Origin of the sequence: Corynebacterium sp. LK26 (genome assembly GCF_014335085.1) — a bacterium.
Taxonomy (GTDB): Bacteria; Actinomycetota; Actinomycetes; order Mycobacteriales; family Mycobacteriaceae; genus Corynebacterium; species Corynebacterium jeikeium_D.
The window spans coordinates 230,532-288,202 of the sequence record NZ_PDHB01000011.1 but is presented as its reverse complement, the minus strand read 5'-3'; the positions used below and the strand labels follow the sequence as shown (position 1 = coordinate 288,202).

The 57,671-nt window shown below is 59.6% G+C and carries 49 protein-coding genes and 1 pseudogene (2 of these 50 cut by a window edge); 17 read left to right on the top strand and 33 right to left on the bottom strand.

What is annotated here, in order from left to right; translation table 11 throughout:
• From CRD13_RS07860 to CRD13_RS07850, 3 genes are all read left to right on the top strand, one after another.
• Window positions 1–1,200: the 3' portion of a threonine/serine exporter ThrE family protein gene (locus CRD13_RS07860; protein WP_070858987.1), read on the top strand. 429 nt of this gene lie to the left of the window's left edge; 1,200 of the gene's 1,629 nt are visible here — the last part of the coding sequence; the start codon falls outside the window, past its left edge; it ends in the stop codon at window positions 1,198–1,200.
• 277 nt (window positions 1,201–1,477) lie between these two features.
• Window positions 1,478–1,855, top strand: a complete 378-nt coding sequence (locus CRD13_RS07855) for a hypothetical protein (RefSeq protein ID WP_016421440.1) — start codon at window positions 1,478–1,480, stop codon at window positions 1,853–1,855.
• Between the two features lie 14 nt (window positions 1,856–1,869).
• On the top strand, window positions 1,870–2,346 hold the full coding sequence (locus tag CRD13_RS07850) for an META domain-containing protein (protein WP_016421441.1): 477 nt from the start codon (window positions 1,870–1,872) through the stop codon (window positions 2,344–2,346).
• Here CRD13_RS07850 and CRD13_RS07845 read toward each other — a convergent pair.
• Both CRD13_RS07845 and CRD13_RS07840 read right to left on the bottom strand, forming a co-directional pair.
• On the bottom strand, window positions 2,328–2,951 hold the full coding sequence (locus tag CRD13_RS07845; RefSeq protein WP_049189568.1) for a flavin reductase family protein: 624 nt from the start codon (window positions 2,949–2,951) through the stop codon (window positions 2,328–2,330). The two genes, CRD13_RS07850 and CRD13_RS07845, sit on opposite strands and share 19 nt — an antisense overlap.
• Window positions 2,952–3,054: 103 nt before the next feature.
• A complete protein-coding gene (locus tag CRD13_RS07840) occupies window positions 3,055–4,161 on the bottom strand; it encodes a LacI family DNA-binding transcriptional regulator (RefSeq protein WP_049189569.1) in 1,107 nt (368 codons plus the stop codon).
• A gap of 317 nt (window positions 4,162–4,478) precedes the next feature.
• Here CRD13_RS07840 and CRD13_RS07835 point away from each other — a divergent pair, with 317 nt between their 5' ends.
• The 3 genes from CRD13_RS07835 to CRD13_RS07825 are packed head-to-tail and all read left to right on the top strand — an operon-like array spanning window position 4,479 to window position 7,032.
• Window positions 4,479–5,477: a metal ABC transporter solute-binding protein, Zn/Mn family gene (locus CRD13_RS07835; protein WP_070546658.1), complete on the top strand. Its 999-nt coding sequence runs from the start codon at window positions 4,479–4,481 to the stop codon at window positions 5,475–5,477.
• A 2-nt stretch (window positions 5,478–5,479) separates the two neighbouring features.
• Window positions 5,480–6,160: a metal ABC transporter ATP-binding protein gene (locus tag CRD13_RS07830; RefSeq protein WP_070856079.1), complete on the top strand. Its 681-nt coding sequence runs from the start codon at window positions 5,480–5,482 to the stop codon at window positions 6,158–6,160.
• Complete coding sequence (locus CRD13_RS07825) at window positions 6,160–7,032, top strand: metal ABC transporter permease (protein WP_187401498.1); 873 nt, start codon at window positions 6,160–6,162, stop codon at window positions 7,030–7,032. The genes CRD13_RS07830 and CRD13_RS07825 overlap by 1 nt, the downstream gene beginning before the upstream one ends.
• A 557-nt stretch (window positions 7,033–7,589) precedes the next feature.
• Here CRD13_RS07825 and rlmB read toward each other — a convergent pair.
• The 3 genes from rlmB to CRD13_RS07810 all read right to left on the bottom strand — a co-directional run bounded on the left by rlmB (window position 7,590) and on the right by CRD13_RS07810 (window position 10,691).
• Entirely contained in the window at window positions 7,590–8,534 is a 945-nt protein-coding gene (gene rlmB, locus CRD13_RS07820; RefSeq protein ID WP_069358976.1) for a 23S rRNA (guanosine(2251)-2'-O)-methyltransferase RlmB, read from the bottom strand.
• Window positions 8,535–8,572: 38 nt separating this feature from the next.
• Window positions 8,573–9,976, bottom strand: a complete 1,404-nt coding sequence (gene cysS / locus CRD13_RS07815; protein WP_187401497.1) for a cysteine--tRNA ligase — start codon at window positions 9,974–9,976, stop codon at window positions 8,573–8,575.
• Between the two features lie 139 nt (window positions 9,977–10,115).
• Window positions 10,116–10,691, bottom strand: a complete 576-nt coding sequence (locus CRD13_RS07810; RefSeq protein ID WP_005510159.1) for a CarD family transcriptional regulator — start codon at window positions 10,689–10,691, stop codon at window positions 10,116–10,118.
• A gap of 154 nt (window positions 10,692–10,845) precedes the next feature.
• Between CRD13_RS07810 and CRD13_RS07805 the strand changes: the two genes are divergently transcribed.
• Both CRD13_RS07805 and radA read left to right on the top strand, forming a co-directional pair.
• Window positions 10,846–11,532: a hypothetical protein gene (locus CRD13_RS07805; protein WP_070851866.1), complete on the top strand. Its 687-nt coding sequence runs from the start codon at window positions 10,846–10,848 to the stop codon at window positions 11,530–11,532.
• A 292-nt stretch (window positions 11,533–11,824) separates the two neighbouring features.
• On the top strand, window positions 11,825–13,384 hold the full coding sequence (radA, locus tag CRD13_RS07800; RefSeq protein ID WP_016421451.1) for a DNA repair protein RadA: 1,560 nt from the start codon (window positions 11,825–11,827) through the stop codon (window positions 13,382–13,384).
• Here the strand turns inward: radA and CRD13_RS07795 are convergent.
• The gene (locus CRD13_RS07795; protein ID WP_016421452.1) at window positions 13,381–14,091 is read right to left on the bottom strand and encodes a hypothetical protein; all 711 of its coding nucleotides are present in this window, start codon (window positions 14,089–14,091) and stop codon (window positions 13,381–13,383) included. The two genes, radA and CRD13_RS07795, sit on opposite strands and share 4 nt — an antisense overlap.
• Before the next feature lie 4 nt (window positions 14,092–14,095).
• The gene (locus CRD13_RS07790; protein ID WP_042388218.1) at window positions 14,096–14,728 is read right to left on the bottom strand and encodes a carbonic anhydrase; all 633 of its coding nucleotides are present in this window, start codon (window positions 14,726–14,728) and stop codon (window positions 14,096–14,098) included.
• Window positions 14,729–14,757: 29 nt separating this feature from the next.
• Here CRD13_RS07790 and CRD13_RS07785 point away from each other — a divergent pair, with 29 nt between their 5' ends.
• Together CRD13_RS07785 and CRD13_RS07780 are read left to right on the top strand one after the other, a co-directional pair.
• The gene (locus tag CRD13_RS07785; RefSeq protein WP_048731806.1) at window positions 14,758–15,690 is read left to right on the top strand and encodes an A/G-specific adenine glycosylase; all 933 of its coding nucleotides are present in this window, start codon (window positions 14,758–14,760) and stop codon (window positions 15,688–15,690) included.
• Window positions 15,691–15,752: 62 nt separating this feature from the next.
• Complete coding sequence (locus CRD13_RS07780) at window positions 15,753–17,015, top strand: lipase family protein (protein ID WP_241482036.1); 1,263 nt, start codon at window positions 15,753–15,755, stop codon at window positions 17,013–17,015.
• 39 nt (window positions 17,016–17,054) lie between these two features.
• On the opposite strand, the gene CRD13_RS07775 is transcribed toward CRD13_RS07780, so the two are convergent.
• Window positions 17,055–17,231: a hypothetical protein gene (locus CRD13_RS07775; RefSeq protein ID WP_005510144.1), complete on the bottom strand. Its 177-nt coding sequence runs from the start codon at window positions 17,229–17,231 to the stop codon at window positions 17,055–17,057.
• Between the two features lie 333 nt (window positions 17,232–17,564).
• Complete coding sequence (locus CRD13_RS07770; RefSeq protein WP_016421456.1) at window positions 17,565–18,398, bottom strand: DUF1266 domain-containing protein; 834 nt, start codon at window positions 18,396–18,398, stop codon at window positions 17,565–17,567.
• A 130-nt stretch (window positions 18,399–18,528) separates the two neighbouring features.
• On the opposite strand from CRD13_RS07770, the gene CRD13_RS07765 reads away from it, so the two are divergent.
• Together CRD13_RS07765 and CRD13_RS07760 are read left to right on the top strand one after the other, a co-directional pair.
• A complete protein-coding gene (locus CRD13_RS07765) occupies window positions 18,529–19,092 on the top strand; it encodes a hypothetical protein (RefSeq protein ID WP_042388222.1) in 564 nt (187 codons plus the stop codon).
• 257 nt (window positions 19,093–19,349) lie between these two features.
• Window positions 19,350–19,934, top strand: a complete 585-nt coding sequence (locus CRD13_RS07760; RefSeq protein WP_231367153.1) for a hypothetical protein — start codon at window positions 19,350–19,352, stop codon at window positions 19,932–19,934.
• Between the two features lie 123 nt (window positions 19,935–20,057).
• On the opposite strand, the gene CRD13_RS07755 is transcribed toward CRD13_RS07760, so the two are convergent.
• Both CRD13_RS07755 and CRD13_RS07750 read right to left on the bottom strand, forming a co-directional pair.
• Window positions 20,058–22,775 carry an ATP-dependent Clp protease ATP-binding subunit gene (locus tag CRD13_RS07755; RefSeq protein WP_070439699.1) on the bottom strand — a complete coding sequence of 906 codons (2,718 nt, stop codon included), beginning with the start codon at window positions 22,773–22,775 and terminating at the stop codon, window positions 20,058–20,060.
• 159 nt (window positions 22,776–22,934) lie between these two features.
• Complete coding sequence (locus CRD13_RS07750; RefSeq protein ID WP_187401496.1) at window positions 22,935–23,207, bottom strand: hypothetical protein; 273 nt, start codon at window positions 23,205–23,207, stop codon at window positions 22,935–22,937.
• Between the two features lie 365 nt (window positions 23,208–23,572).
• On the opposite strand from CRD13_RS07750, the gene CRD13_RS07745 reads away from it, so the two are divergent.
• The gene (locus tag CRD13_RS07745) at window positions 23,573–25,291 is read left to right on the top strand and encodes an AMP-binding protein (protein WP_070854100.1); all 1,719 of its coding nucleotides are present in this window, start codon (window positions 23,573–23,575) and stop codon (window positions 25,289–25,291) included.
• A 112-nt stretch (window positions 25,292–25,403) separates the two neighbouring features.
• On the opposite strand, the gene CRD13_RS10900 is transcribed toward CRD13_RS07745, so the two are convergent.
• The 21 genes and pseudogenes from CRD13_RS10900 to dacB form a co-directional block, all read right to left on the bottom strand.
• The gene (locus CRD13_RS10900) at window positions 25,404–26,231 is read right to left on the bottom strand and encodes a hypothetical protein (RefSeq protein WP_070854101.1); all 828 of its coding nucleotides are present in this window, start codon (window positions 26,229–26,231) and stop codon (window positions 25,404–25,406) included.
• 149 nt (window positions 26,232–26,380) lie between these two features.
• On the bottom strand, window positions 26,381–27,838 hold the full coding sequence (locus tag CRD13_RS07735; RefSeq protein WP_048731772.1) for a metallophosphoesterase family protein: 1,458 nt from the start codon (window positions 27,836–27,838) through the stop codon (window positions 26,381–26,383).
• A gap of 219 nt (window positions 27,839–28,057) precedes the next feature.
• Window positions 28,058–29,269, bottom strand: a complete 1,212-nt coding sequence (locus tag CRD13_RS07730) for an acyl-CoA dehydrogenase family protein (RefSeq protein WP_016421475.1) — start codon at window positions 29,267–29,269, stop codon at window positions 28,058–28,060.
• 42 nt (window positions 29,270–29,311) lie between these two features.
• The gene (locus CRD13_RS07725) at window positions 29,312–30,718 is read right to left on the bottom strand and encodes an acyl-CoA dehydrogenase family protein (protein ID WP_048731769.1); all 1,407 of its coding nucleotides are present in this window, start codon (window positions 30,716–30,718) and stop codon (window positions 29,312–29,314) included.
• Between the two features lie 122 nt (window positions 30,719–30,840).
• Window positions 30,841–32,334, bottom strand: a complete 1,494-nt coding sequence (locus CRD13_RS07720; protein ID WP_187401495.1) for a metallophosphoesterase — start codon at window positions 32,332–32,334, stop codon at window positions 30,841–30,843.
• Window positions 32,335–32,405: 71 nt separating this feature from the next.
• Window positions 32,406–33,938, bottom strand: coding sequence for a lysine--tRNA ligase (gene lysS, locus CRD13_RS07715; RefSeq protein ID WP_016421478.1), 1,533 nt, complete (start codon window positions 33,936–33,938; stop codon window positions 32,406–32,408).
• 50 nt (window positions 33,939–33,988) lie between these two features.
• Complete coding sequence (locus CRD13_RS07710; protein WP_070429762.1) at window positions 33,989–36,166, bottom strand: PhoX family phosphatase; 2,178 nt, start codon at window positions 36,164–36,166, stop codon at window positions 33,989–33,991.
• Window positions 36,167–36,413: 247 nt separating this feature from the next.
• A complete protein-coding gene (gene panD, locus CRD13_RS07705) occupies window positions 36,414–36,836 on the bottom strand; it encodes an aspartate 1-decarboxylase (RefSeq protein WP_016421480.1) in 423 nt (140 codons plus the stop codon).
• A gap of 314 nt (window positions 36,837–37,150) precedes the next feature.
• Window positions 37,151–38,092, bottom strand: a pseudogene (gene panC, locus CRD13_RS07700) (pantoate--beta-alanine ligase); the annotation flags it as partial.
• Between the two features lie 97 nt (window positions 38,093–38,189).
• Window positions 38,190–39,110 carry a Rossmann-like and DUF2520 domain-containing protein gene (locus CRD13_RS07695; protein WP_070429763.1) on the bottom strand — a complete coding sequence of 307 codons (921 nt, stop codon included), beginning with the start codon at window positions 39,108–39,110 and terminating at the stop codon, window positions 38,190–38,192.
• A gap of 64 nt (window positions 39,111–39,174) precedes the next feature.
• Window positions 39,175–40,446: a DUF6779 domain-containing protein gene (locus CRD13_RS07690; protein WP_070429764.1), complete on the bottom strand. Its 1,272-nt coding sequence runs from the start codon at window positions 40,444–40,446 to the stop codon at window positions 39,175–39,177.
• Window positions 40,443–40,949: a DUF3180 domain-containing protein gene (locus tag CRD13_RS07685; RefSeq protein ID WP_049190665.1), complete on the bottom strand. Its 507-nt coding sequence runs from the start codon at window positions 40,947–40,949 to the stop codon at window positions 40,443–40,445. Before CRD13_RS07685 ends, CRD13_RS07690 begins: the two co-directional genes overlap by 4 nt.
• Before the next feature lie 2 nt (window positions 40,950–40,951).
• On the bottom strand, window positions 40,952–41,464 hold the full coding sequence (gene folK / locus CRD13_RS07680; RefSeq protein WP_070429765.1) for a 2-amino-4-hydroxy-6-hydroxymethyldihydropteridine diphosphokinase: 513 nt from the start codon (window positions 41,462–41,464) through the stop codon (window positions 40,952–40,954).
• Entirely contained in the window at window positions 41,461–41,865 is a 405-nt protein-coding gene (gene folB / locus CRD13_RS07675; RefSeq protein ID WP_016421486.1) for a dihydroneopterin aldolase, read from the bottom strand. Before folB ends, folK begins: the two co-directional genes overlap by 4 nt.
• Before the next feature lie 5 nt (window positions 41,866–41,870).
• On the bottom strand, window positions 41,871–42,812 hold the full coding sequence (folP, locus tag CRD13_RS07670; protein ID WP_016421487.1) for a dihydropteroate synthase: 942 nt from the start codon (window positions 42,810–42,812) through the stop codon (window positions 41,871–41,873).
• An 86-nt stretch (window positions 42,813–42,898) separates the two neighbouring features.
• Window positions 42,899–43,474, bottom strand: a complete 576-nt coding sequence (folE, locus tag CRD13_RS07665; protein WP_016421488.1) for a GTP cyclohydrolase I FolE — start codon at window positions 43,472–43,474, stop codon at window positions 42,899–42,901.
• Between the two features lie 9 nt (window positions 43,475–43,483).
• Window positions 43,484–46,162 carry an ATP-dependent zinc metalloprotease FtsH gene (ftsH, locus tag CRD13_RS07660; RefSeq protein ID WP_049190662.1) on the bottom strand — a complete coding sequence of 893 codons (2,679 nt, stop codon included), beginning with the start codon at window positions 46,160–46,162 and terminating at the stop codon, window positions 43,484–43,486.
• Window positions 46,163–46,431: 269 nt separating this feature from the next.
• The gene (gene hpt / locus CRD13_RS07655; RefSeq protein ID WP_016421490.1) at window positions 46,432–47,016 is read right to left on the bottom strand and encodes a hypoxanthine phosphoribosyltransferase; all 585 of its coding nucleotides are present in this window, start codon (window positions 47,014–47,016) and stop codon (window positions 46,432–46,434) included.
• Window positions 47,017–47,137: 121 nt separating this feature from the next.
• Window positions 47,138–48,211: a tRNA lysidine(34) synthetase TilS gene (gene tilS, locus CRD13_RS07650; RefSeq protein ID WP_246824255.1), complete on the bottom strand. Its 1,074-nt coding sequence runs from the start codon at window positions 48,209–48,211 to the stop codon at window positions 47,138–47,140.
• Window positions 48,204–49,484: an amidase family protein gene (locus CRD13_RS07645; protein WP_187401494.1), complete on the bottom strand. Its 1,281-nt coding sequence runs from the start codon at window positions 49,482–49,484 to the stop codon at window positions 48,204–48,206. Before CRD13_RS07645 ends, tilS begins: the two co-directional genes overlap by 8 nt.
• A gap of 48 nt (window positions 49,485–49,532) precedes the next feature.
• Window positions 49,533–51,017, bottom strand: a complete 1,485-nt coding sequence (dacB, locus tag CRD13_RS07640; protein WP_246824253.1) for a D-alanyl-D-alanine carboxypeptidase/D-alanyl-D-alanine-endopeptidase — start codon at window positions 51,015–51,017, stop codon at window positions 49,533–49,535.
• 124 nt (window positions 51,018–51,141) lie between these two features.
• On the opposite strand from dacB, the gene CRD13_RS07635 reads away from it, so the two are divergent.
• The 4 genes from CRD13_RS07635 to CRD13_RS07620 all read left to right on the top strand — a co-directional run bounded on the left by CRD13_RS07635 (window position 51,142) and on the right by CRD13_RS07620 (window position 57,084).
• Window positions 51,142–51,615 carry an inorganic diphosphatase gene (locus CRD13_RS07635; RefSeq protein ID WP_005510088.1) on the top strand — a complete coding sequence of 158 codons (474 nt, stop codon included), beginning with the start codon at window positions 51,142–51,144 and terminating at the stop codon, window positions 51,613–51,615.
• A 153-nt stretch (window positions 51,616–51,768) separates the two neighbouring features.
• Window positions 51,769–52,065: a rhodanese-like domain-containing protein gene (locus tag CRD13_RS07630; protein ID WP_016421494.1), complete on the top strand. Its 297-nt coding sequence runs from the start codon at window positions 51,769–51,771 to the stop codon at window positions 52,063–52,065.
• Between the two features lie 157 nt (window positions 52,066–52,222).
• Window positions 52,223–53,041 carry a MarR family winged helix-turn-helix transcriptional regulator gene (locus CRD13_RS07625; protein ID WP_070862571.1) on the top strand — a complete coding sequence of 273 codons (819 nt, stop codon included), beginning with the start codon at window positions 52,223–52,225 and terminating at the stop codon, window positions 53,039–53,041.
• Entirely contained in the window at window positions 53,038–57,084 is a 4,047-nt protein-coding gene (locus CRD13_RS07620; protein WP_187401493.1) for a Pls/PosA family non-ribosomal peptide synthetase, read from the top strand. The genes CRD13_RS07625 and CRD13_RS07620 overlap by 4 nt, the downstream gene beginning before the upstream one ends.
• 285 nt (window positions 57,085–57,369) lie before the next feature.
• Here the strand turns inward: CRD13_RS07620 and metE are convergent, their stop codons facing one another.
• Window positions 57,370–57,671, bottom strand: partial view of a 5-methyltetrahydropteroyltriglutamate--homocysteine S-methyltransferase gene (gene metE, locus CRD13_RS07615; RefSeq protein ID WP_187401492.1) — the 3' end only. It continues 2,008 nt past the right edge of the window; the window shows 302 of its 2,310 coding nt (coding positions 2,009–2,310); its start codon lies beyond the right edge, outside the window; it ends in the stop codon at window positions 57,370–57,372.

Sequence of the window (57,671 nt, the reverse complement as noted above, 5' to 3'; positions counted from 1 at the left end):
CGTACCCCTATTACCGCGATGCGCGTTGTCACCGCGCCAGTGCCCGACTTCGAGCGCTTGCGTCACACCGACCGTGTCATCCGCCGAATTCGCGCGGGCCACCTGAGCTTGGAGGAGGCTATTGAGGCTATCGACAAGGTCGAGCGTGAGCCCGCAAAATACCGCCTCCGCGTCATCTACACTGGCTGGGCATTGCTGGCTTCATCTGTGACAGTGCTGCTCGGCTCGAGTTTCGAGGTCGCCCTTATCGCGGCTGCGGTCACACTGGCCATCGTCATCGTGATTGGTGAACTCGCTGCCCGCGAGTTGCCCACATTCTTTCAGAATGCAGTCGGCGGTCTCATTGCCACGCTCTCCGCTGCTGTGCTCAATGCGGCGCAGGCGTATCTCCCCTTTGAGATGCAGCCATCCAGGCTGATCGCCTCGGGAATTATCGTGATGCTCGCCGGCCTAACCCTCGTGCAAGCACTGCAAGACGGCATCACCGGCGCACCTGTGACTGGCTCCGCGCGCTTCTTCGACACCATGTTGTTGACCGGCGGAATCGTCGCTGGCATCGCAATGGGCATCGAGTTTTCCGGAATGCTGGGCATTCCGCTTCCCGACGTCATCGCGGGTTCTGACCTCAACCTGGCACAGGCGACAGTGAGGGTGATAGCGGGAACTACCGCCTCAATCGCATTTGCGTTGGCCTCGAATGCTGGGTTCACCGCGTTGTCAGTGTCCGGAACGGTCGCTCTGCTGGGGTCGATGACCTACTACTACGTGTTGACTCCACTGGGAGTTCATCCGGTGACCAGCGCAGGCGCGGCAGCAACGCTGATTGGTCTCATCGGTGGCCTGCTGGCACGACGTTGGTCCATCCCGCCGCTGATTACGGCAGTGGCAGGCGTAACCCCGCTGCTTCCGGGTATGACGATCTACCGCGGTATGCACGCACTGCTGCACGACCACCCGACCAAGGGGTTTACGGCGCTAGCCTCAGCGCTAGGCATTGCGACGGCACTAGCTGCGGGTATTGTCCTCGGTGAATGGATGGCGCGCAGGCTCCGTCGCCCTCGCGCACTGCGCGAAGACAGTGGCCTGACCCGTCCAATCCGGGCCGGTATGCGTCGCATCCGTCCTGTGAATCCGCGGAACAAGCCTCGCCGTCCACGCAACTACCGCTTCAAGGGCGGTATGAACCCGCGTGTGGACTAGCCATTCCGCGGGGCAGCCACTGCTCAATCCGCGGGACAGCCGCTGCGTGGACTAGCCGTATCCATGGGAGCATTATCCACACCGCGCGACCTATCAACAACGTGGTAGAATAAGGTTTTTGAATTGTAAGTAGCGCTTAAAGCTGAAACTGCGTCATCACAATCCCATTCCTTCTTCACTGAACTCGGTTGAGCTCAGTGCCGGGAGCATGTGGCGAGATGGCTGGCAGAAGTAGGTGTATGGGGCGCAATTAAGGCCATGCTTGCCAGGAGGATTCGTGCCACCGAAGGTCACAGACACTCGCACTGCTCAGAACGAGGCTCTTCACAAGGTCGAAGAAAAGACCGCTGCTGGCGCACGGCGAATTGTTGCTACCTTCGCCGAGGATTTCTACGATGCCGTCACTCTGATGTGCATGCTCGGAGTGGAGAAGGAAGGCCTGAGCTTCAAGAAGGTTCACGAGGAATACGAGAAGGAAAACGCTCCGAAGACCGCAAAGCGCACACGCAAGTCCACTAAGAAGACTGCGAAGAAGTCGACCAAGAAGGCCGCAAAGAAGACCACTCGTAAGACGGCGAAGAAGGCTGCCAAGAAGGCCGCTAAGAAGACGACGAAGAAGGCTGCTAAGAAGACCACCAAGAAGGCAGCTAACTAACGGGGTCACGCAGCATGGGTCGGAGCGGGAAAAAAGCGGTTGCCGCAGTAGCTGTCGTTGCGGCAGTGTCCATGACGGCTACCGCATGCCAGGCAAAGCCGGCAGCGGAGATCGTCGGCAAGCAATGGCAGATAACCGCGATCTTTGATGACCCAAACCTGCCCCACGGTGTGCCGGACGGAACTCAGGCGCCGACTATTACGTTGGGGCAGACAACATATACCTTCGCTGATTCCTGTGGCAACGGCTCTGGTTCGCTGCAGTGGAAGGGCGAGGCGGTCGAATTCGGTACCCCGGAGCAGACTCGCAGTTTGGACTGCTCAGACCAGGCGCAGACCTATTCGGAGCGTTTCCACAAGATTGTGGCGGGCGAATTCGTCTACACGCAGGACAACAATGGTCTGCGCATGCGAGAGATGAAAGACCCCAAGCCAGGCGAGGATCGCCGTGGCTGGACTGCGACAACTTCGGGTTACACCGAGGGGCGCTGACGCCACTTCTGATCGACAGGCGCATCGGTGCCGGGGTGAGAAACCCGTGCGTAAGAACCGCGGTGGTAAATGAGCGGATTGATTTCTTCACGCTTGCCGATAGCCACAATATCCGCCGTCACAATCCAGTGATCGCCGCCTTCGTAAACATCGACGACGGTGCAATCAATCCACACGGAGCAGCCGTGCAATAAAGGGTTGCCCAGCTCAGAGCGGGTCCACTTCCCCGTCTTGAACTTTTCGCCATTACTGCGGCCGAAGGCTGCCGAGATATCCTCCTGATCCTCGGCCAACACATTGACGGAGAAGCGTCCAGCGTTCCGTATATGCGGCCAGGACCGCGAGGTCTTCATGACAGTAAACAGAACCATCGGTGGAGTGAGACTCAGCGAGGAAAAAGACTGGCAGGCGAAACCGTACGCTTCGCCTTCATCCTCGGTGGCGATAATGGTCACGCCAGTGGTGAACTCACTCATCGCGCCACGGATAGACATTTCATCCAATTCGACGGGGCCGCCAAGTTCGACATGGTCGTCGCGGGTAGCTTCCGGACTATTGAGAGCCGCAGCTGATTGGTCGGTGCTCGAATTTGTTGAATCTGTCATGTAATAGACCTTAATCTGAATCCGAACACAGTAAAGACGAGGTGGGGTTTACCACCCCAAGAGCCCCCGATAGCGCCACGATGTTGTTACCCTCGTCGGCCCGCTACCCGGCTGACGGTGCCGACGGCGCTGCGGTTGTCGATCCAACGACAAACTCAGTCTCCAACAAGACGCGAGGAGCGCGACCGCTGTCCTCGCGTGCGGCCTCAAGCTCCTCGGCCAGCGCGCGGCCGACGGCAATGCCCTTCTGCCTATTCGGCTGAATTACAGTGGTCAGCTTGTGGAAGAGGGCGCGCTCGATTCCGTCAAAGCCTGTGATGGACAGGTCCTCCGGAACACGAATTCCGTTCTCCTTGGCATATTCCAAGACCGCAATTGCCTGAGTATCCGTGGTACAGACCACCGCCGTGAGATCCGGGTTGTCGGTCAGCAGCTGGCGAGCCGCATCGCGGTTATTCTCGCGGTCATTGAGGTGACGCTCGATGATAGGCACATCTGCCTGCTGAATACCGGCCTCGGCAAGCGCTTCCAGCGCACCTTCGACGCGGTTCTTCTGCACCTGGTGATGAGCTTCTGCCAGCCGCTTCTCCGTGACATATCCCGAGTTCGGGGTACGCGACAAGCGCACCGAAAGGATTCCCACCTTGCGATGTCCCAGTTCAGTCAGGTGCCGCACCGCGGGCTTGATGGCCTCACGGTCATCGATGCCCACAAACGGTAGAGCCGCCGCATCTGCAGGCTGGTCACACACGACCGTCGGCAAGCCACGGGCGCGCACGGCAGCGAGGAACGGATCGTTGTCCGCGACGGAGTAGACCACGAAACCGTCGACCACCGCTTGCCGAATCAGATTGAGATCTACGTCCCCACCCTCCTCGGAGGAAGCTGGAATGACCAACATGGAGTCGCCCATTTCGCCGAGCTCCTCTGCGAGGCCGGCGAGAAAATCCACCGACGCAGGGTCTTCAAAAGCGAACGGGAGGTGCTCGGTGAACAGCACGCCGATGGCGCCAACCCGGCGCATGCGCAGACCGCGAGCCATTGGGTCCGGCCCGGGATAGCCAAGCCGCTCCGCAGTTTCCAAGATGTGCTCCCGCAACTTCTCCGAGAGCTGGTCAGGGCGGTTGTAGGCATTGGATACGGTCGTGCGCGAGACCCCAAGTTCTGCAGCGATGGAAGCCAAGGTGCCACGACGACGCCGACTTTGCACGGAATACCGACCCTTCTTGAAAAACCAACAGCGACTGCCCGCTCAGATATCTTCGTCCAGCTACCTCAGGTAGAAAACCTCGATTTTATGGAAAAGAACTACAACGAGCATCACACGCATCTAATCGCGGACAACTTTACCCAACGAATGTGCGCGACTGTCATTTCGGCCACTCCGGCAGAGGCCCGCCTTGTGACTGGGTCTCCGCAGCCCCTACTATGTTCTTTGAACTAAAAGACAACTGTTTTCAATAGCGGTTAATGCTCAGGAGCTGAATAAAAGGAATAATTCAGCCCGCAACAGGATTGGATACAAAAATGAAGGCACGCTTTTCCACGCGCATCGCGGCGCTAGTCGCCAGCGCCGGCCTCGTCGCAGGTCTCGGCGCATGCTCCAGCAATGATGACAGCACCACGTCCGCGGGCAAGTCCGAAGACACCATCAAGGTGGTCACCTCCACCAAGGTCTGGGCGGACGTCGCCGACGCAGTCACCGACGACGAGAAGGTCGCCATCGACCCGATTATCGCGTCCAACGACATCGATCCTCACTCCTACGAACCGGCCGCAGCCGACATGGCAAAGGTAGAGGACGCCGATATTCTCGTCGCAGGTGGCGGGCATTACGACGCATGGCTGACCTCCTCTCTGCGTGACGCAAAGGATAAGGTCATCATCTCTGCGCTGCCGCAGGAAGAGGGCCACAACCACGATCACGATCACGAAGGCCATAACCATGATCACGAGGGCCACGATCACGACCACGATCACGAGGGCCATGACCACGACCATGGCGACCACGACGGCCACGAGCACCACCACCACGATGGCGAGGCCAACGAGCACGTCTGGTACAACACCGATGCGGTTGAAGAAACTGCAGAGCAGCTCGCCGAAGCTCTGACCAAGATGGGCGCCAAGGCCGACACCAAGGCTGTCGATAAGGAAATCAAGGACATCGAAGAGGCCAAGAGCAAGCTCAAGGCCGCTAAGGTTGCTCAGGTTCACCCGCTGGCCGATGACATCCTGAAGGACACGAAGGTTAAGGACATCACCCCGAAGGGCTACCGCCAGTCCACGCTGAATGAGTCCGAGCCGTCGGCAAGCGATGTCAATGAAATGCTCAAGCTGATCGAGTCCGGCGAGCTGGACTACCTCATCGACTCGCCACAGACCCACGACCAGGTCTCGCAGCGACTCGTCGAGGCAGCCAAGGCAAAGGGCGTTAAAATCGTCGATGTTTTTGAGTCGCCGAGCACTGGCCAGTCGTTCTTTGACCTCTACAAGCAAACCCTTTCCGATATGGAGTCCGCATAACTTTGCCCTCACTGACTTTTACTGACGCAGCCGTCGAACCGCTGTGGTCCGGTCTGAATTTGGATATCGAGCCCGGCGAGTTCTTGGCCATCCTGGGTCCGAACGGCGTCGGCAAATCCACGCTGCTGACCACCGCCCTTGGCATGCGGCGGCTGACTCACGGTTCAGTAAAAGTCGACGGGAATCTGGGATACATTCCGCAGCAGCGGATGTTCGAGCCCTCGCTGCCCATTCGGGTTCGCGACCTCGTCGAGCTGGCAGCTGGCAAGAACCGCTCCGCCACCGACGAGATGCTGGAGTTTGTCGGCGCAACGGGTATTGCGGACCGTCGTGTCGGCACGCTCTCTGGCGGTCAGCAACAGCTTGTGCGTCAGGCGCAGGCGCTCGTTTCGGCACCGGATTTTTTGCTTTGCGACGAGCCTCTGCTCTCCCTCGACCCTGCGGCACAACGGACCACGGTCGAGCGCCTGGACCGGCATCGCCGGGAAAATGACACGGCAGTCGTCTTTGTCACCCACGACATCAATCCCATCCTGGGTGTCTGTGACCGAGTGCTCTACCTCACGCCGCATGGACATGCGGTCGGATCGGTCGAGGAAATCATCACCTCAGAGACGCTCTCGGAGCTCTACCAAACCAAAATTGTGGTTGCCCGTGTCGAGGGAAAGTTGGTTATCGCCTAATGACCCTACTGGCTCAGTATTTCTCCGACACCGCCGCTCTACTCCAGGTCGGCTTCGTCCACAATGCCCTCATTGCAGCGGCACTGCTTGGGCTGATTTCCGGCATCATCTCGCCACTAATCGTCATGTGGCAGATGAGCTTCACTGTCCACGGCACCAGTGAGCTGGCACTCATGGGCGCATCCGCGGCTCTATTACTGGGTGTCAGTGTCAGCAGCGGCGCCATTATCGGCTCGGTGCTCATCGCAATAGTCCTGGCAGCACTGTCGCTTCGAGGGCGCCAAGATGCGGTTGTGGGCGTGGTTTTGAGCTTCGGCATGGGCTTATCGGTGCTGTTTATCCACCTCTACCCTGGCCGGACAAGTACCGCGTTTTCACTTCTCACCGGCCAGATCATTGGTCTGACTGACACTTCTCTATGGACGATGGCCATCGTCGCGGTCATCGTCGTCGGCGGCGTTGCCTGGAAATGGCGGCCGCTGCTATTCGCCTCCGCCGACCCCATCATGGCCGCCGCTAGTGGTGTCAATGTGAAGGCGCTATCGATCTACTTCGCGATTCTCACCGGTCTCGTGGCCGCCCAGGGCGTGCAAATCGTCGGCTCTCTGCTCGTCATCGCCCTGATTATCACCCCGGGTGCCGCAGCCGCATTCGTTACTGCCTCGCCGGTGAAGGCCATCATCCTCTCGACCATCTTCGCTGAGGTCGCGGCTGTCGGCGGCATCGTTCTCTCGCTCGCACCGGGTATCCCGGTCAGCGTTCTAGTGACGACAATCGCGTTTGTCATCTACCTCATCTGCTACGCCATCGGAACGGTGCAGTCGCGTAAGGCAACGCGTGACGACGTTCAGGCTGCCAAGTGGAGAAAATAGACACATACGCTTTTCGGAGTAGCTGTTAAAACAACAAAAATATCGGGCAGCTCCTCGAGTGACGATTGCGGAGAAGGTGCGTCCACCTTCCCTCTCGCCACCGAGGGGCTGCCCGTATTTTTACTGGATTCTCTAAAAGCAGACTCCAATACCCCCAGCTCTTTTTAAGACTGCGAGGCTGCCGAAATGGGGTGACCCGGCAGACAGAAAAACTAACGCTGAGGATGTCGTGGTCTGACATCTCAGTGACCCAAAAGCTAGCTGTACAAGCCACCGCTAGGTCCGTGAGCATCCCTAAATTACGGCCAATTACGCCCCCATTTCTAGGAGCATGATATGCCCGCCCTCCCCTTCAGGAAACTACGGATAATTTTCTGTTGGAAGTGATAATAACGCCGTCATTTCTGCAGCGCACGCCGGAAATAGAATTATCTTTAAAGCACTGAGCTACTGGGGGTAGCCATAAGTACCGGACGCCATTTAGAACGCAAAATACCCCACGTAAACGCCATTACTATAACGAATTGATAATGGCGCCTACGGGGGTATCAAATGCGCTACTGACTACTCTTAGCCCGGCGCTGGCGGGCAAACTCACTCAGGGTCACACCGGCAGCAACGGAAGCATTGAGAGACTCAACCCAGCCAGTCATCGGAATGGACATGATGGTGTCACAGGTATCGCGCACCAGGCGCGAAAGCCCCTTGCCCTCAGAGCCGACGACCACAACCACCGGGGTGGTGCCGTCGTAAGTGTCCAGAGTGTGGTCGCCACCAGCATCCAGCCCAACAACCTGGTAGCCAGCCTTCTGGAACTGCTTGAGCGAACGCACCATATTGGTCGCCCGCGCAACTGGCAGACGCGCAGCAGTACCAGCCGAAGTACGCCAGGCCACGCCCGTAATGGCGGCCGAGCGACGCTCCGGAATCACCACACCGTGACCGCCAAAGGCCGCCACCGAGCGAATGACCGCACCCAGGTTACGAGGGTCGGTGATGTTATCCAGGCAGACGATAAGACCCGGCTCCCCGGTCTTGGCCACCGAATCAATCAGATCTTCGACAGACGAGTACTTGTACGGCGGAATCTGCAGACCGATGCCCTGGTGCATGGTATTGCCAGTCATGGTGTCCAGCTCGTGGCGGGGCACCTCGCGAATTGGGATACCACGGGAGTTAGCAATACGCACTGACTCCTGCAGGCGCTCGTCATTGTCGGTGCCCAACGCCACAATCAGCGCTGCCGCTGGCACCTTCGCATGCAGGCACTCCACGACCGGGTTACGGCCAACTACCAGCTCGGAGCCATCCCCCTTGCGCTCATGACGCCCAGAGTCACGGCGGCGCTTCTCATTCGCCCGCTTATGAGCTGCGTGATAAACGCGGTCCTCTGCCTTCGGGGTCGGCCCCTTGCCACGCAAGCCGCGCTTCTGGCCACCGGAGCCGCCAACATTCTTCTTGCTTGCCTTGCGCACTGCGCCACGACGACCGTTGCCTGCCATAGCTACCTGCTTCCTGTTGTTAATAGTTTTCTTTAGCTTTAGTCAGCGACAGACCATGCCGGACCATCCGCGGTATCAGTTACCTCGATACCCGCTTCCTTCAGACGATCGCGCACAGCATCAGCCGTAGCCCAGTCCTTCTCTGCACGAGCCCGGGTGCGTTCCTCCAACTGGTGCTCAACCAGCACACCGAGCGCATGCATTGCTGCATCAGAACTGGAATCGGAGGTTGCCCACTGCTCATTCAGCGGATCGAACCCAAGGACTGCGGCCATAGCGCGGACAGCACCGGCAATCTCCTTGGCCTTGGTCTCGTCGCCGTCGGCAAGCGCCTGATTACCTCCACGAACAGCGTTGTGGATTTCCGCGAGCGCGCGTGGGACGGCGAGGTCATCGTCGAGCGCTGCTTCGAACGCCGGCGTCCACTCACCGTTTTCGATATCGCCGAGCTTATCGACGGCACGGTGCATAAACGCCTCGATACGACGGTAGCCCGCTGCCGCTTCCTGCAGAGCCTCCTCGGAGTACTCCAGCACGGAGCGGTAGTGCGCGCTGCCGAGGTAGTAACGCAGCTCAACCGGACGAACCATGGTCAGGATATGCGGCACGGACAACACGTTGCCGAGCGACTTCGACATCTTTTCGCCGGCCATTGTGACCCAGTGATTGTGCATCCAGTAGCGGGCAAAGCCGTCGCCAGCTGCGTGCGACTGCGCAATCTCGTTTTCATGATGCGGGAACTGCAGGTCGAGACCGCCACAGTGGATGTCGAACTCCGAACCCAAGTAGTAGGTGGCCATGGCGGAGCACTCCAGGTGCCAGCCCGGACGGCCATTGCCCCACGGCGTCGGCCACGAGGGCTCGCCCGGCTTGGCCGCCTTCCACAGCGCGAAATCGTGCGCACCGCGCTTGCCCGGAGTGTTGGTCTCGCCCTGCTCCATCTCGTCAACGCGGTTGCCGGACAGGCTACCGTAGTCGCTGCCTTCAGCCTTGGACCAGGCGTCCACGTCAAAATAGACGCTGCCATCGACAGCGTAGGCGAAGCCGTTATCCATCAGACGCTGCATATACTCCACCATCTGAGTGACATGTCCGGTGGCACGCGGCTCAACGCTCGGCGGAAGAACACCGAGCTGGTTGTAGGCCCAGGTAAATTCGCGCTCAAAGCGGGAGACCCACTCCCACCAAGGGCGGCCGTGCTCGGCGGCCTTATTCAAGATCTTGTCATCGATATCGGTGACGTTACGCACAAACGCGACGTCATACCCCTTGGCGATCAGCCAACGGCGCAAGATATCAAAGGCCACGCCAGAGCGAACATGGCCAATGTGCGGCTGAGCCTGCGGAGTCGCACCGCACAGGTAAATGGAGGCATGCCCCTCGCGGAGAGGCTCAAAATCCTTCAGTTGGCGGGTTGCGGTATCGAAGATTTGAAAAGTCACAGCCCCGAGCATAGCGGGGAAATAGATACGGGTGAAAAAGAGAAAACGGCTAGCGCACACGGACAATGTGTGTGCGCTAGCCGTTACCCGGAAAAGTGCAGAAAATCCCTACTGGAAGGAACCGGGGAAGGGAGACGACTTATGCGTCTGCGTCCAGGTCCACCGGCTTATCGTCGGCTTCATCCTTCTTCTCACCAGCGGCACCTTCCTGTGCCAGCGCGCGGTGACGCTCGATAGTGGCATCGACGCGGGCAAAAACTTCCTCGACCTTGGCCTCATCAACGCCGTCGGCAAGCGCGAGCTCACCGACGAGAACCTGGCGAGCCTTGCTCAACATACGCTTTTCGCCGGCGGACAGACCGCGGTCCTGATCGCGGCGCCACAGGTCACGAACTACCTCAGCGACCTTGTTAATGTCGCCCGAACCCAGGCGCTCCTGGTTGGCCTTGTAGCGACGAGACCAGTTGCCGGCCTCTTCCACGTCGGTCTCACGTAGCACGGAGAAGACCTTCAGCAGTCCCTCTTCACCGACAACATCGCGGACACCGACCAGCTCGGCATTCTTGGCGGGCACCTGGATATTCAGATCACTCTGCAGAATCTGCAGTACAAGGTACTGAACGGTCTCACCGTTAAGCTCTCGTTCAATGATGTTTTCGATTTTCGCAGCTCCGTGGTGCGGATAAACTACGGTATCGCCAATGCTGAATTCCATGTAATGCACACGCCCTTTCCAACGGCCTTCCACCCTATCATGTCCCCCCATGATTTTACGGGTAGTATGAGAACATCTTAGGAAGACACTAAGGTGTTCTTTAAATACTGAAAATCCTATCGCCCATCCTCAAGCTACTGGAGGAAATCTAGTCATGGCCTTCAAGTCCGTACTTCGCCGCAGCGCTCTCATCACCGTCTCCGCAGCATCTGCAGTTGCACTTGCTGCTTGTGGCGCCGGTCAGATTTCGCAGACCGCAAATCAGCACCCGGCTGTCGACGGTGCGATGAACGGCGGCGAAGATGCTGCCGGCAAGGGTGCTGAGAACACCAACTCGGCTCTTGGCTTCGTCAACATCCGCGACGCTCACATCCTGGTTGACCCGGAGGCTGGTACCGCTGGTCTGAAGTTCTCCGCCAGCAACCAGCAGCGCGCTACCGAGTCGGTCTACACGCTGAAGTCCGTCACCGTTGAAGGTATCGGCGAGGTTGAGCTGAAGAAGGTCGCTGAGACTCCTTCCTTCGCTAAGGCTGCCAAGGGCGAGAACTCCCTGCCGCGTGAGTGCCAGATTGTTGCCGGCCCGAAGTCCGTCATCGATCCGCTGGCTAAGACCGCTAAGGACAACACCGGCTGCATCGCGTACTACACCAATGAGCTGGACCCGAGCACCCTGGTTGGCGACAAGAGCAGCGCTGCCGGCCAGAACCGCGAGGCCACCTTCGAGTTCACTGACCCACAGGGCCAGACCAACACCTACGACCTGGACATCACCGTCTCCGCTGACATTCTGGAAGCTGGCGCACCGAACCGCGGTGCTGACGGCATGATTGAATCCAAGTAAGCGCAGCACGGCGCGGTTCCTGCGCTGTTCACGCGCAGCGCACTATTAGCGCTGGTACAGCGCAGTCCTGTCCCGCAAATAACGCGAGGAGCTTCATCGAGCGGGCATGGGCGATTGGTCGCTTGATACGGGCCACGGCGGTACAGTCAGTCCTTGACACATGTCATTGACTCTGCCCTGGCCCGTTCTCGCGTATCTGGGGCAATTTTTTTAGCGACATTTCCCGCACATCCCGCACCCAACGTTGTCGGGTCTGTCGTGTCCCCTCTCTTGAAGCAAAGGTGGTTGCACCGTGGCCAAGACCAAAGACGAAGCCTACGAATGCTCAGCATGCGGCTGGCAGGTGTCGAAATGGGTCGGCCAATGTCCCAACTGCAAAGAGTGGGGCACGCTAGAGAAGGTCACTATCCGCTCCAGCGGTGGGAAGTCCGCCTCCACGCTGGAGGACAAAATTGCCGCGCGGGCAGCCAAGCAACGTCGCCGTAGCGCTGCCGCGACGGAACCCGGCGCGCGGGGTGGTCGTCGTAAAGCATCTTCCACTTCCGTCGCGGCTGAAAGCCAGCGTCTAGCACAGCGCGCGCTTGACGACGAGGCGGAGGAACGTTTCCTCGCCGAGACCTCCGCAACAGATCGAATCCCCACTTCATCTTCCGAGTTGACCGCGATCACGGGGATTTCCGCCAAGGCTGCGCACGCGGTGCGCACGGGCATCGGCGAGCTGGATCGAGTGCTCGGTTCCGGTATTGTGCCGGGTTCGTTGGTGCTCTTGGCAGGCGAACCGGGGGTTGGTAAGTCGACGCTGCTACTTGAAGTGGCCTACCGCTGCGCGGACGGCGATTTGGGGCCGACGCTTTACGTCACCGGTGAGGAATCGGTCGGTCAGGTGCGGCTGCGTGCCGAGCGCACTGGCGCACTGTCGGACTCGCTGTACCTGTCGGCGGTGTCGAATATCGAGGACGTCATCGACCTGACGCTGGAGCTCTCCCCCGGTCTGCTCATTGTGGACTCTGTGCAGACGATGCGTGCCGACGTCGAAGGTGCTCGCGGTGGCGTTGCCCAGGCTCGCGCCGTAACCTCTGCTCTGGCGGCGTTGGCGAAGGAGACCGGGACTGCGATTTTCTTGGTAGGGCACGTGACCAAGGACGGCAATGTGGCCGGCCCGCGCACAATGGAGCACCTGGTTGATGTGGTGCTCAACTTCGAGGGCGATAGGCATTCGGGGCTACGCTTCTTGCGCGGCCTGAAAAACCGCTTCGGCAGCACTGATGAAGTGGGCTGCTTCGAGCAGACGGCGGGCGGCATTGCGGAAGTTGAGGATCCCTCGGGGCTGTTTTTGCATCACCGAACGCCGACCTCGGGAACTGCAATTACCGTGGCCATGGATGGCCGCAGACCGCTGCTGGCGGAGGTGCAGGGCCTGGTAATCAATACTGAGGCGCACAACCCGCGACGCAATGTCTCTGGCCTGGACCCTCGCCGCGTGCCGATGGTCGCGGCCGTGCTGACTGAACACGGTAACTTCAAGCAGTTAGCTCGCATGGAGATGTACGTATCCACTGTCGGCGGTATGACGCTGTCGGAGCCTGCCGCGGACCTGGCGATCGCGCTGGCACTGGCCTCATCCATGACCAAGCGGACCTTCCAGGATAAAACCATTGCACTCGGCGAACTGGGGTTGGCCGGCGAAGTGCGCAGAGTGACCGATTTGGAGTGGCGGCTTAAGGAAGCTCATCGAATGGGCTTCGACACGGCAATTGTGCCCAGAGGCGCAAAAGGCCCGGCGGGGATGCGGCTGCTGGAAGCAGGCACCGTTGCCGAGGCCATTGAGCTTGGGTTAGGGACTAAGCGCTAGCGCATGTTGAACGTGTAGGCGTCAGAGTTGTTGTCACCAATCACGCCGTAGAAGATGTACGACCCGGAGGGAGCTGGGACGCGGTCTTCTTCGGAGCACTTGTTCGGCGCCGAGGTCAGACGCGACCAGGTGGCGGCATAGTTGACTTCCTCGCCCGGTGCCAATACCAGTTCACCGTGGCCTTCGGAGTCATTGCAGTCCACATCCGACCAGACGCGCTCGTACGTTGCCAGGTCGTATACCTCGAAGCGCAACTGCTGCTCATCGAGGTTCACGCGGCATTCACCGCCGGTGGGATTGTGGACGGTAATTGCCAGAGTCGGCTGCTCATCGCCGTAGTTCGGCTGATCCGAGGTAGCTGTCACTTGCAGGTCTGCAAGGCTACAGTCCTTTTTGTTCGCAAGCGCCGCTTGAGCGTCATCCTTCGCGGAATCTTCGCCTTCCTTAGCGTCCGTCTTGGCATCCTTGTCAGACTTGTCCTTCGTCGAGTCCTTGTCAGACTTAGGCGCGTAAGGTTCCTTGGGCTGTTCCGGAGGGGTCACCTCTTTCCCGTCATCCCTGGTGACATTCACCGGTTCAGAATCCTCGCTGTCCCGGTTTACCAGTGCGGAAATACCCCAGCCCAGGAGAACGAGGATGATAACGAGCAACACCGCCGCGGCGATACGCCGACGCCGGTAGATTTCTGGAGGCAGCTTATTGGTCACACATTTAGGTTAGCGGGTTCTCGCTGACTCCATGGGTAACGACGGTCTCAGCGCGTCCGTCCTCCAAGCGGTACCGCATACCGACAACGCCTACCTCGCCGGTCACCAAGCGCGATGAAATCTCTGGCGAGCGATCAATAATGTGATTAACAATCTCGCGCACGTGGCGCCGCTCAAATTCGTCGATTTCCGTCTCGCCATCTTTGCGAGCCGCCAACAGCGACGGGGTGACTTTCTCAATCAGCACACGCTGGAAACCACCCGGCAGTTCGCCACCGTCCAGTGCATTCTTCGCCGCAGCCACAGCGCCGCAGGACTCGTGGCCGAGAACAATCACCAGCGGAACTCCCAGACCATCAACTGCGAACTCCAGCGAAGCCAGCACCGACAGGTCAGTAATCTCACCGGCAGTACGAATCACAAATACATCGCCCAGACCCTGATCGAAGATAATCTCCACCGGAGCACGGGAATCCGAGCAAGCCAGCACAACGGCCTTCGGCTTCTGCCCCTGCGTCAGCTGCTTACGACGAACCAAGTCCTGACGGGGATGCGCAGTCTTGCTCTCACAGAAGCGGAGGTTTCCGCGCACCATCGATTGCCATACACTCTCAGGAGTCCTCTCAGAATTGCTCATAGCTATATTGTGCAACGACTCCGCTGTTTATGGGAAAGCGAGAATGTAGATTGACCTCTGCAATTAACCAATCCGACGACTTCGACGAACACGTCGATGCCGCCTTACGTGATTGGTATCGCGCCAACATGCGGCCACTTCCCTGGCGCGAAGAAGGCACTTCACCATGGGCTGTGCTCGTCAGCGAAGTGATGAGTCAACAGACTCCCGTCGCCCGGGTAATCCCCTCGTGGCGCGCCTGGCTGGAAAAATGGCCCACCCCAGCCGATCTGGCAGTCGCCCCCAAAGATGAAGTCGTGCGTATGTGGGGAAAACTCGGCTATCCCCGACGTGCGCTCCGGCTGCGTGAATGCGCAGAAAAGATCGTCGAAAAGCACGACGGCGAAGTGCCGAGTGACGTGGACACGCTGTTAGCCCTTCCGGGGGTAGGAGACTACACCGCTCGGGCGGTAGCGGCGTTTGCTTTTGGCGCGCGCACGCCGGTGGTGGACATCAACGTGCGCCGCGTACTCCGGCGACACCGCCAGGGCACGTACCTTCCCGGCATCGCCAAACGCGCCGACATGGCGCTCGTCGAAGAGTTGCTACCACTCGACCCCACGACTGCGGCCGAGACTTCCGTCGCGCTCATGGAACTCGGCGCTACCGTCTGCCGAACGACACCCGAGTGCGAGGCCTGCCCCATCGCCACCAGTTGCGTCTGGATTGCCGCCGGTCGCCCCGAACCCGAAGACCACGAAATCGCCGCTGCTAAACGGCGTGTGCAGAAGTTCGAAGGCACCGACCGCCAAGTCCGGGGATTGCTTCTCGACGTGCTCCGCGCTGCCGACTCCCCCGTCGAACAGGCCGCTCTCGATGCGGTCTGGGATGATGCACACCAGCGTTCCCGCGCACTGTTTTCCCTGCTTGACGACGGACTAGCGGAGCAAACTCCCGATGGCCGCTTCCAGTTGCCCCGTTAAAGCCGAGGCAATGCTCCGGTAAAGACCAGATTCGGACAAGTGCGTTGCCTAGAATTAGGAACATGAACACCTCGCTCCATCGATCTCAGCGCCAACGCTGTCTCTTTGGGGCTAGTAAGCGCAGAATTGCACTGAGCATGGTGCTCGGAATTTCTCTGATTGGCACTAGCGCGGGTGGGATCAGCGGTTGCTCGGCGGTGGATGGACTAGGTTCCATCGACTTCGGCTCCTCAGATTCTGACTCTTCTGCGGTGAAGCGATTGCCTCCGGGGCAGGTAATTACGCAGACACCATTTCCGGTCAATGCGCCCGCACGCGCACAGCGGGTCGTGTTTTCCTCCACAGGTGCACGCGACCACCGCCAAACAGCAGTATCTGGTACCGTATTGCAGCCCTATGCCCGCTGGTCGGAGAAGTCCCCACGGCCTCTGGCGGTGATTGCGCCGGGGACTCTCGGGATGGCCGATAACTGTGCCAGTTCGGTTGCGCTGCGCTACGAAGCACCTCCGACGCCTCCGGCACCTCAGTTGCTGGCACAGGGATGGAATGTTGCCATCGTGGATTACCAGGGGCTCGGCACGCCCGGGGTACATCCGTATCTCAACCGTGAGGTTGCCGGGAATAACACGCTCGATATGGCGCGAGCGGCTATTGAAACTTTACAACTACCTGCAGATACTCCCATTGCGCTGTTCGGCTACTCACAGGGCGGAGGTGCCACCGCTGCAGCCGCCGAGCTAGCCGATGAGTACGCCTCGGAGTTGAACATCCGCGCTGTTTACGCCGGGGCTATTCCGGCCGATCTCACCGACACTGCGCTGCATATTCGCGGCTCGGCGTTGGCGGGGCTCGTCGGTTACTTCATGAACGGCTTGATTGCAGAGTACCCAGAGACAAAAGAACCAATCGAGCGCATGCTCAGCCCACTGGGGCAGGACTTCCTGAAGCTCACCGCCGATGAATGCATTGGCGCCACTGTCGAACGTTGGCCTCGCAATGACACCAAGGCATTTACTGCCAATGACTTGGGGATAGCGGAGAATCTGCGCTCGCCCGAGCTCTCCCCCGTCGTTCGACGCCACGTGGACGAGCAGGCTCTGGGCACAAAGACTCCCAGTATGCCCGTGTTCGTTACCCATAATGCATTGGATGATGTGTTACCCGTGACGTCGGCACGCGAGCTTGTGCAGAAGTGGCAAAAGGCCGGCGCCGACATCACCTACGTGGAGGTCGAGACTGACCTCGGTGATGGGACGCACGGCCTTGCCTACGTGCTCACTCACGAAGAGATGCTTGCCTGGGTGAATCAGAAAATGGGGTACTAGCGGCGACAACCGCCACTTTCCTCCATCTAGCAAGTACAGCTACTTTTTCTTCCAGCGACCACGGAAGGTTAGGCCCTTGCCCAGTCGGACGGTGTACCCGCCACGGCTGTTAATTGTCACTGGACCGATACGCTTAGAACCAGAGACTCCCGAACCCGAGTAGTTCAGCCACGTGTCCTTGTCCAGGTTCTGCTTCTTGCGAAATTGAATCCCCATTTAGTTCTCTCCCTCGGAGTTATCAGATTCGGCCTCTGCCTCGGCAGTGGCCTGATCGGCAGTACTTTTGATGTCGCCAGATACAAACGCTCAGGATACCGTCAGCGCTGCCGAGAACGCCCGTCATCTTCCTCAGAATCGGCCAAGGCACCGCTCATCGGCATCAACGTTACCGACCTTGCCTCATATTGGTGAAGGTAACTTCGCCTTGCAGATGTCGTTGAACTCGCCGTCCCTGCGCCATAGATGCCTCAATCCGTTATTTGTGACCGCCCCTAGTGAGCTCATGAAACCGGCCACCGCCACAGCGCGCCGAACAATGACGACAGCTAGTTAGTGCAAACCGCCCAGGGATGCGAATGGCTCCTCGGCCTGGATGTCGTGCAAGGGCACGCGCACCCAAGGCGAATCACTGTGTGCGAGCAGCTCGGTGAGCCGTTGCGATTGATCCTTCATCGCAGCGGTGACGTCGGGCTCACCATCACTCGCCCAGATCATTCGACCCCACCAGAAACTTGCGGCTACGTCAGCCCACGACACGAAGTAGCGCTGCAGCGCCGCCACGGCCTTGTCTGAAATCTGAAGGAACTCTTCTGGAGAGATCCACCCCAGCTCCGTTGCCGCGCCACCAACGCTGTGAACACGGATTATGTCCCATGCGCGAGTAGTGGCGGGCAGTGCCGGGGCCGCTGCTTTGGCAAAGCCCTCCGAGCGCAACATCCGTACAAGGTAACGGAACTTATGTTCTGCACCACGCGGATCCACGCCTTGGACAACAAAGAAGTCTTTCAGAAACTCGATTCGCTCCTCCATCTCTGCCTCGAGCTCGTTCTCAGAGATGTCCTTCACTGCATATGCGAGCGGTAAAAGCAGGTCATTTTCCACGTGCTGGCCACCTTCGAGCAGAGCATCAATAACCTGATACGCTTCCTGTGCACCAGTGACCCCCCAGTTTTGCTCGAGAGATGTTTTGTAGTACTTGGCCGCCCTTGCGTTGATGGCCTCAACCCCTAGCGGGGTCGCAAACGCCTTATTGCTCTTGTACACCATTCCCCAAGAGTGGCGGCGCACCTCATCTTTGCTCGGCGCCGGTTCCGGCCATGGGAACTTTGTAAGGCGGTAGATCCAAGTATCATCAAACTTTGCTGGCGTGAACGTTGAGCTCATACCCACAGAACGTACCGAGGTTTCGGGGTTGAGTCAGCGTTACTTCACACACCACCCCACACCTGGGGTGAGTTATGCCATAGCACTGAACGGCAGGCGCGGTTTTTATTGTGTTGCTAGTCTCGTGTGCATGACAGGACCCCAAATTGCATTGACCGACCGGCCAGATCTCGGTGCCGCACTTGAACGTACCGGTAATTCCGGGATTGTGCGCACTGCCGCCGTCGCTGTTGTAGAAGGTCTTGGTGTCGACGAGATTGTGCTCGAGGCCGCCGCCACGAAAGCAAGTGGGGTGGATGGTGCCGCGTTTGTCACCAACCGCAGGATCCTCGTGACCGCCGATAAGAAGGATCCATCCCATTTTGAGTTCCTTGAACTTGACAACCTGGGCAACGTCACAGTTCTGCCTTACAAGGGCGGCTGGGCCGTCGTGGCCCAGCTCTACAACACATATAAAGTGTGGAGCGGTTTCACAGAAAAGGCTGCGAAACGTGTGCAATTTGCCGCCCAGTGGGCTCTGACCGCAGGCCGAGAGGCACGAACTGAGGCCTCGCGTGCAGTGTCGTCAACTGAGCTGTTTGAGCGATGGAAAGAAAACAAGCACCGTCTCAATCGCAATAGCTTGGAAGAGTTTGCAGAGTCGATGCGCTCCCTGTACTCCGACATTGATTCACGGTGGTGGACTGAAAAATGATTCGACTTGCATACCCGGGTTCGCCCGACCGCTTAAATGGGCCAGAAGACACATCACACATCGAGCAAAACCTGGCTATTGCGCAAAATGGCTATCGCCATTACATCAAGCATGGCTCGTTACTAGAAACTGGAGCGTCTCCAGCAAATACGACGGCCGCCTCAAGGTCGAACGCCAGCGCGGGCACGACAGGTGCCCAGACCAGCGGCGCATCGAAAGGTCTCAGTGTAAAGAAGCAGCTATTACTCCTTCCCTTAGTGATAGCGGGCATCGTGGTGCTAGCGATTGCCTACGTTGCAGCTAAAGACGCGCTCTTTAGTGACAAGTCAGACGAGTCCGCTGCTCCCGCACAGTCCGCCGCTGAAGCACCTGCCGATCCCGGCGCTTCCAACGGTGGCGCCACCGGTGCCACTGGTGGGGATACCGCTGGCGGCCTCACCCCTGCCGACCACGCACCCGAACCGATTGCTAGTTTCGTGCGGGCCTGCACAGACTATGAAGTGGTGTTTAGCTACTATGGTGCGGATAGCGCCCCTGCCCCACAGGCAATGGGTACCAACTGTTCCGTGGATACTACGAAGGCACCCGACGTTGGTTACGTAGTCTTCACCGATGACCCTGCCGCCACCGCCGCCGTTCGTGACGGCAAGCCCGTCTTGGATGCCGTTGAGATTCCGGCAGAATCAACGCGCGGTTCCACATTCAAGGCGCAGAGAGTGGAGTCCCTCATCACAGTTGCGGAAATCCTCCCAGAGGACCAGGGAATCGTTGAGTACATGATCAAAAATGATGACCCCGAAGTGGCAAAGAAAGCATTGGTCGACCTCGGCGTGGCCAAGTAAAACTACAACTATCCGCGCTTTTAGGAAAGACCGCATATAGACACACTGCCGCCCCAGTTCCTCCCATAATGGAGTCGGAACTGGGGCGGCAGTGTTCGTTGGTACTGCTAGCGGCTAAACCTCTTAGAGCGACTGGCCAGCACCCGCACCAGCCGGTGGCGGGTTGTGGCCGTCGTCATCGGAGTCGACCTCTGCCTCGGCAGCGGCTTGGTCAGCAGCACCTTCGATGTCGTCGGCTTCAACGCTCAGGGTGCCGTCAGCATTTCCGAGAACGCCCTTGTCTTCCTCGGAGTCAGCCAGAGCGCCGCCGTCGGCATCAACGTTACCGGCCTTGCCCTTGTTGGTGAAGGTGAACTTCGCCTTGTCGACGTCCTTGGACTCGCCATCCCAGCCTTCGACATCGATGAAGACGGTCTCGCCGAGACCAACCTCACCGTAGAGAATCTTCTCGGAGAGCTGATCCTCAATCTCGCGCTGGATCGTGCGACGCAGCGGACGGGCACCGAGCACTGGATCAAAGCCACGCTTGGCCAGCAGGTTCTTGGCGCGGTCGGAAATCTCCATGGTGATGCGCTTCTCGTCGAGCTGGTCGCTGACGCGGGCCAGCATGAGGTCGACCATCTGGACAATCTCAGCCTGGCTCAGCTGCTTGAAGACCACAATCTCGTCGATACGGTTCAGGAACTCCGGACGGAAGTGCTTCTTCAGCTCGTCGTGGACCTTGTCCTTCATCCGCTCGTACTTGCCATCTTCATCGGCCTCGCCGACACCCGAGAAGCCCATACCAACAGCCTTGGAAATGTCGCTGGTACCCAGGTTCGAGGTGAAGATCAGAACCGTGTTCTTGAAGTCCACCACTCGACCCTGCGAGTCAGTCAGACGACCGTCTTCCAGGACCTGCAGCAAGGTGTTGTAAATCTCCTTGTGGGCCTTCTCAATCTCGTCGAAAAGCACGACGGAGAACGGCTTGCGGCGCACCTTCTCGGTGAGCTGGCCGCCCTCTTCGTAGCCGACGTATCCGGGAGGAGCACCGAAGAGACGAGAAGCAGTGAAGCGGTCGTGGAACTCACCCATATCAATCTGAATGAGTGCGTCTTCCTCACCAAAGAGGAACTCGGCCAGAGCCTTCGACAGCTCGGTCTTACCAACACCGGACGGACCAGCGAAGATGAACGAACCGGACGGACGCTTCGGGTCCTTCAGGCCAGCACGGGTACGACGAATAGCGCGGGAGACAGCACTGACAGCCTCTTCCTGACCGATGATGCGCTTGTGCAGCTCATCCTCCATGCGCAGCAGACGCGAGGACTCTTCCTCGGTGAGCTTGAACACCGGAATGCCAGTCCAGGAAGCCAGGACCTCCGCAATCTGTTCCTCGCCAATCTCAGCGATGGTGTCGGACTCGCCCGCACGCCACTTCTTCTCGCGCTCGCGGCGCTCTTCGCCCAGCTTGCGCTCCTTGTCGCGCAGACCAGCTGCCTTCTCGAAGTCCTGCTCGTCGATGGCGGCTTCCTTCTGGCGGCGCACATCGGCAATCTTGGAGTCGATCTCCTGCAGGTCAGCCGGGGCAGTCATGCGCTTGATGCGCATACGAGCACCGGCCTCGTCAATAAGGTCAACAGCCTTATCCGGCAGGAAGCGGTCGTTGATGTAACGATCCGAGAGGGTAGCTGCCGCAACCAGCGCCTTGTCCGAGATGGATACGCGGTGGTGAGCCTCGTACTTATCGCGAACACCACGCAGAATCTCGATAGTGAGATCCACGCTCGGCTCCGGCACGTTCACCGGCTGGAAACGACGCTCGAGAGCGGCGTCCTTCTCGATGTGCTTACGGTACTCATCCAAAGTGGTAGCACCGATGGTCTGCAGCTCACCGCGAGCCAGCTTCGGCTTCAGAATCGAGGCCGCGTCAATTGCGCCCTCTGCAGCACCGGCACCGACCAGCGTGTGAATCTCGTCAATAAACAGAATGATGTCACCGCGCTGGTTAATCTCCTTGAGCACCTTCTTCAGACGCTCCTCGAAGTCACCGCGGTAACGGGAACCCGCAACCAGGGAACCCAGGTCGAGGGAGTAAAGCTGCTTATCCTTCAGTGTCTCCGGCACACGGCCGTTGACGATGTCCAGCGCGAGGCCTTCCACAACGGCGGTCTTACCAACGCCCGGCTCACCAATCAGCACAGGATTGTTCTTGGTACGGCGAGAAAGAACCTGCATAATGCGCTCGATTTCCTTCTCACGGCCAATGACCGGATCCAGCTTGCCCTCACGTGCAGCCACGGTCAGGTTACGACCGAACTGATCGAGCACCAGCGAACCGGACTGGTGGTTACCCTCCTGCACACGAGCGCCGGAAGTAGCACCGACTGGACGCTGCTCCGGAGAACCATCGGACTCATCGCCCTGGAAACCGCTGAGCAGCTGAATAACCTGCTGACGTACGCGCGGCAGGTCAGCGCCGAGCTTAACCAGTACCTGAGCGGCAACACCTTCGCCCTCACGAATCAGTCCAAGCAGCAGGTGCTCAGTACCGATGTACTTGTGCCCCAGCTGCAGAGCCTCGCGCAGAGAGTACTCCAGCACCTTCTTTGCACGCGGAGTAAACGGCACGTGACCGCTCGGCGGCTGGGAGCCACGACCAATAATGTCGACTACCTCAGAGCGCACAGCATCCAGGGAAATGCCCATGGACTCGAGCGCCTTGGCAGCCACACCGTCGCCTTCACTAATCAGGCCGAGCAGGATGTGCTCCGTGCCGATGTAATTGTGATTGAGCTCGCGTGCCTCATCCTGTGCCAGGACGACAACGCGACGTGCTCGGTCCGTAAACCTCTCGAACATCACTGCCCTTTCAAGTGTCTATTTTTGCCGTAATTCAATAAAGGTTGTTTCACCTAGCTTAAACGCGACGCGTCGCAGATTAATCCCTATAGCCGTACGCCAATAGCGAACAGTCTGGTCAAGAGAGGTACAACGGCAGTTTCATCCTGGAACGGACACCTAGTTGTTCACGCGGTCGTCGTGGCCGTCATCCCGGTCGTCGTCATCATCGTCGTGGTCATCATCATGATCGTCGTCATCGCGATCATTGCGATTGTCGTCCACACTCTCGGTCGAAGTCACCGTAGTGGTCTCGTCAGGTGCCGGATCGACGTCATCGCTATCGCCACATGCTGCAAGACCGAAAGCCGCACCGGTTGCGGCTGCTCCGACCACGGCAACTCGGGCTGCCGAAATGCGTAGGAAAGTTTGACTCTTGAGAGTGGACTTCATGGGTTCCCCTAGGACATATCGAATGGCTTCACCCTCCGCTACGGCGACGAGGGCGAAGTTGAATTGGAACATCTCTCAAGAACTTTTTCTAGAGAAATTACCTCAAAACGGAGCCTCTATGTGCGGCGACAACATCTCTCGAGATAAAAAAGCCCCGCTCCTTTGAACGTATTCCCTGTTCACCTCGCATATCTTCACAATCATTCGTTTCTGATAAAAAAATTTTGCAAAAAGCTACACAAAAGTGACCTAGGACACTTATTCTTACTGTAAAAGAAACTAAATCGGCGGTCCTACCGATGCGGTTTCGCCTGATTAGGCCTCTCCGAAGACCACAGGACATGAACCACGGAAGATGAGTGACTATGACATCTGATCCACAGACCTCGATTCTCAATAAGGTGCGCAAAGCTTCGCGAGCTACCTCGGACCTCGTTCTCGGTCTCGCACCGGTGACGCAAGCTGGTGTCCTCGGCTCGATGGGACCCGGCGCGGCTGGTAAGGCATTAAATTCCATCTACCGCTGGGACTTCCTGCCAGCTGGTCTCCTCGGCATTGCAGCCGGCCGCGATCCGCACCACACCGCGATTATTGATGACGGCGGCTCGCTGACCTACGAGGAACTGCACGAGCGCTCCACTGCCCTGGCGCGAGCACTCCGCCACGGTGATATTCAGCAGCGTAACCGCATCGGCGTGCTGGCTCGCAACCACCGCGGTTTCATTATGGCTCTGTGCGCCCACGGTCGCCTCGGCACCGACCTGGTGCTGCTCAATACTGGCGCCGCTGCCGAGCAGACTCTAGCTGTAATTCGCGAGCAGAAGATTGACTTCCTGTTCATTGATGAGGAATTCACTCACATGCTGCCGGAGGACTTCGATGAGTGCCCGGTAGCAGTGTCGTGGTTTGAAAACTACGGTGATACCTCCTGTGTTCGCGAGGGCTGGACCTCCATGCAGGAGATGCTGAAGACTGCACCGCCGGCAAAGTGGCCGACCGCCGAGCTGCCAACCCGCCCGCGCCGTGGCCGCGTTATTATTCTGACTTCCGGAACCACCGGCACTCCAAAGGGTGCCAAGCGTCCGGAGCCGCGCAGCTGGATGCCGGCATCTTCCATCATGAGCCGAATTCCTCTGCGTCAGCGTCGCCCGGCTTACCTTGCGGCTCCGCTGTTCCACACCTGGGGATTCGCGACTGCGCAGCTGTGCATCGCACTGCGTTCCACCATGATTATGCGCCGCAAGTTCGATCCAGCCGACAGCCTGCGCATTATCGAGCAGCACTCTCCGCACACCATCTTCCTGGTGCCGACCATGCTGCAGCGCATGATTGAGATTCTCCCGGACAACTACGACATCGGCGCGACATCGCTAAAGGTCATCGCATCCTGCGGTTCGGCTATTCCAGAGGGAATTGTCACCAAGACCCTCGAGCGCTTCGGGCCGGTTCTCTACAACCAGTACGGTTCCACGGAGGTCAGCTGGGCAACCATTGCTAACCCGGATGAGCTCAAGGCAAACCCAACCACAGCTGGTCGCGCACCGCTGGGCACTCGTGTCCAGATTCTCGACGAAGACGGCAACCGCGTCGCCGACGGCGAGACCGGTCGAATCTTCGTCGGCAACAACATGTTGTACGAGGGCTACACCCGCCCGGGCGCGGACAAGCAGGTCATTGACGGCATGGTCTGTACCGGTGACCTGGGTCGCATGGAAAACGGCTTGCTCTACATCTCCGGTCGCGAGGACGACATGATTGTCTCCGGTGGCGAGAACGTCTTCCCACGCCAGACCGAAGATGCACTCAGCCAGCTCGAGGGTATCCGCGAGTGCGCAGTCGCAGGTGTCCCGGATGAGCGCTTCGGTCAGGCCCTGGTCGCCTGGGTTGTCCGCGACGACTCCCCTGAGGGCCGCGCCCTGACCAATGAGCAGATTCGCACATACGTCAAGCAGCGCCTCAGCCGATTCGCCGTTCCGCGCGAGACCGTGTTCCTCGATGAACTGCCACGCAACGCAGTCGGCAAGGTGGTTCCTCGCCACCTGCCGAAGCCGTGGGAGAATGTCACCGAGGAGAAGGTGGCTTAGGGCGCAGGGACCGTCGTAAAGCGAACGGCAGACACGAAAAGGACGCGGTAAAAACTTCCGTTATGGAAGTTACCGCGTCCTTTTTGCGTGTCCTAGGAAGAACTAGAGCTGATTAGCCAGCGTTCAAAACACCGTAGTCCGTGACGGGCTCACGGAAAATCTCTTCGCCGTCCTGGGTCACGGTTACCGCATTCGGAGTGACGGTATACGTGTAGCCACCATTTTTCGCGACAGCACGGTTCCCGGAGAAACTATCTACTGTGTACGCATCCGGACTATCCGAAATCTCACCGAAGTCACCGATGTAATGGCGCTGCTGGCGGTTATTGGAATTCTCGCAAATCACGGCCTTACCCGACGACGTCTCCGCCAACACACGCGCGTAATACCCACCCGAGCAGCGAGCGGTACTGCCAACCCAACCTTTGGCATCGATATCATCGCGATTCATACCGAACGCGCGAAGACCAAAATTTCCCCTCTGCGTAGTGGTAGGAGCGCTGCTCTCCGGCTGCTTCGTCGTTTCTGGCTCGACGGTCTGGGTATAGGTTTCCGTGTGCGTCTCCACCGGCGCCGGGGACGCAGTGCTTGACGACGAGTCCCCTGCCGCAACCGTATCGGGAGACTGCGGGGAATTATCGGAGGAATTATTCAGGTAGTACGCGCCACCGATACCGGCGACCGCTGCAAGTGCGACACCGACGATGCCCAAGACCACGTACAGACCGTTGTTGCTCTTCTGCTCAGGTGCCGGAGCCTGCTGATAAGCCGGATACTGCTGGGGGTAACCGCCCTGGTTCGGCCCCTGCGTTTGGTACTGGTACTGAGGCTGGTACTGGCCTTGAGCCCCACCCTGTGGCTGCTCCCAGGCAGATGTTGCATAACCGTCCTGCTCCCAATCCTGCGGGGAGGACGAACGCGGGTTGTACTGGTCGGTCATCGCTAAATTCCTTATTACTTCAGAGCCACACTTGTGCTCGGCAATAACGTGGCGGCTTGCGGCTACGCCCCACAGCGGAACTTGCCACTACGTATTTTCCATTAACACTATGCATTGCCCAGCGTACCCTGCTTGAAGCTAGGACTAGCTCAGAGCGGCACTTTGTTCTTGAAGAAATTGACGTAGTTCCGATCGGAGATCTTTCCCAGCATAAACTCTGGCTCCAACCCGAACATCGACCAACGAGTCTTCGTTGACCAGGACAGAGACTGAGGTGTCGTAGTGCGGTGGTAGCTAATTTGGTAACCGTCAGTGTGAACTCGAATCTGTGTGTATCCACCCGGATAGCCGAGTGCCGCACCCCGCTCACAGAAGTCCGTATCCCCGTAGTCAGCGATACCACGGCGGCTGCGGTGCGTATGACCAGCGAACACGCCTTTGGCACCCGGCGTGGCGGCCAGAATCTCCTGAAAAATCTTGGCCTGCTGCGCCTCGACCATGAATGCCTCACCACCGAAATGCGAACGCACCGCATCCTGAGTAAACGGGTGATGCGCAAACAAAATTGTCGGACGCTCTGGATCGTCTGCGAGTTCGGCACGCAATGCACGCATCTGCCGCTCATTAATACGTCCACCTGCATAACCAAACTCGGCGGTATCAACACCGATGAGGCGCACTTCGCCGACGCGAGTCGACCAGTGCTGCTGCGTCGGCACAAGACGCTGGCTGAAGTAATCCGGAACCGCGGTCTTGCCTTTGCGGATTCCGCGTCCCCGGAAACCATTGATATTGGGTAGCCCGGGCGGGTGCACATCGTGATTACCACGGGTGACAAACCAGTTTTTCCCAAACTCACCGAAAGTATCCAAAACCCTGATGAGTTCGTCATACTCCTCAGGGCGGTTGCTATCCGTGCAATCGCCATTGATGACGAGAGTGTCTAACCCGGCAGCCTTTACCGTGTCCACCAGACCCTGCAATTGCATAGAGGCAAAAGGCTGCTCTCCCGGACCGGAGGAAAGACCGAGGTTGCCAATGCGAATGCCGTCATGATTGGGCTTACCAATGTGTGTGTCATTCGTCAGCGCGAACGTCGCCAAATGTGCACCCTCCAGCGCTGGCAGAGTGCTTACGACGCCTGTCTTCTCCGGTGCCGTTTTGCTCATGGTGATATTCAGCGACGGAACCGCGCGACAGTTGTGTGACCAGCACTCAAAGCGGTACTCCCGTCCCGGCTCCAACCCGTCAATGACCACATGGTGGTAGCCCGACTCTGAGTACCCCTCGTGCACGAGCTCTAACTGCGTTGAATCCGCAGGACCAAGCAGCACCCGCTCATCCGAAGGAACGGTCGGCTTAATGAAGCCATACGCTGTCTGCACTCCCGGAGCATATGTTGCCCATGTAAATGCCACTGACGTGTCTGTGACAGTGATGACCTCCAAGTCGCTAGCCAGTACCTGCCACGACTTGGAATCCGACTGGGTAAGCCCCAGACCCGACGTGACGTACTCAAGGCCGTACGCTCCCGAGGTTTTCGCGACGGCCATTGAACTTGCAGCAAGAGTTGCAACAGAGAGGTAGGCCCGGCGGGAAATGCTCATGGCAAATAAGCCTAGAACCTAAAGATGAAAATTAGATGAACTCTCCCTCTAATCTCAGAAAAATAGGAACGCAACGACAAGAGACACACGGCCAAAACAGCGCAAAATAAAACACCGCCTACCAAGTCATGGCAGGACGGTGTTTTAGGAAAATGTGGCTTGAGCATCTTTGTGAGCTTTTACCGGCTCACCAGTATGTAGATTGCTCTGAAACTGTAACTACTTCAGTTCCTTGGAGGACAGGCCCAGGGTGCGGCGAGCAACGACCAGCTGCTGAATCTGCTGGGTACCTTCGAAGATGTCCAGGATCTTGACGTCGCGGGACCACTTCTCCAGCAGGTTACGCTCAGAGTAACCGAAGGTACCTGCCAGCTGAACGGCACGGAGGCAAATCTCGGTGCCTGCACGGCCGGCCTTGGCCTTACACTCGGAAGCTTCCAGAGTGTTCGGCTGCTTGTTGTCAGCCATCCACGCAGCGCGCAGAGCCAGGAGGTATGCAGCCTCCCAATCGGACTCCAGCTTCAGGTACTCAGCTGCAGCAGCGCTCTGGGTGTGTGCCGGTGCATCGTAGTCAATCTCGATGCCAGCCTCTTCCAGGATGCGACGCAGCTCTTCCAGCGAAGCACGGGAGACGCCGATGGCCATACCCGCAACCAGCGGACGAGTGTTGTCGAAGGTCGCCATTGCGCCGGCGAAGGACTTCTTAACATCAATGTCCGGGGAACCCAGCAGGTTCTCCTTCGGAACGCGGACATTGTCCAGGCGGAGCACTGCGGTATCCGAGGAACGAATACCCAGCTTCTCCTCCAGGCGCTCAACGGTGAAGCCCGGAGTGCCCTTCTTCACCAGGAAGGACTTGATGGCAGCACGGCCCTTGGACTTGTCCAGGGTCGCCCACACAACGACGGAGTCGGAACGCTCACCAGCAGTGACGAAGATCTTCTCACCGTTGATGACGTACTCATCACCATCGAGCTTGGCGGTGGTGGAAACTGCGGAGGAGTCAGAACCGAAGGACGGCTCGGTAATTGCCATGGAAGCCCAGGTCTTACCGAAAGCCTCCAGCTGCTCATCGGTAGCAACAGCTGCGATAGCTGCGTTACCTAGACCCTGGTACGGCAGGGACAGGGTCAGACCCACGTCACCCCAGCAGGTCTCAATAACGTTGAGCAGCGAAGCCATGTTGCCACCGTTTTTTACACCGGTGCGCTTCGGCTTCTTATCGTCACCACGTCCACCGGAAGCACCGGAGAAGCCACGGCCACCATCTGCCATGCCGTCCATCATGGAGGCAAGGGTGTCGAGTTCCTTCGGGTACTCGTGCTCAGCGAGATCGTACTTACGGGAAATCGGTCGGAAGATCTCAGCGGCGGCCTGATGCGACTGGGACGCGCCCGCCTTGAGGAACTTCGGCAGTTCGAGGTTAATCATTTTCTTTCCTCTTAATTCTTTTCGGCTGAAGTATCTAGCGGTTTACAGAACGACGATGCCTTCGGCGACACCAATTGCGCGGAGGTCACGGTACCAACGCTCAACCGGGTGCTCCTTGGTGAAGCCGTGGCCACCGAGCAGCTGCACACCGTCGGAACCAATCTTCATACCCTTTTCAGTGGCGAAGGTCTTAGCCAGAGCTGCCTCGCGAGCGAAGCCGCGACCCTGGTCAGCGCGGGAAGCACCGCGGAGAGTAATCATGCGGAGACCATCGAGCTCAATCTTGATGTCGGCGACCATGAAGGCCACTGCCTGGCGGTGGGAAATCGGCTCGCCGAATGCCTGACGCTCATTGACGTAAGGAATGACGTAGTCGAGAACTGCCTGAGAAGTACCCATTGCAAGAGCTGCCCAGCCGAGGCGGGAACGACGCAGAATGTCGAGGTATGCCTCTTCACGGTCTGCAGCCGAGGTGCTAGCGCCGCCGAGAATGTTCTCGGCCGGAACCTTGACATCCTTCAGGATGACGCGACCCATTGCGGCACCGCGCAGACCCATGGACGGGTCAGCCTCAACGTGGAGACCTTCAGTGTCGGACTCAACGATAACCAGAGCCGGCTTACCCTCGAGCTCAACACCGATGATGAACAGCTCAGCTGCGCCGGCGTTCGGAACGAAGGACTTAACACCGTTGAGGACCAGCGAATCGCCCTCGCGCTTTGCGGTGGTTTCAGGCTTGCGTGCGTCGAAAAGCGGGCGCGGCTCTGCGAGAACAACAGCGGCGGCCGGGACGTTCTCGCCAGCGAATGCCGGCAGGTAGGTCTTCTGCTGCGAGTCGGAGCCGTGAGCGGTCAGGGTGGCAGCGACACCGGCCGGAGCCAGCACTGCCAGAGCCAGACCCATGTCACCGTAGGACAGAGCCTCCGCGACCAGCGCGTTGGTGGTGACGTCCTCGCCGGTAGCGATGCCCTCGAAAGCCTCCGGGACGTTGATCATAGTGACGCCCAGCTCAGAAGCCTCAGAGACGAGATTCTCCGGGGGAGTTGCCTCGTGGTCGGACTTGTAAGCAGCCTCGCGCAAGCGCGACTCAGCAAACTCCTTAACCGTCTCGACGATCATCTGCTGATCCTCGGTCGGGGTGAGGTCGAAGAGCTTCTTTGCCTTCTCCTCGGCTGCGGCCTCCTGTGCAGCCTGGGCTTCCTCAGCCGGACGCTCCGGCTTACCGGAACCGGAAATCTTCTTAAACTGACGGTTCGCGGCACCAAGGGTCTTAAAACCGGACTTGGTGGACTGGTACACCACGCGGTCGATCTTTGGCTGAAGGTCGTACTTCTGGGCGAAGTCCGAACCAGTAATCGACGTGATGAACCGCATTGCCGCTCCGATAGCGTCGCGACCAGGGTTATTGCGGCCGACAGTCGAATCTTCGCGGTTCTTCTTCTCGCTCATGTGATCATGGCCTTTCGAGTCAGAACTATTACTGGCATAACAATAAAACAATCACGTGACCGTTGTCACAAGAATTGAAAAAACATTGCCAAGTAACAGAAAACTTTCAGGCTTCTAACTTGTCAGGCGATAACGCGGTTAACAACGTAGTTGCGATCAGAGAGCTCACCAAGCAGAGCCTCGGGCTCGAAACCGTACATCGCCCAACGGGCACGCGCAGTCCACGCAAGCGCATCTTCGCTGCTCAAACGGTGAAAGTTAACCTGGTAGCCACCGGAGTAGACATGCAGCAGTGTGTAGCCACCGGGGTATGCTTTGCACGCGCCGGTCTCCAAATAATCAACGCCGGCCCCAACATCACCGCGAGTACGCTTTGCACGGTGGGTGTGACCTGCCCCCGCAAAGAATACACCCGGAGCGTCGTTAAGCATCTGCTGCAAGCGTCGTGCATCAGCGCTGTTGAGAATGAAGGTGGGCCCGGCAGCATGTGTCCAACCAGCCTCGGAGGTAATTGGGTGATGAGCCAGCACAACTGTCGGCTTACTGGGGTCACGCTGCAATTCCCGCTCCAGTGCATCGAACTGTTCCGGGCTAATTTCGCCGCCGGACTCATCCAACTTCGATGAATCCAGCCCTATGACACGGACCGGCCCCTGCTGAGTGACCCACAGTTCCTGCCGCGGACGCCCCAGGAGAACACCGAAGGGATCGCGATGATTCTCGGTACCCTCCAAAACCGGGAATTCGTCGTAGCCAGCAGATGGATCGGCATCCGGCTTATGCGGACGATCATGATTGCCGCGGGTGACAAACCACTGCCGCTCCTGAGCACCAAAAGTATTCATAATCTCGGCAAATCGACGCACCTCCGCCGGACGTGCTTCCGACGTGGCATCACCGTTGACGAAAACCTTTTCAATCCCCATCCCCCGCAGCTCGGCGAGCGCAGCCGTCAGCATGACCTCGGGATACGGCGCGGCACCCGGTTCAGAAAAGATAGGAGCGGGGAAATCGCCGGTGATAATACCGTGCCCATTTTCGCCAATATGCGCGTCATTAAGGATGGCAATCGTGGTCAGGTACTCCCCTTCCGGAGCGACCAACGTCGTGAACTGTCCAGTTTGCTCGGGTGCATTGGGGAGGTTTCGGGTAATTAATCCCGGCTCGGCGACCAGTCCATTCGATCGACATTCGAAACGGTACGTGGTTCCAGGGCGCAGCTTATCGACGGTCACAAAGTGGTAGCCAACCTGCGTCTCGTCCTTATGTACCACGGGTAGCTCGCCGCCCTCATCGGCATCGACTGGCACTAGCGCAACTTCAGTGTCGGCCGGCGCCAGTGGAGCCAGCTTCCCCCACGCTGGATGTGGGCCTGCATACGTCGCCCACGAAAATGTCACCGACGTATCGGTCACGGTCACGACTTCCAGGTCCGTCACAACAAGGCCGCTGGTCAACCCGGTGAATGGAAACGGCGACTGGTTCGGGGCCGCCGATGCAACTGCTCGCGTCCCGACGCTATTGACGGCAACCACTACAGCCCCCGCACCCGCTACTGCTCCCAAGCGCAATACGGATCGCCGATCAATTTTCTTATTCCCATTTACCGAATTCACGGGTGAAGAAATTACGGGATAAAAATAATCCCGGTGATAACACCGGGATAACTACACATGAATTCAGTCGCTTACGCTTCCGGCTTCACGATCGGGAACAGCACGGTTTCGCGAATGCCAAGGCCGGTCAGGGCCATCAGCAGGCGGTCAATGCCCATGCCCACACCGGTCGTCGGCGGCATGCCCTGCTCCATTGCGTGCAGGAAGTCCTCATCCAGAACCATGGCCTCGTCGTCGCCGCCAGCGGCCAGTCGCGCCTGATCCTCAAAGCGCTCACGCTGGACAACCGGGTCAACCAGCTCGGAGTAGCCGGTAGCCAGCTCGAAGCCACGGACGTAAAGATCCCACTTCTCGGTCACGCCAGGCTTGGAGCGGTGCTGACGAGTCAGCGGAGAGGTCTCGACCGGGAAGTCGCGGACAAAGATAGGACCGTCGAGCTGGTCTTCACAGAGCAGCTCCCAGATTTCCTCAACCAGCTTGCCGTGGCCCCAGCCGCCCTTCTCCGGAACCTCAAGGCCAATCACATCGGCGATTGCCTTGAGCTCCTCGACGGTCGAGTCAATAGTGACTTCCGGCTGACCAGGGAACTTGCGAGCAAGTGCCTCGTTCAGCGACGGGTACATCTCAATCTGCTTCCACTCGCCGCCAAAGTCGAACTCCGTACCGTCGGCAAGCGTAACAGTCGTCGAACCGAAGACCGCGACGCAGATTTCCTGAATGACCTCGCGGACGGTGCGGGCGGAGTCATCGTAGGTGCCGAATGCCTCGTAGTACTCCAGCATCGCGAACTCCGGGCTGTGCGAGGAGTCGATACCCTCGTTGCGGAAGTTACGGTTGATCTCAAAGACTCGCTCCATACCGCCGACGACGCAGCGCTTGAGGAAAAGCTCCGGCGCGATACGCAGGTAGAGATCGATGTCCAAAGCGTTGGAATGAGTCACGAACGGACGTGCAGCTGCACCGCCGTGCAGAGTCTGCAGCATCGGGGTTTCGACCTCGAGGAAACCGCGACGCTCAAGTGCGTGGCGCAGCTCGCGGATGACCTTGATGCGAGTCAGTGCGTTAGTACGAGCCTGCTCACGCATAATCAGGTCCGTGTAGCGGTGACGCACGCGGCTGTCCTCGGACAGATCAGCGAACGACACCGGCAGCGGACGCAGAGCCTTCGAGGCCATCTGCCACTCGGTAGCCATCACAGACAACTCGCCGCGGCGCGAAGAAATTACGCGGCCAGTAATGAGGACGAAGTCGCCCATATCTACGTCCGACTTCCAAGCAGCCAGGGCGTCCTCGCCGACCTCAGCCTTGGAAAGCATGGCCTGCAGGGTCGTGCCGTCACCCTCCTGCAGAGCGGCAAAGCAGAGCTTGCCGGTGTTACGAATAAACATGACACGACCAATGACGGTCACGACATCCTGAGTCTCCTCGCCAGCCTCGAGGTGGCCCCACTCTTCACGGACATCCTTGAGAGAGTGAGTACGGGGAACCTCAACCGGGTACGGCTGAATTCCAGCCTCGAGCAGGCGGTCACGCTTCTCGCGGCGAATGCGCAGCTGCTCAGGAACGGTGGCGGTGTTTTCAGGGGTCTTCTTCGCGTCAGTCACGGCTATAAAGGTTAGCCGACTACACCGCCGACCTGCTAGTTGAGTGCCCTTTAGACGCCAATCTTCTTGCCATCAGTGCGTACAACCTGAACGACGGCCGGGCGTGGCTGCTCCTTGCCGCCGTCCGGCCAGTGCGAGGTCGGGTTGGTGGTCGGGTCCGGGTTGTCGCCGACTGGATGACCCTGATCCGTCTCGATTTCGCCCGGGTGCTGGACGTTGACCATCACGCGGTTGGAGAAGATCTGCGGACCACAGGTCTCTGCAGCAACCGGAACAGTCAGGAAGCACTTGGTCTCACCACGACGCTCGCCTTCGACAGCCACGGCGAACAGGCCGTCGTTGGAGTCCAGGGCGTTGCCGTCGGTGGAAACCCACAGGTTGCCGTACTCGTCAAAGGCGACGTTGTCCGGGCAGGAAATTGGCGAGACCGATTCCTTGTCGAAGCCACCGAAGTAGGTGTAAGCCTCGTTCGGGTCACCACAGACCAGCAGGAGGTTCCACTTGCCCTTGGTACCGGCGTGGTCATCTTCCATCTCCAGAACAAGGCCATTCTTGTTCTCGGTGATTGGTGCGACCTCGACGGCGTCGGCAAGCGGGCGCCCTGCACCATCCTTGCGTTCCTTGCCCTTGTCGTCCTTCGCGCCCGCCTTACCGCGGTACTTGTTGTTGGTCAGCGCCGCGTAGACCTTACCGGTCTTCGGAGACGGCTCGATATCCTCCGGGCGGTCCATACGGGTCGCACCGACCTTGTCACCGGCGATGCGGGTGTAGATGCAGACCTCTTCGGCGGTCATGCCATCAACGTGGGACTCGTGCTTGCCGTCTGCCTTGGCGGTCATCAGCGGAAGCCACTCAATGTCACCGTCGAAACGGCCGTCCTTCGGCAGCTCACCGGAGCCGTCAATCTCGGACTCGGAATTACCGTTGAACTTACCGACGTAGAGAGTGCCCTCGGACAGAATGCCCATGTTGTGCTTGAGGTCCCCCTCCTTAATCTTGCGGGAGGAGACGAACTTGTAGATGTATTCGAAACGCTCGTCGTCGCCGGAGTAGCACACGACCGTGCCGTCGTCGGTGACGTAAATCTGACCGGCTTCATGCTTGAAACGGCCCACTGCGGTGTGCTTGACCGGGGTGGAGTTCGGGTCAGATGGGTCAATCTCTACCAGCCAGAAGAAGCGGTTCGGCTCATTCGGCTCCTTGGAGACATCGAAGCGGTCGTAGTACTTCTCCCACGCGCGGTCGGACAGCTCTTCATTCTTGACCGAGTAGCGCTTGAGCTTCTTAACTGCGTCCTCGTCCTTGAGCTTGCCAACGTTGCCGAAGTACTGGTCAACGTTCTCCTCACCGGACAGGTAGGTACCCCACGGAGTAACACCACCGGAGCAGTTGTTCAAAGTTCCCTCGACCTTCATACCGGTCGGGTCAGCCTTGGTCTTCAGCAGATCGTGACCAGCAGCCGGGCCGTCAACTGTGAATTCGGTGAAGCCAGTGATGCGACGGTTACGCTTGTCGCTGAGAATTGGCTTCAGGAATCCCTTGTCATCCTCTTCCACAGCAAGGATGGTCTGGCCGTGGGCAGCCAGTCCGATGTCGACCTGCTCCTTAGTGGCATCTTCTTTCTTGTAGGCACGGAACATCATCGGCTCGGTGGTGTACTCGTGCGAGCAAACGTACAGCAGTGTGCCGTCTTCAGCCTTAATCAGGCCAGCGAAGTCATTGTTGAAGCCGAACTGCTTCAGCTGGTTTTCCGGAGTCTGCTTGTCAAAGTCGAACTCCGGGCCACCCTCGTGGATTGGGTCGCCCCAGCGAATCAGAACATTCTGCTCGTAGCCGTCCGGGATAACGACTGCGTCTTCCGTGTTCGGCTTGACGGCGTCGAAACGCATACCCTCCGGCGATTCGTCCTTGCTACCGTCACCGGCAGCAGCGGTACCGGAGGCGTCGGAGCCACCTGCGGCGCTGCCCGAATCATCAGAGGAGCAAGCGGCCAGCACGGCGCCACCGCCGACCGCAAGAGCACTAGCACCAGTGACCTTCAGTGCCGCGCGACGGGAGAATGCGCGCTGGGAGAACGCCTCCTTCGCAACATCACCGAAGTACTGGTTGTCCGAGAACTCGTTCGGAGCATCGTCAGCACAGGCATTACCACACTTGTAAGTGCAGGTCAGAGAGCTGCGAGAGGTAGCAAAAGGATTTGTCAGCAGATTCTTGCCAATACGAACCACGGGGAGACCGCCTTTGTATAGCTTCGACTAGGTGAGGAAATGGAAAACTAAAACTTTTAGATCCTCTAAGAAGCTAAGGACGTTGCGTTACCTTTCGGTTTCTAAAAATCAACTCGCCAATGAGCTTTAGCTGACGGTCTAATGACTTGCGCTTTAACGCAAAGTGAACACCCTGGTGTTGCGGTTCTCCGGCTCGACTCTTCTCTCCAACTACGCAGTCGAGCCCCAGCTCTGCGGGCTACGTGGACTAGCCCTGGTTCTCCGGGCTACGCGGATTCTTCAAATCAGAACCCTCCGGCACATCCGCCGGGTCATTGCCACTTTCCAGAATCTTGTTGTCCTCATCGACGAAGATGACATTCGGCTTGTACGTACGCGCCTCAGCGTCATCCATCATTCCGTAGCCGATGATAATAACCAGATCACCCGGCGATATCAGACGAGCGGCGGCACCGTTGATGGAAATGATGCCCGAGCCGCGCTCTCCGGTAATGCAGTAAGTAGTAAGCCGGTTGCCATTATTGATATCGACGATGTCGACGGCTTCACCTTCAAGCAGGTCGGCCGCTTCCATCAGATCAGCGTCAATCGTGCACGATCCAACGTAGTGAAGATCAGCCTGAGTCACCGTGGCACGGTGAATCTTGGACTTCAACATAGTGCGAAACATGAAAAAGGTAGGTCCCTTCCTGGATTCGTCCCCTGGATGCTTGCCTACCGCGGCACCCCTTAGCGTGGCAGGTTATTAGTCGGCACACTATAATACGACAACTTCCCAGCCACGAGAAACTACTTCTAAAAGCCGTTCTACTCGCTGTCCTGCTCAACGCCAAAGCCAGCGTTCTTCAGAGTTTCTCTGCTGGACTCATCTTTCAGACGCGCATCTCGAGCAGCACGAACCTTTTCCTGCAGCTCAGCCAGCTCAGCGGCCTCTTCCTCAGTCAGCTCGCCGTCCAGCCCCGCAGCCGACAGAGCCGCCGACGCAATTTCGGCGTCCTTCTGGCCGAGCTGACCGAAACCGTTTGCCGAATCCGGGCGCGGCGCACCAAGAATCAAGCCAACATTATCAATGAGACGAGTAGTGCCGACCTTCGCAGCAACCAGCAGGCGAGCTTCAGTCTCCTGGCCGTCGCCGCGCAACGCCTCGTCGGAAAGCGGGGCGAGCGCAGCGTCACGCAGCTCCAAGTAATCCAACTCGACTTCAGGCTGGCTGGCGAGCACACCACGCGCGGTTTCCAGCACAGCATCCGCACCACGGTCCGCGACAAAAGCACCAGCAGTCAGCGCGGCGGACAGGGTTACTGCGAGATTGCGCTGCTCCTCGGACAGATAGCGGTTGCGGGAGCTCATAGCCAACCCGTCGGCCTCGCGAATCACCGGTACACCGTGCAACTGCACCGGCATATTCAGGTCAGTGACCATCTGCTGCATCAGGCACAGCTGCTGGTAGTCCTTCTCACCAAAAACGGCATCAGTGCAGTTGGTGATGTTGAAAAGCTTGTTGACCACCGTCAACGCACCGGCAAAGTGCCCCGGGCGAGTAGCACCTTCGAGCTCCGAAGCCAGCGGCCCCGGCTGCACGGTCGTGCGGAAACCGTTGGGGTACATCTCCTTCGCGTTCGGCGCAAAGACCAGCTCAGCACCGACAGCGCGGAGCTTCTCAACGTCTTCCTCCAGAGTCCGCGGGTAGGCGTCAAAGTCCTCCCCCTCACCGAACTGCAGCGGATTGACGAAAATCGACACCACCACAACAGCGCGCGGCAGCGTCTTCGCGGCCTGTACTAGTTCAAGGTGCCCCTGGTGTAGCGCACCCATCGTAGGTACGAGCACCACCGGCCGCCCGGTCTTCCGCAACGCACGGGTGACCTGCGCGATTCCCGCAATAGTCTTGTGAACAGTTGTCTCTCCGGCGGTATAACCCGTCATGTTTCCTCCGCGTTCAGATCTACCGGACCAAACTTTTCGCCCGACGGCAATACCTTACGCCACATCCCGGATGACCAGAACAGCCAGTCCGCTCAGCTCATCGGCGTAGGTACCGCAAAACCTCGTTGGCGCCGCGCAGCTCGGCGATGCGCTCGGCAAGAGCCAGGTAGGCGGTTCCCATTTCCGGTGCCACCGCTTCAATTTCACGTTCGTGCTTGACGACGGTCCCAAGGTCGTCCCGCGTCACCGGGCCAGTCAGCCCCCGGGAACCCCACCTCAAGGCATTGTCCAATGAAGCTTCCAGCAGTGGACGGAGCAGCTCGGCGGCCTGGCCTCGACGCAGCTCAGCTAGGTCGGTGTCTTCGGCTGCTGCGTCTCCGCCGATAGTGGTTGCCAGCATTTCTACTGCATCGACCACAACTGCGCCCAGACCGTTTGAGCCGTGGGCCATAGCCGCGTGATAAAGGCCGCGGTGACGTTCGTTGATGAACACCGGACGACCGCCGAGTTCACCAATGAGCAGTTCACTGACTGTTTTCGCGAGCTCATCCCCAACAGTGATACCCCATGGGCAACCGGTCAGGAGCTCGGAGTCGTCGTCAAGCCCTGCGAATGTCATTGCGGGATGGGCGGCGATGGTCAGCGCGCCGGTGAGTGCGACCGGATCGAGCACGGCACGCCCGAGGGAACCAGAAGTATGCATGACGATGCGTCCGGGGCCGACATGGCGGGCGACTTCCTCGGCGACCTCTGCGATGGCGCGATCCGGCACGGCGATAACGATGAGCTCGCAGGTGGAAGCTGTGTCGGCAATGCTACTAACCTGTGCGTTCGGGAGACGTAGATGCGCTCGTGTGACAGATTCTGGTGAGCGCGCGACCACGTGAGTGACACGATGCCCACAGTGCTCTAACGCCTGGCCGAGCGCGACCCCGACTTTTCCGGCAGAAATAATCCCCACCGCCAACCGCGGAGCGGTTGTCCGATGGGGATGGGAATCATGCTGGCTTTGCGTCATGACTGACTAGGTTAGACCAAACCAGCTATGTGCAGTGAGTAGGCCGCGCATACTCGGTAAGCGACTAGGCCTCTTCGTCCTCGCGCTGCTCCCTCTTCTTGCGCATCTGCGCCATCAGCTCGGCAACCGTCAGGCTGCCCTTGTTGTCCTCAGCACGGCGCCGACCGTGGCTTGCAGGCTCCTGCTCAGGAGCCTGAGCCGGTTTCTGAGCTGGCTCTTCTGCGAGGTCCTCATCGCGAATGGCCTGCAGCTGGCGAGTCGGAGAGTCCGAGGCATCGTCCGATTCCGGCGCAGCGAATGGGTGCCGTGCACCGTGTGCCTCGTGAGCACCGCCCTGAGAATCATCCTCTGCGGCGTCCTCGGCCGGGGTTTCCTGCCAGTTGATGGCGCGGAAAGAGTTAGTGGAGAACTTCTCCTTGGAAACGGCTTCGTCATCCTTGGAATCGGCGACTTCGTGGACGTCAACCGGCTGGCCAGACGGCGAGAATGTACGGCGCATGTCGGTAGCCTCGGCGTCTTCAACCGGCGAAGCGGAGGAAGCGGAGCCCGTGCCGCCGTGCTGGGTATGAACGCCAACAGTGCCGTTAGCGGTCATCTCAGCGCGGTGGGAAGTCGCGCGTGGTGTCGGCCGGTCGTGACCGGTCGGATCCTTCATCGGCGAGGCCTGCTGTGGCGAGTCGAGCTCACGCAGACGCTCGGCCTGGGCGCGAAGAGCAACCTGCTCGTCGTCGAAATCCTCCCCCATGAACTCAGCAAGCTGGGCACGCAGTGCAAAGACCTCAGCGCGCAGCGCCGCAATGTTGTCATCGTTGTTACCCTCAAGCGAGTCCAGGTAGTTCTGCTCGAGAATCAGCTCCTGCTCACGGTGAGTAGCCAGCTCGCGGTCAAGCTCCACCTTGTGCAGTTCCTCGATTGTCTCCAACCGCTTGCGCTCCAGCGCAATGGTCTTGCGGTATCGAGTCACCAGCACAGCCCCGATAACTGCCGACCACAACGCCAGCAGCACGGCAACCTTCATCCACCCGGCAGAGGAGGCAAAGAGCATGACGATACTGGCAATCACCGCGAGCATCAGCAGCACAACCATGAGAATGACGGCGGTTTTCTCCGTCATACCATCGGTAGAACTGAATTTCGTCACATCATTGCTCTGCTCATCTGCATATGCCGCATCAGCCCCGGAGTTAGCCCCAGCGGAGTAGCTTTCGAAAGCCGAAGAAGGCGACGGAGACGGAGACTCGGCCATATCCGACGAAGTAGCTGCCGCGTCGCCCTGAAAATATGCGGCATCACCCGAGCGCTTCGGGTCATTACCGGCGTTGGAGAGGTCAGTCATAACTCCCACCCTACCGAGTTAGTTCCCATTTCCCCGCTAGGAGGCGAAGAATTTTCGCCATCAGTTGGCAATTGGCAAACTTTTTCCAGCCACAGCCCCGCCGCAGCGAGCAAAATGCCGGATACTGTGCCGACAATCATGATCGGCCCGTCGGCCTGTGCAGCCGCAAGCTCCGTCCACTTCGGCAAAGCCCACAGCACGCCACCGGCGTACAAACCTCCGAGAATCGCCCCCAACCATGCGGATGCCGTACCGACCACCAGCCATCGCGACAACGTTAACGGCTGCACCTGGCTGCGATCCTGCCCGACCTTCCCCTCTTTCAGCACCGACTTAATCCACCGCGCTGCCGCCACACAGACAGCTGTGAGCAACCAGGGAAACCCCAGGTCCCACCAACTTCGTGGCCCGAGCGCACCGAAAAACTGTGCCACGATCATCCATGACGCCAGTGCGAGAACCAGCGCAGATGCAGCCAACGTAATCGGTGAGGTCGGTTTCATCTCTAGGCCTCTTCTCCATCCGCGCTGTCTGCTAGACGCACTGCGTTTACGTCTTCAGGTGCCAGCTTATCGACGAGTGCCGCGACCCGAACTCCCCCCAATTCGGCATCCGGGTCGGCATCGAGCCACGGCACCAGTACAAAGGCACGCTCGGTTGCCCACGGATGCGGCAGGGTCAGAGTCGAATCGTCAGAGATGATCTCCTCGCCGGTGTCCTTGTCGATGACCTGCACAATGTCCACGTCGAGCGCCCGTGGTCCCCAGTGAATTTCGCGCACTCGACCAGCGTCATTTTCCAGTTTCCAACCAGCTTCCAGCAGCTCCATTGGTGTCCGGGACGTATCGACAATGAGCACGGCATTGAGGAAGTCACCCTGCTCTACCCCACCCCAAGGTGGGGTGGCATAAATTTTTGAGGCTGCGACCAATTCATCGGCGAAGAAGGCCTGCACACCAGTTAGGTTTTCTCGCGCGCGGTCCATGTTCGCGCCGATAGAAAGAACGGCGCGAATCATGCCAACCGCTTCTTCCGCGAACGGCGGGCTGTTACCGCAGCGTCATCAAAGTCGAGCGGAATGGGCGCATGCGGTTTGTGAATGGTTACTTCCACCGCATGTAACAGTGGGGACAATCCGCGTTCGGCGCGGCCATCGTCGTCGGCAAGCACTGCTTCGGCAATCTCGGTCGCGACGGTTTCGATGAGGTTGCGCGGAGTGCCGGTCAAAATTCCGTGCGCTGTGGCTGCGATGTCGGCGTAGTTGACGGTGTCGTCCAGCTCGTCGCTGGCAGCGGCACCGGAGAAATCCAACCACAGGGTGACATCACAGATGAAGTCCTGGCCATCGCGGCGCTCGAAGTCGAGACAGCCGTGGTAGCCGCGGGCTTTCAGACCTTTGAGTTCAATGCGATCAGCCACTGTTTCTACTCGTCTCCTTCCAGAGCCGCCTCGGCTGGCGATTCAGCAGGAGACTCATCGTGCTGTGCAGCGCGGTTAGAGCCACCTTCCGGATAGTCGCCGGCCGCGGTGTAACCGGTCAGTGAGCGGCCAAGGTTCCATGCCTGCGCCACCCGCACTGCGTCGAGGTTGTCGGCCACATTGTGAACTCGAACCGCCCATGCGCCCGCCGCTGCGGACAGCGCGGAAATTGCGGTAGTCGCAGCATCAGCCTGCTTTGGCGCGCGAGCCTCACTGCCGACGGCGGCGGCGAAACGCTTGCGGGAGGCACCGACCAATACGGGGAAACCGAGGTCAATAAGCTCCGGCAGGCCGTGGAGGAGCGCCCAATTGTCATCGGCGTTTTTGGCAAAGCCCAGGCCTGGATCCAGGACAATATTTTCCTCGACGATGCCGGCGCCCATGGCACCGTCGACAAGCTGAAGCAGGTGCTCACGGACATCGGCGACAATGCCGTCCGGGTGAGTTTCGGCGCGTCCAGAAGCGGAGCCGAAGCGATCGGTCTTCCAGTGCATCAGGCAGATGGGCACATCGGCATCGGCGCAGACTGCGTACATGTTGGGGTCTGCGAGACCGCCGGAGACATCGTTGATGAACACCGCGCCCTCGGCGATTGCTGCCTCTGCGACACTTGCGCGCATAGTATCGACGCTGATCAGGTGCCCGTCTGCCGCGAGCTCACGGACCACCGGCACGACTCGGGCAATTTCCTCATCCTCGGAAACGCGGTGTGCGCCGGGGCGAGTGGACTCGCCACCGATGTCGAGAATATGTGCGCCTTCAGCGAGCAGCTCGTGCGCATGGGCAATCGCCGCGTCGAAGGTCTTGTACAGGCCGCCATCGGAAAAGCTGTCCTCGGTGACGTTGACAATGCCCATCACTTTGCAGAGCTGATTCTCGATACCCATCTCCGCCGGCTGTCCTGCCTGCGCTTGCAAGGGGGATTCAGTCACCTTGTTGTCCAGCCTTTCCAATCGACCATTTAACTGTTGCGTTAGCTCTTGCGGATGAGCGCCATTGCCTCTGCGCGCGAACGGGCATCCGTCTTGAAGCCACCGCGGACGGCTGAGGTCACCGTGCGCGCACCCGGTTTGCGGATACCGCGCATGGCCATGCAGAGATGCTCCGCTTCAATGACGACGATCGCCGAGGCCGGATCCAGCCGCTCCACCAAGGCATCCGCAACCTGACTGGTCAGACGTTCCTGCACCTGCGGGCGCTTCGCATAGCCATCGACCAGACGAGCGAGCTTGGACAAGCCCGTCACACGACCGTCCTTGCCCGGGATGTAACCAATGTGGGCAACGCCGAAGAACGGCACCAAATGGTGCTCACAGGTGGAGTAAATCGGGATGTCCTTCACCAAAACGAGTTCCTGGTGATCCTCGTTGAAGGTCTTTGCCAGCACCTCAGACGGATCTTCAAACAGGCCCGCGAAAACCTCACGGTAGGCTCGCGCCACTCGCGCCGGTGTCTCTTTCAGGCCTTCCCTGTCGGGATCCTCACCGACGGCAATCAACAGTTCACGCACCGCAGCCTCGGCCCGCCCCTGATCGAATTCGCGCTCCATGATGTGTACTTATCGCTCCTCGTTGGTGTCCGGCTTGTCCTGCCAGGCGCTGTTGTCTTCGTTTCGCTTGACGACGCCGTCCTTATCCGAATCGTGCATCTGTGCACCCTTGTCATCGGAGTTGTCGGCGTTCTTCGCGTTTTCCGGACGTTCTGTGTGTTCCGGCTGCTCGTTATCCGGCAGGCGGAATCCGCGCAGCTCCTGCTGTTGTCCTGCCGACGGCATCACCGTAGTCGGGGTGGCATCGCTGCCAGAGTTGTTCTGGCGGTGACGTCCCCCCTGCCTGTCCCACGGCATCTTCGGAGGGGCAGGGATATTCGCGGGGCCGTTGCCACCGTTGCTACCAATACCGGTTGCCTTCGAGCCGAAGTCCGGCGCACCTGCCGGGTAGTTAGCAGTGCCCGGGTGCTGGCCACGCGCGTTGCCCTGGCCTTCCTGTGAACCCGGCTGATTCTGCCCCTCAGGGCGAGGAGTCGGCGCAGGCGCCGGTGCCGGTGCGGGAGCCGAACCGTGCGTGCTGCCGGTATCCTTCGGCGGCCAACCTGGAGCGGTCCAACCAGCCGGCGGTGGGGTGCCACCGTAAACCGGAACATTCGGTCGGTCCTGCTGGGCGCCCGGCAGACCCGGGACACTAGCATTACCGGCACCAGCGGAGCCTGCCGGCCCCTGACCATTGCCGTTGTTGCCCGCGTCCTGGTTCTCTGGTTCGCGGCGGCGCACCGGCGCGAAGATGTTGACACGCTTCGGCGGTTCCTCGCCGCGCTCGATTGCCAACTCCACCGGTGTCTTCACCGGCTCGCGGCCATCGGCCGGGTGCTTGGTGTCGCTATCGAAGAAGTTCAGGCGCTCACGCGGAACGACATCGGTGAAGATAACTTCCAGATCCGGACGACGCAGGGTCTCCTTCTCCAGCAGTTTCTCAGCCAGAACATCGAGAGTGTCGCGGTTTTCCTTCAGGATGGCGTAGGCCTCGTCGTGAGCCTTATTGATCAGCAAACGAACCTGCTGATCAATGGTTGCTGCCACCTCTGGCGAGTAGTCCAAAGAGCCGCTGCCACCGCGGCCGACGAACGGGTCGCCCTGCTCCTCCCCGTACTTCACCGGGCCGAGCTCCGGCGACATGCCGTACTCGGTCACCATGGCGCGAGCAATCTTGGTGGCCTGCTCAATATCGGCAGAAGCACCGGTAGTCGGCAGTCCGAAAACCAGCTCCTCGGCAGCGCGACCACCCATGGCGAAGACCAGACGGGCAAAGAGCTCTGGCAGGTTATACATGCCCTTGTCGTCCTCGGGGACGGTCAGCGCATGTCCACCAGTGCGACCGCGAGCCAAGATGGTGACCTTGTAAACACGCTCAATGTCCTTCAGCGCCCATGCGGCCAAGGTGTGACCACCCTCGTGGTAGGCGGTGACCTTCTTCTCCTGCTCGGAAATCACCTTGGAGGTACGACGCGGACCACCGATAACTCGGTCGACTGCCTCTTCCAACGCATCCGCAGTAATGATGTTGCCGTTGACGCGAGCGGTCAGCAACGCCGCTTCATTCAGCACGTTCTGCAGATCAGCACCGCTCATACCGGCGGTGCGCTTCGCCAGCGACGTCAGATCCGCATCCGGACCCAGCGGCTTGTTCCGGGCGTGGACCTTCAGAATTGCCTCACGGCCCTTCAGGTCTGGCGCACCCACCGGAATCTGTCGGTCAAAACGGCCCGGACGCAGCAGCGCCGGGTCGAGAATATCCGGACGGTTGGTCGCAGCCATGATGATTACGCCCTGACGATCACCAAAACCATCCATCTCCACCAGCAGCTGGTTCAGGGTTTGCTCACGCTCATCATGGCCGCCGCCCATACCGGCACCACGCTGGCGACCGACGGCGTCAATCTCGTCGATGAAGATAATGCACGGGCTGTTTTCCTTGGCCTGATTAAACAGGTCACGGACACGAGAGGCACCGACACCGACGAACATTTCAACGAAGTCCGAACCCGAGATGGTGTAGAAAGGCACTCCTGCCTCACCGGCGACGGCGCGGGCCAGCAAGGTCTTACCGGTACCGGGAGGACCGTAGAGCAGAACACCACGCGGAATCTTCGCGCCGAGCTCCTCGTAGCGAGCTGGGTGCTGCAGGAAATCCCTAATCTCGTCGAGCTCCTGGACGGCCTCATCGGCACCAGCAACATCCTCGAACGTATTGGTCGGGGTCTCCTTGTTCAGCAGCTTGGCGCGGTTGCCACCAAAGCCGAACATGCCGTTCTTGCCGCCTTGCATGCGGCTGAAGAAGTACATGATGACGAAGAAGAAGATCACCATCGGCAGCAGGAAGCCCAAGGTGGACATCAGGAAGGAATCCTGCGTGACCTTGGTATCGAACTTCTCCATACCCTTGGCGGCGGTGACCTTGTCAAAGACTTGGTCGGTCGCACGCGCTGGGTACTTGGTCATCACCTTCGTGACGTCCTCAGTACCCTCGACCTCCACGCCCTTCTTCAGGGTGAGGCGAATTCGCTGTTCGCGATCGTCGATCTGAGCTTCCGTGACATTGCCCTTATCCAACTGGGTCAGGGCAACGGACGTATCCACCTCGCGGTATTCCCGGGAATCATCCGCCAGCTGAGTAATAGCAAAGAGGATAATCAGGATGATGCCGGCAACGGTGGCAAACCGGAACACCTTTTTCTTGTCCATACAGTGGGTTCGCTTTTCGCTCTCTACATCTATTAGTTGCTTTTATTAATTGTACGCATCAACGAGTTCTTCTCGAAGACACATCAATGACACATCGTGGGGCCAGGGCTCATGGCACCTGACCCCACAGTAGGCATAACGCATCGCAACCGAAAAAAGTTTCCAACTCCTACTTTTCACAGCTAGAAGACAGCTAGAACTGCGGGAGGGTAAGCGCGCAATGCCCGTCGTCAAGCATCGGCACTGTGCAATAAGCGCCGAAGACAGACCTAGCCCTGGTAAACGCGCGGGTGAAGCGTGCCGACGTACGGCAAATCGCGGTAGCGCTCGGCGTAATCCAGGCCGTAACCGATGACGAACTCGTTCGGAATGTCGAAGCCAACATCCGCAACATCCAGGCTGGTGCGCACAGCCTCCGGCTTACGCAGCAGCGTAATGACCTCCAGGGAGCGCGGATTACGGTTGCGCAGGTTCTTCATCAACCAGGACAGGGTCAGGCCGGAGTCAATGATGTCCTCGACAATCACGACATCGCGTCCCTCAATATCGCGATCCAGGTCCTTCAAAATACGCACCACGCCTGACGACGAGGTGGAGTTTCCGTAACTGGAAACCGCCATGAACTCCATCTGGCTGGGAATGCTGAGCTGACGGGCGAAGTCAGTCAGGAAGAACACCGCGCCCTTCAGCACTGCGACCAGAATCAGATCGCTGTCGGCATCCTTGTACTTCTCATTCACACGATGCGCCATCTCGTCAATGCGAGCATGCAGCTCCTCTTCGCCAATGAGAACTGCCTCTACCTCATCGCCGTAGGGGTTTGCGGGGACGTTGAAATCCTTCACATCATGCATCGCATTTCCTTTCCGCACTTCTATGGCGGCGTGTCGATGGAGCGTAACTGCCCCAGTGCAAGTTCAGGGTTATGGCAACCGATTGTTCTCAGCCGCCGGAAGTTGGATTGCGGCACCCTTCTTAAGGCACCGCGGGACGATTCATTACCAATTGTAGAGTGCCATCTTTTCGCTCAACGACCAACCTGGCATTTCTGTCGGCACCATCGCGACCTCGGGTCACCGGCACTTCGCCCTGTCCGTGATAGCGGTGCACGAGCGCCATCACCATGTCGATTTGTTTACTACTGGGCTCCGCACCCGCCTGCCTCAACCAACGCGCGAGGACGCGCACCGCGATGGCGTCGTCAAGCTCAGCCACCCCTCGCACAGACAGGCTCCCGCTTGCCGACGCCACTTCCTCCCCCAGCAGCGCATGCAGAGCCGACTCGGCGTGAGCGTCCAAAAAGTCATTGTCGACTGCTGCAATCGCCGCAGTCTTAGCGAGATTTTCCGCAACTCCCGGACCCAGCTCCTGCTCCAGCAGCGGCAAAATCGTCTTTCGAACCCGGACGCGGGCGTAATGGTCGTCATGGTTGTGCGGGTCGTGCCACACCTTCAAGCCCAGCTCTTCGCAGCAGAGCTGAGTATCTGAGCGTCGCACACCGAGCAGCGGGCGCAGAATCCGAGTCCCGTCAGACCACGTGAGGTTGTCGCGGATGGCGGACAGCGCCTGCGGACCGCCTCCCCTGGCCAGCCGCAGCAAAACTGTTTCCGCCTGGTCGTCCAAGGTGTGAGCGAGCATCAGCGCCGCACCTCGAGATTGGGCGACCTCCCGTAGCACTGCGTGTCGTGCCAAACGCGCCTCATATTCGGGACCACGGTCGGAATTGTTGTTGATATCGACCGCGATAACCTCGGCCGTAGCCCCCATCCCCCGAGCAATGTGGGCGGCGCGCTCGGCAACTTCTGCAGAGCCCTGCTGAAGCTGATGATCAACTACGACGGCGTGGACTTTGCGGCCGGCCAGCGCACCCTTGGGCCCGAGAGCTTCCGCACAGGCCCCGGCGGTCAGGGCCAGCGAATCCGCACCACCGGAAAGCCCAATGACGACACCGCTGCCCAATTCCTGCCCCACCTGCTGCACTATCGCGCGGACAGCGTGCCGAATGATGAGGAAATGAGGGCTGCGGTCCGGCCAAAAAGGTCTAGCCAACGCGCCCACCACTTGCGATGGTTTCCATCGCGGTAAGCAGAATTCGCTCCTGGGTCGGGCGCGCAATCAGTTGCACCGGCAACCCAGAGGTCGGTTCCACAACGATGCCAGCCGGGAATCCCAGGTAATTCCACGTCGAGACGTAGGGAGTGAAACGCAGATTGGACAGCAGGTTCACAATCCAGGGCATGCGATGCCACGCGCGGATTCGCGGTGGGTTCTTGGCCAGAGCCGGGGTAATCAAGATGGTGTCACCCGGTAGCTCACGCTCGATGCGAGCGCCATCGCGTGCCACTTGGCGGCCATTGATTGTGAAACGCAGCAAGCGACCAATGCCGGCGTGGACTCGATTGCGCCACTCCAGGTGATCAGGGCGCGGCTCGTCGCGAAGCTGATCCGCCACCCCCGCAGTCCAGCGCGCGAGCATCGGCAGTGGGTTCAGCGGGTACGGCATGTTCTTTTCCGAGACGGCAAAGCCCTTGTCCGCGAATACTCTCGCCGCCTGTTGTGCCGCATCGACGTACTCCGGTGCAGCCTTCAAACCGAATACGGGCGCAGTGGTGTCCACGCTGACTGCGAAGTTTTCAGGCAGGGTCTTCGCCGGGCCCTCCGCATCCACCATGCCATTTGTGAGGATCTTGGTGATCAGGCGCAAGTCATCGTTATTGACTGTGAGCACCCCTTGGACAGACATTCCGTACCAGTCATTGCCGCCCACGCGCCCCGGCATTGTTCCCGGGGTCGCCTTCAGAGTCGAAAGCCCGCAGCACGCTGCAGGGATACGAAGTGACCCCATGCCGTCGTTGCCCTGCGCAAACGGAACCATCCCAGCGGCGACAGCCGCTGCGGATCCACCGGAGGACCCACCCGGAGTGTGCCCCGGCAGAATCGGATTATCGACTGCCAGCCCCGGCAGCGTCGTCGTCCCCCACGTACAGAACTGCGGATTCACCGTAGTTCCCACCGCGATTGCACCGGCGCTAGTCAACTGCTGGACAAACGGGTTCTCTAGAGCGGTGTTTTCCTTCAGCGCAAATGGCACACCTGCAAGCGGCAACTCCGAGAGTTTCTCGCTTTGCTCGAGTTCCCGCGCAGCCTGCAGAGCCCTATCCGCCCACACTTCGCGGAAGGCATGAATCCCTCCATCCAGTCTGGCGATAGCGTCGAGACTGCGCTGCACGCTGTCCACGGGGCTTAGCTTTCCCTCGCGGACCTGTGCGGCAATCTCGCGAACGGTTGGCAAATTCCTAATCGCGGAAGTGTGAGAGGCCATTGCGGATTCATCTCCTCAAATTATTTTCAGTGGCAAATGAATCTCAGTTTAGATATCCGCAAGGGCGCTCGCTGCCTTATCGGACGCAGCTCTTGCCGGCAACAGGCTCGCCTCGTTGGAAATCAGTGCGAACGTCAGCACCTGCCCCGACTTCGTCACCACATATCCCGCCAACGCCGAGGCTTTATTCAGCGTGCCTGTCTTCGCACGGACGATGCCCGCCCCGGACTGACCAGCAAAGCGCGTCGCCAGAGTGCCGGACACTGCCGCCACCGGCAGGCTGTCCAACAGTGGGCGCAACCGCAACGCAGTGCTTTCCGACGACTCCTGCGACTCCGCCAGTCCCCCCTGCTCGGCCGATTCCACCGGACCCGCGGCCGAATTAAGCACCTCGGAGAGATGCTGCGGAGAAATACGGTTATCCGTGCTCAGGCCGCTGGAGTCCGACAGCACCGCGCGATCGAGAGGAAAACCGTGCTCCGAGAGAGTGTCACGCACGGCACGTGCGGCCCCCTCAAAGGTCGGCGGCAGACCGCGAGAGATAGCCACCTCACGGGCAATGGACTCGGCAAGCACGTTGTCGCTATAGTTCATCATCTCGTGCACACGGGTAACCAGCGGTGCCGACTGCACGAGCGCGACGGGGTCTGGATCCAGAGGCAGTGACTGACCATCCTTGGCCGCATCCCTCAGGCTGCCTCCGTTTTCCGCACCAAGCGCCTTGGCCAGTGCATCAGCGGCATCCGCGGCGGGCGTGGCGCTGCGCTGCGATTCTTCATTCGTCGGATCGATACGACCGGCGTCCATCATCACCGACTCCACCGGTGCGATGTAGCCGTCCTCCAGCCCCGCACGCTCCCAGGTCTCGTGGAAACTCTCGGTGAATAGAGAGTTGTCGAGATAAACCTTGCCGACCCCCTCCGGAATGACCACGGAAATCTTTTTCGCCAACTCAGCGATTGAAGCCGAGTCCTGGAAGAACCCTTCCCCGTCCTTGCTTAAGGTGGGGTCACCCCCGCCGTGCAAAACGATGTCGTTAGTCCCCGTAACCCGGGAGACGCGGGTGGAAACCCGATGATCTTCACCTAAGTCCAACAGTGCGGCAGCCGCAGTGAGAATCTTCATGCTGGACGCCGGCATGGCCACCGCGGTGTCATTGATCCCCCACAGTTTCTGGCCGGTAGTAGCATCGCTAACAATTCCATGCAGCTCACCGAAGGCTGGATCGGCCGCAGCAGCGTCCATGATGGCGCTGACTTTTTGGGCCAGAGCGCCGTCGTCAAGCGAAGACTGCGCCGCCGTCACAGGAGCAGAGACATGACTGACCGCGGGCGGTGCATCGACAACAATCTGACGATTGTTATTGACGACAACCGCTACGCCGCTGCCCGCTGCGATAACGAGAACACCGGCGATGGCACCGCCGATTTTCAGTCCGCGCGACTTCTTGGATTTGCCGGATTTTACGGAACTGGGCGATTTTTGCGTGCCCTTAGCGGCGGTTTTGGAGCTGTCAGAGTCGGTACTACCCACGGTCACAAACACCTTCTTCCTGAAAACAAAACCTCACTTAAGGTGCACAAATAAACGGTTTTGAGCGGGTTTCGCATAAGATAGCCGTCAGAGAAGTGTACACCGATTATAAGGAGTCATCGCCGTGAGCGTTGAGGTCACTATTGAGATCCCGAAGGGTCAGCGCAACAAGTACGAAGTCGACCACGAGACCGGCAAGGTCTACCTCGACCGCTACCTGTTCACCCCAATGGCCTACCCGGCCGACTACGGCTTCATCGATGAAACCCTCGGCGAGGATGGCGACCCGTTGGACGCTCTCGTGATCCTGCCGGAGCCGGTTTTCCCGGGCGTTATTGTCAAGGCTCGTCCGCTCGGCGTTTTCAAGATGACCGACGAGGCCGGCGGCGACGACAAGCTGCTGTGCGTCCTGGATGATGTCCGCTTCGACCACTACCAGGACATCGACGATGTTTCCCAGTTCACCAAGGACGAGATTGAGCACTTCTTCGTCCACTACAAGGACCTGGAGCCGGGCAAGGAAGTTTCCGGTTCGGGCTGGGGCGACAAGGCTGAGGCTGAGCGCATCCTGGCTGAGGCTATCGAGCGCCACAAGTAAGAGCCACAAGTAAAAATTGCGCTAGCCAATCTCCCTTTCTGGGGCTCGCACCTTTGACGCAGTTCCCGTGATTCAGCGCTACGGCCGTCGGAGTTTTCCTCCGGCGGCCTTTGTGCTTCCGGCGATAAGGCCAGATTGCGTATAGTGCGCACTATGGAAACCGTAAACGTATCCGAAGTACCCGAAGACGCACAGATCATTGACGTCCGCTCACAGATGGAGTGGGATGACGGCCACGCCACCGGCGCCGTTCACATCCCCATGGAAGAGATTCCGTCCCGCTACGGCGAGCTGGATTTGGATTCCGACATTTACCTGATGTGCCGCTCCGGTGGACGTGCCGCTCAGGTTTCTTCCTGGTTGGAGAAGAACGGTATCGACACCATCGTCATCACCGGCGGCATGATCGACTGGGAGCACTTCGGCCGCCCAATGGAGAAGGCCAACTAAACCAACTACAACTGCCCTGCCTACCCGCAGGGCAGTTTTTCTTTTATCTACCCACCCCAAAGCACAGACCTTCTAACAATCCGCAGGCAAACAGGGACATTATTAGTTGGCCATGTCCCATTATTGACGGTTCCCCAGATTGTCTAGTATGGGAAGTATGTCTGATTCATCCGTACTTTCCTCGGCGGACTCAGCCGACACCAGCGGTGGTGTGGCAGCCGACGTAGACGCGAAGGTGTCTGCTGTCGACGCACAGAGCGGCACCAAGGCGAAGAAGGCTCGCAAGGGAGCGAAAGCCAAAAACAAGGCCAGCGCTAAGTCCAAGTGCAAGCCCGGCTCCGCAAGCGAACCCGCCGTCGCACCGGCCGCCCTGCGCAAATCCGCGTCCTGGTGCCTGGCACAGCTCGATGCGGCTGTCCGTGCCAGCGTCAACGCGGCTCTTGGCCGCACTCAGATTGAGTCGATTTCCATCCGCGGTTATTGGGTTCTGGAGGCCATCGCCGATGGCGGCGACATGGCTCAAACCGAGCTGAGCGCGCTGCTCGGCATGGACCGCTCGGACATGGTTCGCCTGATTGACTCTCTGGAGTCGGCAAATCTAGTCGAGCGCACCCGAGACTCCAAGGATCGTCGCCGCCAGCTCATCGCACTGACAGAAACGGGCAACACTACCCGCGCATCTCTGCGACGCTCACTCCGCAGAGCCGAGCGCGCCGCCGTCGCCGAATGCGCACCCGAGGTACGCGCGCTGCTTGCATCGCTTGCCGACGACTCCGCTGCAAGCCCCGAAACTGACTCCGGCGCGAAAAACCCTGAGACCGCTACCCCAGAGGTCACGGCCACTGAGACAGACACCAAGGACATGGCGGAGAATAAGACGCAGGCGACGTCGTCAAGCGATTCCCAGCGTCCTAAACGGAAGAAGTCGAAGAAGAAGAAAAAGCGCAAGAAGAATAAGAAGGGGGCTCTCAAGTGACAACCACTGAAGCGAAGTTCCTACGTGCTACGGAACAGCCGCTTGAGCGCACACTCATTGACATTGTCCGGGCGACCGCGCGAAGGTTCCCTGAGGCTGAGGCCATCGATGACGGCGAGGTTGTCGTCACGTATGCGGAATTGATCAACGAGATTGATTCCACAGCTACGTGGCTCTACGAACAGGGCATCCGTCGCGGCGACCGCATTGGTGTGCGGATGCCGTCGGGAAGCCGCGAGCTCTACCTGGCAATTTTGTCCATCATGGCTGCCGGTGCCGCCTACGTTCCGGTGGATGCGGACGACCCCGACGAGCGTGCCGAAATGGTCTTCGGCGAGGTCGGTATCGCCGGTTACTTCGATGCTGAAGGCCTACATTTGGCTGGCTCTACGGCGCGTAATCGCCCCCGCCCGCTGGACTCCGACACCGACTCCGACGAGGAAGAGACGGAACCGACGCCGCCGAACGCACGCGAGATCATCTCGCAGGAGCCCACTCCTGACGATGACTGCTGGATTATTTTCACCTCTGGCTCCACCGGTAAGCCCAAGGGCGTGGCGGTCACCCACCGCAGCGCCGCCGCTTTTGTCGATGCGGAGGCCCGCTGGTTCTTGGCCAACCACCCGGAAGGGCCGCTCGGCCCGGACGACCGCGTTCTCGCCGGCCTGTCCGTCGCCTTCGACGCCTCCTGTGAGGAAATGTGGCTGGCCTGGCGAAATGGCGCCTGCCTGGTGCCGGCCCCACGTTCGCTGGTGCGCTCCGGTGTAGACCTGGGCCCATGGCTGATTTCCCGCCACATCACGGCCGTTTCCACGGTCCCAACACTGGCCGGCCTGTGGCCCGCTGAAGCACTCGACAGCGTGCGCCTACTCATCGTCGGTGGCGAAGCCTGCCCGCAAGAGCTGGTCGAGCGCCTGTCCACCCCTGAGCGCGAGATGTGGAACACCTACGGCCCCACCGAGGCCACCGTCGTGGCCTCCGGCATCGAGCTGAAGCCTGGCAAGCCCGTGACCATTGGTTTTCCTCTGGACGGCTGGGACCTCACCGTTATCGACGAGGAGGGCAACCCCGTCCCACCGGGCACGAAGGGTGAGCTAGTCATCGGCGGTGTGGGACTCGCGCGCTACTTGGATCCGGAGAAGGACGCCGAGAAGTACGCGCCGCTGCCAGCCCTGGGCTGGGAGCGCGCGTACCGCACCGGCGACCACGTCATCATGGATGAGGGCGGACTGTACTTCACCGGCCGCGTCGACGATCAGGTGAAAATCGGCGGGCGCCGTATTGAGCTCGGCGAGGTCGAGGCGCACCTGGCTGCCCTCCCCGGCGCTACTCAGGCGACTGTCGTGGTGCAGAAGACCGGTGCTGGCGACTCCATCCTGGTCGGCTACGTCGGCGCCGGTGGCGACGCCGCAGCCATGGACTACGACAAGTGCATGGACACCCTCCGCGATGCCATGCCAGCCGCGATGGTGCCACGCCTGCACATCATGGATGAGCTGCCGGTTCGTACCTCCGGCAAGGTCGACAAGGCGGCGTTGCCGTGGCCACTGCCTGCGCGTGCGGGTGAGGGCGACGTCGACAAGCTGAGCCCTGTGGAGAAGTGGCTGTCCGATATCTGGGCGGACGTGCTGTCCGTACCTGCGCCCGGCGCGGCCTCGGACTTCTTTGCCCTGGGCGGCACGTCCCTGGCGGCGGCGAGCGTCATCGCGCGCATTCGTCAGCGCGCCCCGCAAGTCGCCGTGCGCGACCTCTACGACCACCCGCGCCTGGGCAATCTCGCCGAAGAGCTAGTCGCGCGCGGTTTCATCAGCGACGACATGCTTGCCGACGACGCCAGCGACCCCACCGCTCACCTGGAAAAGGTGCCCGAGCCGACGCCTGTCTCCCGTAAGACCCGTTGGGCCCAGGTGGGCCTCATGGTGCCATTGCAGTGGGCACGTGGCATGCGCTGGGTAACGTGGCTTGCGATTATCAACTGGGTTATCGGCGGACCGCTGGCGCTACCAGGCTGGTTGGTGGCCGTACTGGCCGTGCTGTTCCTGACCCCGCTGGGGGTCATGCCCATCAACGCGGCGACGACACGCCTGCTCACGCGCAACATCACCGCGGGTGATTACCCGCGTGGCGGTTCGGTACACCTGCGGCTATGGGCGGCCGAACGCCTGGCGGAGAGCTCTGGCGCCCACTCTGTGGCGGGCGCTCCGTTCGTGCTGTGGTACGCCCGCATGCTGGGTGCCCGCATTGGTAAGGGTGTGAATCTGCACGCGCTGCCGCCGGTGACGGGTCTGGTCAAACTGGATGATTACTGCTCGATCGAGCCGGAGGTAGACCTGTCCGGATACTGGGTCGATGGCGATGTCGTCCACGTCGGCGAGGTCACTATTGGCAAGCACGCCCGCATCGGTGCCCGTTCAACGCTGCTGCCCGGCGCGCGTATTGGCAATGACGCTCACATCGAGGCGGGTTCCACCGTCACCGGCGAGAAGAAGGTCAAGGCTGGCGCGCGCTGGTCGGGTTCCCCGGCTCGCAAGGTCGGTCGGTCCAAGCACCGCTTCCCGGAGGAAGTTCCGCCGGCTCGCCGCCACTGGGTGGCTATCTACGGTCTCACCGCTGTCTTGCTGACATTGGTGCCGCTGTCCGCTGCGGTCGCGATGGCTGCTGTCATCGGTTGGGGCACGGGGCTTATCGACGGCACCACCGAGCTAGCCACCTCGAATCTCTGGTCAACGCTGGGCAGTGCCGTGCTGTGGACTATTCCCGCCACCTTCGTCGGTGTTGCGGTGTATGCCCTGCTGACGCTGATTCTCGTGCGCCTGTTCAGCATCGGTCTGAAGCCGGGAGTGTTCCCGGTGCGTTCGCGCGTGGGTTGGCAGTCCTGGGCGACAATTCGCCTGATGGACGCTGCCCGTCACGACCTATTTTTCATCTACGCCTCCATGCTGACGCCGCTGTGGCTGCGTGCACTGGGCGCCCAAATTGGTCACGACAGCGAAGTCTCCACCGCGATCGGTATTCCGAAGTTCTTGCACGTCAAGGACGAGTCCTTCTTGGCTGACGACACCATGGTCGGCAGCTACGAGCTCGGCGGTGGTTGGCTGCTGGTGGGCGACTCCCGCATCGGCAAGCGCGCCTTCCTGGGCAACTCCGGCATCACGCTTCCGGAACGCAAGCTGGCGAAGAACTCGCTGGTGGCCGTGCTGTCCTCTACCCCGAAGAAGACCAAGTCCGGCTCCAACTGGTGGGGTTCGCCGCCAGAGCGCATGCGCCGCGTGGGCACCGTCTCCAGCGATGAGTCAGCGCAGACCTACCGTCCGACTACGGGATTGAAGGTCGCCCGCGGCATTGTCGAAACGCTGCGCATCCTGGCGCCGATGGTCTCTCTCATGCTGGCAACAATCACGTTGTTGAGTCTGCAGGGAATTGGCATGTTCACCGCGGAGTTGGTCACTGCAGGTGGCGTCAACGCTGCCCTGCTCGGCCTGGTGGTCGCGTGGCTGCTCTCCCCTGCCGTGCTGCTGATTGTTGGTGTGCTGGGGCTGTTGGTCACGGTCGTGGCCAAGTGGGTGTGCGTCGGCAAGCACAAGCCCGGTGATCACCCATTGTGGAGCAAGTTCGTCTGGCTCAACGAGCTGCAGGATGCATTCGTCGAAATGGTCGCCGCGCCGTGGTACCTGAACCCGGCGATGGCCACCGGCGGTATCGCACGCGCGATGCGTCTGCTCGGCGCAAACGTCGGCCACGGCGTGTGGCTGGAGACGTACTGGCTGCCCGAGACCGACCTGGTCACCATCGCGCGGGGTGCCTCTGTCGGCCGCGGTTGTGTCGTTCAGACGCACCTGTTCACCGACCGTGTGATGACGCTCGACACCGTCCACATCGGACACGGCTCCGTGCTGGGACCGCACTCAGTCGCACTGCCGGCATCTGTGCTTGACGACGGCTGCCGCGTCGAACCCGGTTCTCTCGTCATGCGCGGTGACCATGTTCCTGCGCACACCTCCTGGCGAGGTAACCCAATTGAGCCAGTGGTGGCCAAGAAGTAGCCCGGATTGAGTGGGGGGCTTAGGTAGGAGCCTGGTAGGCACAACGGGCTGCAAATGTGAAACTGTGAGAGTTTATGACACTTTCAAGCCATTTTTCGGACAATTTTTGCTATAAACGCGGTCAGTAACTCCATTGGCCCGCTGCCAGCCATAACCGAGGTCACTAACTCGCATTGGGGCTAAGTAGGGCTAAGTAGCAAAAGGTGCCCACCCGGCGACACGCCGAGCGGACACACTTTTTGCTACTTAACCCACTATTTATTTTGCGGCTATGCAGTTCGCGACTTACTCTGCTAGCTGCAACCGAGCCTGCTGAGCTGCGGCTACCAATACTTTCAGTGAAGCCGTAACCTCTTCCCAACCTCGGGTCTTTAGACCACAGTCCGGATTAATCCACAGCAAGCTGGGGTCAACACTTTCGAGCGCATCTTCCACGAGCTGGCTGACTTCTCCGTCCGTCGGCACGCGAGGCGAGTGGATGTCCCAGACACCTGGACCAATCCCCCGAACGTATCCCTCATCCTTCAGCGCTGCGAGCACCTGCATACCGTTGCGAGCTGCTTCGATGGACGTGACATCGGCGTTGA

Excerpts from the sequence above, each read along its gene's own strand:
- CRD13_RS07850 (WP_016421441.1), top strand. The coding sequence starts at position 1,870 with ATGGGTCGGAGCGGGAAAAAAGCGGTTGCCGCAGTAGCTGTCGTTGCG.
- CRD13_RS07845 (WP_049189568.1), bottom strand. The coding sequence starts at position 2,951 with ATGACAGATTCAACAAATTCGAGCACCGACCAATCAGCTGCGGCTCTC.
- CRD13_RS07835 (WP_070546658.1), top strand. The coding sequence starts at position 4,479 with ATGAAGGCACGCTTTTCCACGCGCATCGCGGCGCTAGTCGCCAGCGCC.
- CRD13_RS07825 (WP_187401498.1), top strand. The coding sequence starts at position 6,160 with ATGACCCTACTGGCTCAGTATTTCTCCGACACCGCCGCTCTACTCCAG.
- rlmB (WP_069358976.1), bottom strand. The coding sequence starts at position 8,534 with ATGGCAGGCAACGGTCGTCGTGGCGCAGTGCGCAAGGCAAGCAAGAAG.
- CRD13_RS07810 (WP_005510159.1), bottom strand. The coding sequence starts at position 10,691 with ATGGAATTCAGCATTGGCGATACCGTAGTTTATCCGCACCACGGAGCT.
- CRD13_RS07805 (WP_070851866.1), top strand. The coding sequence starts at position 10,846 with ATGGCCTTCAAGTCCGTACTTCGCCGCAGCGCTCTCATCACCGTCTCC.
- CRD13_RS07790 (WP_042388218.1), bottom strand. The coding sequence starts at position 14,728 with ATGAGCAATTCTGAGAGGACTCCTGAGAGTGTATGGCAATCGATGGTG.
- CRD13_RS07785 (WP_048731806.1), top strand. The coding sequence starts at position 14,758 with ATGGGAAAGCGAGAATGTAGATTGACCTCTGCAATTAACCAATCCGAC.
- CRD13_RS07780 (WP_241482036.1), top strand. The coding sequence starts at position 15,753 with ATGAACACCTCGCTCCATCGATCTCAGCGCCAACGCTGTCTCTTTGGG.
- CRD13_RS07775 (WP_005510144.1), bottom strand. The coding sequence starts at position 17,231 with ATGGGGATTCAATTTCGCAAGAAGCAGAACCTGGACAAGGACACGTGG.
- CRD13_RS07770 (WP_016421456.1), bottom strand. The coding sequence starts at position 18,398 with ATGAGCTCAACGTTCACGCCAGCAAAGTTTGATGATACTTGGATCTAC.
- CRD13_RS07765 (WP_042388222.1), top strand. The coding sequence starts at position 18,529 with ATGACAGGACCCCAAATTGCATTGACCGACCGGCCAGATCTCGGTGCC.
- CRD13_RS07755 (WP_070439699.1), bottom strand. The coding sequence starts at position 22,775 with ATGTTCGAGAGGTTTACGGACCGAGCACGTCGCGTTGTCGTCCTGGCA.
- CRD13_RS07750 (WP_187401496.1), bottom strand. The coding sequence starts at position 23,207 with ATGAAGTCCACTCTCAAGAGTCAAACTTTCCTACGCATTTCGGCAGCC.
- CRD13_RS07745 (WP_070854100.1), top strand. The coding sequence starts at position 23,573 with ATGACATCTGATCCACAGACCTCGATTCTCAATAAGGTGCGCAAAGCT.
- CRD13_RS10900 (WP_070854101.1), bottom strand. The coding sequence starts at position 26,231 with ATGACCGACCAGTACAACCCGCGTTCGTCCTCCCCGCAGGATTGGGAG.
- CRD13_RS07735 (WP_048731772.1), bottom strand. The coding sequence starts at position 27,838 with ATGAGCATTTCCCGCCGGGCCTACCTCTCTGTTGCAACTCTTGCTGCA.
- CRD13_RS07730 (WP_016421475.1), bottom strand. The coding sequence starts at position 29,269 with ATGATTAACCTCGAACTGCCGAAGTTCCTCAAGGCGGGCGCGTCCCAG.
- CRD13_RS07725 (WP_048731769.1), bottom strand. The coding sequence starts at position 30,718 with ATGAGCGAGAAGAAGAACCGCGAAGATTCGACTGTCGGCCGCAATAAC.
- panD (WP_016421480.1), bottom strand. The coding sequence starts at position 36,836 with ATGTTTCGCACTATGTTGAAGTCCAAGATTCACCGTGCCACGGTGACT.
- CRD13_RS07695 (WP_070429763.1), bottom strand. The coding sequence starts at position 39,110 with ATGACGCAAAGCCAGCATGATTCCCATCCCCATCGGACAACCGCTCCG.
- CRD13_RS07690 (WP_070429764.1), bottom strand. The coding sequence starts at position 40,446 with ATGACTGACCTCTCCAACGCCGGTAATGACCCGAAGCGCTCGGGTGAT.
- CRD13_RS07685 (WP_049190665.1), bottom strand. The coding sequence starts at position 40,949 with ATGAAACCGACCTCACCGATTACGTTGGCTGCATCTGCGCTGGTTCTC.
- folK (WP_070429765.1), bottom strand. The coding sequence starts at position 41,464 with ATGATTCGCGCCGTTCTTTCTATCGGCGCGAACATGGACCGCGCGCGA.
- folP (WP_016421487.1), bottom strand. The coding sequence starts at position 42,812 with ATGGGTATCGAGAATCAGCTCTGCAAAGTGATGGGCATTGTCAACGTC.
- folE (WP_016421488.1), bottom strand. The coding sequence starts at position 43,474 with ATGGAGCGCGAATTCGATCAGGGGCGGGCCGAGGCTGCGGTGCGTGAA.
- ftsH (WP_049190662.1), bottom strand. The coding sequence starts at position 46,162 with ATGGACAAGAAAAAGGTGTTCCGGTTTGCCACCGTTGCCGGCATCATC.
- hpt (WP_016421490.1), bottom strand. The coding sequence starts at position 47,016 with ATGCATGATGTGAAGGATTTCAACGTCCCCGCAAACCCCTACGGCGAT.
- CRD13_RS07645 (WP_187401494.1), bottom strand. The coding sequence starts at position 49,484 with ATGGCCTCTCACACTTCCGCGATTAGGAATTTGCCAACCGTTCGCGAG.
- CRD13_RS07630 (WP_016421494.1), top strand. The coding sequence starts at position 51,769 with ATGGAAACCGTAAACGTATCCGAAGTACCCGAAGACGCACAGATCATT.
- CRD13_RS07625 (WP_070862571.1), top strand. The coding sequence starts at position 52,223 with ATGTCTGATTCATCCGTACTTTCCTCGGCGGACTCAGCCGACACCAGC.